Origin of the sequence: Bradyrhizobium sp. B124, from assembly GCF_038967635.1 — a bacterium.
GTDB lineage: Bacteria > Pseudomonadota > Alphaproteobacteria > Rhizobiales > Xanthobacteraceae > Bradyrhizobium.
Map to the genome: position 1 here is coordinate 571,558 of NZ_CP152413.1, position 52,080 is coordinate 623,637.

At 64.8% G+C, this 52,080-nt stretch carries 70 protein-coding genes (2 of these 70 cut by a window edge); 33 read left to right on the plus strand and 37 right to left on the minus strand.

From position 1 onward, the window contains the following. Positions 1–180, minus strand: the 5' end (the start) of a protein-coding gene (locus AAFG13_RS02555; protein ID WP_342711029.1) for a L,D-transpeptidase. Its footprint begins 1,584 nt before the window's first position; 180 of the gene's 1,764 nt are visible here — the first part of the coding sequence; its start codon is at positions 178–180; its stop codon lies off the left edge, out of view. Between the two features lie 223 nt (positions 181–403). Here AAFG13_RS02555 and AAFG13_RS02560 point away from each other — a divergent pair, with 223 nt between their 5' ends. Further along, positions 404–964 (plus strand): CreA family protein, encoded by a 561-nt coding sequence (locus AAFG13_RS02560; RefSeq protein WP_212317667.1) that lies wholly within the window; start codon positions 404–406, stop codon positions 962–964. Between the two features lie 43 nt (positions 965–1,007). Here AAFG13_RS02560 and AAFG13_RS02565 read toward each other — a convergent pair whose 3' ends face one another. Further along, positions 1,008–1,235: a hypothetical protein gene (locus AAFG13_RS02565; protein WP_212317665.1), complete on the minus strand. Its 228-nt coding sequence runs from the start codon at positions 1,233–1,235 to the stop codon at positions 1,008–1,010. Positions 1,236–1,660: 425 nt separating this feature from the next. Here AAFG13_RS02565 and AAFG13_RS02570 point away from each other — a divergent pair, with 425 nt between their 5' ends. Both AAFG13_RS02570 and AAFG13_RS02575 read left to right on the plus strand, forming a co-directional pair. After that, the gene (locus tag AAFG13_RS02570) at positions 1,661–1,819 is read left to right on the plus strand and encodes a hypothetical protein (RefSeq protein WP_021079698.1); all 159 of its coding nucleotides are present in this window, start codon (positions 1,661–1,663) and stop codon (positions 1,817–1,819) included. A 39-nt stretch (positions 1,820–1,858) separates the two neighbouring features. Continuing rightward, positions 1,859–2,254, plus strand: coding sequence for a hypothetical protein (locus AAFG13_RS02575; RefSeq protein ID WP_342711030.1), 396 nt, complete (start codon positions 1,859–1,861; stop codon positions 2,252–2,254). Between the two features lie 55 nt (positions 2,255–2,309). Here the strand turns inward: AAFG13_RS02575 and AAFG13_RS02580 are convergent, their stop codons facing one another. The 3 genes from AAFG13_RS02580 to AAFG13_RS02590 form a co-directional block, all read right to left on the minus strand. Next, positions 2,310–2,552: a DUF6719 family protein gene (locus AAFG13_RS02580; RefSeq protein ID WP_342711031.1), complete on the minus strand. Its 243-nt coding sequence runs from the start codon at positions 2,550–2,552 to the stop codon at positions 2,310–2,312. A gap of 11 nt (positions 2,553–2,563) precedes the next feature. Next, complete coding sequence (locus AAFG13_RS02585; protein WP_165445530.1) at positions 2,564–2,713, minus strand: hypothetical protein; 150 nt, start codon at positions 2,711–2,713, stop codon at positions 2,564–2,566. Between the two features lie 147 nt (positions 2,714–2,860). Further along, a complete protein-coding gene (locus tag AAFG13_RS02590; protein WP_342711032.1) occupies positions 2,861–4,375 on the minus strand; it encodes a PLP-dependent aminotransferase family protein in 1,515 nt (504 codons plus the stop codon). A 73-nt stretch (positions 4,376–4,448) separates the two neighbouring features. Between AAFG13_RS02590 and AAFG13_RS02595 the strand changes: the two genes are divergently transcribed. Both AAFG13_RS02595 and AAFG13_RS02600 read left to right on the plus strand, forming a co-directional pair. After that, the gene (locus tag AAFG13_RS02595) at positions 4,449–5,174 is read left to right on the plus strand and encodes a pyridoxamine 5'-phosphate oxidase family protein (RefSeq protein ID WP_212317657.1); all 726 of its coding nucleotides are present in this window, start codon (positions 4,449–4,451) and stop codon (positions 5,172–5,174) included. A 55-nt stretch (positions 5,175–5,229) separates the two neighbouring features. Next, positions 5,230–6,507, plus strand: coding sequence for an ArgE/DapE family deacylase (locus tag AAFG13_RS02600; protein ID WP_342711033.1), 1,278 nt, complete (start codon positions 5,230–5,232; stop codon positions 6,505–6,507). 105 nt (positions 6,508–6,612) lie between these two features. Here AAFG13_RS02600 and AAFG13_RS02605 read toward each other — a convergent pair whose 3' ends face one another. Beyond that, a complete protein-coding gene (locus AAFG13_RS02605) occupies positions 6,613–7,401 on the minus strand; it encodes a cobalamin-binding protein (protein WP_342711034.1) in 789 nt (262 codons plus the stop codon). 185 nt (positions 7,402–7,586) lie between these two features. On the opposite strand from AAFG13_RS02605, the gene AAFG13_RS02610 reads away from it, so the two are divergent. Both AAFG13_RS02610 and AAFG13_RS02615 read left to right on the plus strand, forming a co-directional pair. Continuing rightward, positions 7,587–7,985, plus strand: a complete 399-nt coding sequence (locus AAFG13_RS02610) for a PaaI family thioesterase (RefSeq protein ID WP_342711035.1) — start codon at positions 7,587–7,589, stop codon at positions 7,983–7,985. Positions 7,986–8,125: 140 nt separating this feature from the next. Beyond that, positions 8,126–8,749: a GNAT family N-acetyltransferase gene (locus AAFG13_RS02615; protein WP_212317649.1), complete on the plus strand. Its 624-nt coding sequence runs from the start codon at positions 8,126–8,128 to the stop codon at positions 8,747–8,749. 137 nt (positions 8,750–8,886) lie between these two features. On the opposite strand, the gene AAFG13_RS02620 is transcribed toward AAFG13_RS02615, so the two are convergent. The 3 genes from AAFG13_RS02620 to AAFG13_RS02630 all read right to left on the minus strand — a co-directional run bounded on the left by AAFG13_RS02620 (position 8,887) and on the right by AAFG13_RS02630 (position 10,284). Next, the gene (locus AAFG13_RS02620) at positions 8,887–9,195 is read right to left on the minus strand and encodes a hypothetical protein (protein WP_050401418.1); all 309 of its coding nucleotides are present in this window, start codon (positions 9,193–9,195) and stop codon (positions 8,887–8,889) included. 89 nt (positions 9,196–9,284) lie between these two features. After that, positions 9,285–9,584 (minus strand): putative quinol monooxygenase, encoded by a 300-nt coding sequence (locus tag AAFG13_RS02625; RefSeq protein WP_342711037.1) that lies wholly within the window; start codon positions 9,582–9,584, stop codon positions 9,285–9,287. Between the two features lie 16 nt (positions 9,585–9,600). After that, positions 9,601–10,284, minus strand: coding sequence for a DUF2161 family putative PD-(D/E)XK-type phosphodiesterase (locus tag AAFG13_RS02630; protein WP_342711038.1), 684 nt, complete (start codon positions 10,282–10,284; stop codon positions 9,601–9,603). Positions 10,285–10,363: 79 nt separating this feature from the next. Here AAFG13_RS02630 and AAFG13_RS02635 point away from each other — a divergent pair, with 79 nt between their 5' ends. Next, positions 10,364–10,765: a GrlR family regulatory protein gene (locus AAFG13_RS02635; protein WP_249131189.1), complete on the plus strand. Its 402-nt coding sequence runs from the start codon at positions 10,364–10,366 to the stop codon at positions 10,763–10,765. Here AAFG13_RS02635 and fabG read toward each other — a convergent pair. Continuing rightward, positions 10,762–11,442, minus strand: a complete 681-nt coding sequence (fabG, locus tag AAFG13_RS02640) for a 3-oxoacyl-ACP reductase FabG (protein WP_212317641.1) — start codon at positions 11,440–11,442, stop codon at positions 10,762–10,764. The genes AAFG13_RS02635 and fabG overlap by 4 nt on opposite strands. A gap of 124 nt (positions 11,443–11,566) precedes the next feature. Here fabG and AAFG13_RS02645 point away from each other — a divergent pair, with 124 nt between their 5' ends. Beyond that, a complete protein-coding gene (locus AAFG13_RS02645; protein WP_342711039.1) occupies positions 11,567–12,256 on the plus strand; it encodes an SGNH/GDSL hydrolase family protein in 690 nt (229 codons plus the stop codon). A 120-nt stretch (positions 12,257–12,376) separates the two neighbouring features. Beyond that, entirely contained in the window at positions 12,377–12,583 is a 207-nt protein-coding gene (locus AAFG13_RS02650) for a hypothetical protein (RefSeq protein ID WP_038375209.1), read from the plus strand. 72 nt (positions 12,584–12,655) lie between these two features. Here the strand turns inward: AAFG13_RS02650 and AAFG13_RS02655 are convergent, their stop codons facing one another. Beyond that, complete coding sequence (locus tag AAFG13_RS02655; protein ID WP_212317637.1) at positions 12,656–13,399, minus strand: tyrosine-protein phosphatase; 744 nt, start codon at positions 13,397–13,399, stop codon at positions 12,656–12,658. A 128-nt stretch (positions 13,400–13,527) separates the two neighbouring features. On the opposite strand from AAFG13_RS02655, the gene AAFG13_RS02660 reads away from it, so the two are divergent. Next, on the plus strand, positions 13,528–13,839 hold the full coding sequence (locus AAFG13_RS02660) for an MliC family protein (RefSeq protein WP_212317635.1): 312 nt from the start codon (positions 13,528–13,530) through the stop codon (positions 13,837–13,839). Positions 13,840–13,929: 90 nt separating this feature from the next. Here the strand turns inward: AAFG13_RS02660 and AAFG13_RS02665 are convergent, their stop codons facing one another. Beyond that, positions 13,930–14,130 (minus strand): DUF2735 domain-containing protein, encoded by a 201-nt coding sequence (locus AAFG13_RS02665; RefSeq protein ID WP_342711040.1) that lies wholly within the window; start codon positions 14,128–14,130, stop codon positions 13,930–13,932. Between the two features lie 541 nt (positions 14,131–14,671). Here AAFG13_RS02665 and AAFG13_RS02670 point away from each other — a divergent pair. The 5 genes from AAFG13_RS02670 (at position 14,672) to AAFG13_RS02690 (ending at position 18,469) form a co-directional block, all read left to right on the plus strand. Beyond that, positions 14,672–15,706, plus strand: coding sequence for a glutamine synthetase beta-grasp domain-containing protein (locus AAFG13_RS02670; protein WP_024581543.1), 1,035 nt, complete (start codon positions 14,672–14,674; stop codon positions 15,704–15,706). A 211-nt stretch (positions 15,707–15,917) separates the two neighbouring features. Then, the gene (locus tag AAFG13_RS02675; RefSeq protein ID WP_342711041.1) at positions 15,918–16,622 is read left to right on the plus strand and encodes a GrlR family regulatory protein; all 705 of its coding nucleotides are present in this window, start codon (positions 15,918–15,920) and stop codon (positions 16,620–16,622) included. 5 nt (positions 16,623–16,627) lie between these two features. Beyond that, complete coding sequence (locus tag AAFG13_RS02680) at positions 16,628–17,314, plus strand: substrate-binding domain-containing protein (protein WP_342711042.1); 687 nt, start codon at positions 16,628–16,630, stop codon at positions 17,312–17,314. 32 nt (positions 17,315–17,346) lie between these two features. Continuing rightward, positions 17,347–18,165: a tetratricopeptide repeat protein gene (locus AAFG13_RS02685; RefSeq protein WP_212317627.1), complete on the plus strand. Its 819-nt coding sequence runs from the start codon at positions 17,347–17,349 to the stop codon at positions 18,163–18,165. A 154-nt stretch (positions 18,166–18,319) separates the two neighbouring features. Then, positions 18,320–18,469 (plus strand): hypothetical protein, encoded by a 150-nt coding sequence (locus tag AAFG13_RS02690; protein ID WP_016843021.1) that lies wholly within the window; start codon positions 18,320–18,322, stop codon positions 18,467–18,469. Between the two features lie 9 nt (positions 18,470–18,478). On the opposite strand, the gene AAFG13_RS02695 is transcribed toward AAFG13_RS02690, so the two are convergent. The 5 genes from AAFG13_RS02695 to AAFG13_RS02715 form a co-directional block, all read right to left on the minus strand. Beyond that, on the minus strand, positions 18,479–19,096 hold the full coding sequence (locus AAFG13_RS02695) for an Isoquinoline 1-oxidoreductase subunit (protein ID WP_212317624.1): 618 nt from the start codon (positions 19,094–19,096) through the stop codon (positions 18,479–18,481). A gap of 11 nt (positions 19,097–19,107) precedes the next feature. Next, positions 19,108–19,632 carry a (2Fe-2S)-binding protein gene (locus AAFG13_RS02700; protein ID WP_212317622.1) on the minus strand — a complete coding sequence of 175 codons (525 nt, stop codon included), beginning with the start codon at positions 19,630–19,632 and terminating at the stop codon, positions 19,108–19,110. Further along, positions 19,629–22,403 (minus strand): molybdopterin cofactor-binding domain-containing protein, encoded by a 2,775-nt coding sequence (locus tag AAFG13_RS02705; protein WP_342713535.1) that lies wholly within the window; start codon positions 22,401–22,403, stop codon positions 19,629–19,631. Before AAFG13_RS02705 ends, AAFG13_RS02700 begins: the two co-directional genes overlap by 4 nt. 142 nt (positions 22,404–22,545) lie before the next feature. Continuing rightward, a complete protein-coding gene (locus AAFG13_RS02710; protein WP_212317620.1) occupies positions 22,546–23,640 on the minus strand; it encodes a hypothetical protein in 1,095 nt (364 codons plus the stop codon). Positions 23,641–23,917: 277 nt separating this feature from the next. Beyond that, positions 23,918–24,361, minus strand: coding sequence for a DMT family transporter (locus tag AAFG13_RS02715; protein ID WP_342711043.1), 444 nt, complete (start codon positions 24,359–24,361; stop codon positions 23,918–23,920). A gap of 160 nt (positions 24,362–24,521) precedes the next feature. On the opposite strand from AAFG13_RS02715, the gene AAFG13_RS02720 reads away from it, so the two are divergent. Further along, positions 24,522–26,144, plus strand: coding sequence for an ABC-F family ATP-binding cassette domain-containing protein (locus AAFG13_RS02720; protein ID WP_212317616.1), 1,623 nt, complete (start codon positions 24,522–24,524; stop codon positions 26,142–26,144). Positions 26,145–26,239: 95 nt separating this feature from the next. Here AAFG13_RS02720 and AAFG13_RS02725 read toward each other — a convergent pair whose 3' ends face one another. The 3 genes from AAFG13_RS02725 to AAFG13_RS02735 form a co-directional block, all read right to left on the minus strand. Further along, complete coding sequence (locus AAFG13_RS02725) at positions 26,240–26,722, minus strand: transposase (protein WP_342711044.1); 483 nt, start codon at positions 26,720–26,722, stop codon at positions 26,240–26,242. Between the two features lie 52 nt (positions 26,723–26,774). Further along, a complete protein-coding gene (locus AAFG13_RS02730; protein ID WP_342711045.1) occupies positions 26,775–27,407 on the minus strand; it encodes a DapH/DapD/GlmU-related protein in 633 nt (210 codons plus the stop codon). A 79-nt stretch (positions 27,408–27,486) separates the two neighbouring features. Further along, positions 27,487–28,461, minus strand: coding sequence for a glycerophosphodiester phosphodiesterase family protein (locus AAFG13_RS02735; protein WP_342711046.1), 975 nt, complete (start codon positions 28,459–28,461; stop codon positions 27,487–27,489). Positions 28,462–29,026: 565 nt separating this feature from the next. Between AAFG13_RS02735 and AAFG13_RS02740 the strand changes: the two genes are divergently transcribed. Beyond that, positions 29,027–29,323, plus strand: a complete 297-nt coding sequence (locus AAFG13_RS02740; RefSeq protein ID WP_092113589.1) for an HU family DNA-binding protein — start codon at positions 29,027–29,029, stop codon at positions 29,321–29,323. A gap of 126 nt (positions 29,324–29,449) precedes the next feature. After that, a complete protein-coding gene (locus AAFG13_RS02745; RefSeq protein WP_342711047.1) occupies positions 29,450–30,325 on the plus strand; it encodes an MBL fold metallo-hydrolase in 876 nt (291 codons plus the stop codon). Between the two features lie 24 nt (positions 30,326–30,349). On the opposite strand, the gene AAFG13_RS02750 is transcribed toward AAFG13_RS02745, so the two are convergent. The 3 genes from AAFG13_RS02750 to AAFG13_RS02760 are packed head-to-tail and all read right to left on the minus strand — an operon-like array spanning position 30,350 to position 32,005. Continuing rightward, positions 30,350–30,541: a hypothetical protein gene (locus AAFG13_RS02750; RefSeq protein ID WP_224943190.1), complete on the minus strand. Its 192-nt coding sequence runs from the start codon at positions 30,539–30,541 to the stop codon at positions 30,350–30,352. Positions 30,542–30,551: 10 nt separating this feature from the next. Next, entirely contained in the window at positions 30,552–30,887 is a 336-nt protein-coding gene (locus tag AAFG13_RS02755; protein ID WP_212317610.1) for a PilZ domain-containing protein, read from the minus strand. Positions 30,888–30,895: 8 nt separating this feature from the next. Beyond that, a complete protein-coding gene (locus AAFG13_RS02760; RefSeq protein WP_342711048.1) occupies positions 30,896–32,005 on the minus strand; it encodes a DUF2336 domain-containing protein in 1,110 nt (369 codons plus the stop codon). Positions 32,006–32,316: 311 nt separating this feature from the next. Here AAFG13_RS02760 and AAFG13_RS02765 point away from each other — a divergent pair, with 311 nt between their 5' ends. Together AAFG13_RS02765 and AAFG13_RS02770 are read left to right on the plus strand one after the other, a co-directional pair. Further along, positions 32,317–33,288: a helix-turn-helix domain-containing protein gene (locus AAFG13_RS02765; RefSeq protein ID WP_342711049.1), complete on the plus strand. Its 972-nt coding sequence runs from the start codon at positions 32,317–32,319 to the stop codon at positions 33,286–33,288. Positions 33,289–33,358: 70 nt separating this feature from the next. After that, positions 33,359–33,604 (plus strand): PilZ domain-containing protein, encoded by a 246-nt coding sequence (locus tag AAFG13_RS02770; protein WP_223967956.1) that lies wholly within the window; start codon positions 33,359–33,361, stop codon positions 33,602–33,604. 133 nt (positions 33,605–33,737) lie between these two features. Here AAFG13_RS02770 and AAFG13_RS02775 read toward each other — a convergent pair whose 3' ends face one another. After that, a complete protein-coding gene (locus tag AAFG13_RS02775) occupies positions 33,738–33,986 on the minus strand; it encodes a hypothetical protein (RefSeq protein WP_223967955.1) in 249 nt (82 codons plus the stop codon). A 151-nt stretch (positions 33,987–34,137) separates the two neighbouring features. On the opposite strand from AAFG13_RS02775, the gene AAFG13_RS02780 reads away from it, so the two are divergent. From AAFG13_RS02780 to AAFG13_RS02790, 3 genes are all read left to right on the plus strand, one after another. Continuing rightward, positions 34,138–34,815 (plus strand): nitroreductase, encoded by a 678-nt coding sequence (locus AAFG13_RS02780; protein ID WP_342711050.1) that lies wholly within the window; start codon positions 34,138–34,140, stop codon positions 34,813–34,815. A 3-nt stretch (positions 34,816–34,818) separates the two neighbouring features. Next, positions 34,819–35,751: a CocE/NonD family hydrolase gene (locus AAFG13_RS02785; RefSeq protein ID WP_342711051.1), complete on the plus strand. Its 933-nt coding sequence runs from the start codon at positions 34,819–34,821 to the stop codon at positions 35,749–35,751. 139 nt (positions 35,752–35,890) lie between these two features. After that, on the plus strand, positions 35,891–37,054 hold the full coding sequence (locus AAFG13_RS02790) for an acyl-CoA dehydrogenase family protein (protein WP_342711052.1): 1,164 nt from the start codon (positions 35,891–35,893) through the stop codon (positions 37,052–37,054). 134 nt (positions 37,055–37,188) lie between these two features. On the opposite strand, the gene AAFG13_RS02795 is transcribed toward AAFG13_RS02790, so the two are convergent. Beyond that, positions 37,189–39,270: a HAMP domain-containing methyl-accepting chemotaxis protein gene (locus tag AAFG13_RS02795; RefSeq protein ID WP_212317605.1), complete on the minus strand. Its 2,082-nt coding sequence runs from the start codon at positions 39,268–39,270 to the stop codon at positions 37,189–37,191. Positions 39,271–39,436: 166 nt separating this feature from the next. Beyond that, positions 39,437–39,691 carry a hypothetical protein gene (locus AAFG13_RS02800; RefSeq protein ID WP_092113611.1) on the minus strand — a complete coding sequence of 85 codons (255 nt, stop codon included), beginning with the start codon at positions 39,689–39,691 and terminating at the stop codon, positions 39,437–39,439. 178 nt (positions 39,692–39,869) lie between these two features. Here AAFG13_RS02800 and AAFG13_RS02805 point away from each other — a divergent pair, with 178 nt between their 5' ends. Both AAFG13_RS02805 and AAFG13_RS02810 read left to right on the plus strand, forming a co-directional pair. Beyond that, complete coding sequence (locus AAFG13_RS02805; protein WP_342711053.1) at positions 39,870–40,460, plus strand: NAD(P)H-dependent oxidoreductase; 591 nt, start codon at positions 39,870–39,872, stop codon at positions 40,458–40,460. A gap of 33 nt (positions 40,461–40,493) precedes the next feature. Next, a complete protein-coding gene (locus tag AAFG13_RS02810) occupies positions 40,494–41,276 on the plus strand; it encodes an SDR family oxidoreductase (RefSeq protein WP_342711054.1) in 783 nt (260 codons plus the stop codon). A gap of 10 nt (positions 41,277–41,286) precedes the next feature. Here AAFG13_RS02810 and AAFG13_RS02815 read toward each other — a convergent pair whose 3' ends face one another. After that, positions 41,287–41,670 (minus strand): hypothetical protein, encoded by a 384-nt coding sequence (locus AAFG13_RS02815; protein ID WP_212317603.1) that lies wholly within the window; start codon positions 41,668–41,670, stop codon positions 41,287–41,289. Positions 41,671–41,852: 182 nt separating this feature from the next. Between AAFG13_RS02815 and AAFG13_RS02820 the strand changes: the two genes are divergently transcribed. After that, a complete protein-coding gene (locus AAFG13_RS02820) occupies positions 41,853–42,476 on the plus strand; it encodes a L,D-transpeptidase (RefSeq protein WP_092125582.1) in 624 nt (207 codons plus the stop codon). A 102-nt stretch (positions 42,477–42,578) separates the two neighbouring features. On the opposite strand, the gene AAFG13_RS02825 is transcribed toward AAFG13_RS02820, so the two are convergent. Beyond that, positions 42,579–43,640, minus strand: a complete 1,062-nt coding sequence (locus AAFG13_RS02825) for a hypothetical protein (protein WP_342711055.1) — start codon at positions 43,638–43,640, stop codon at positions 42,579–42,581. Between the two features lie 378 nt (positions 43,641–44,018). Here AAFG13_RS02825 and AAFG13_RS02830 point away from each other — a divergent pair, with 378 nt between their 5' ends. Together AAFG13_RS02830 and AAFG13_RS02835 are read left to right on the plus strand one after the other, a co-directional pair. Continuing rightward, positions 44,019–44,600: a septal ring lytic transglycosylase RlpA family protein gene (locus tag AAFG13_RS02830; RefSeq protein WP_212317601.1), complete on the plus strand. Its 582-nt coding sequence runs from the start codon at positions 44,019–44,021 to the stop codon at positions 44,598–44,600. Positions 44,601–45,038: 438 nt separating this feature from the next. Then, on the plus strand, positions 45,039–45,218 hold the full coding sequence (locus AAFG13_RS02835) for a hypothetical protein (RefSeq protein WP_342711056.1): 180 nt from the start codon (positions 45,039–45,041) through the stop codon (positions 45,216–45,218). An 89-nt stretch (positions 45,219–45,307) separates the two neighbouring features. Here the strand turns inward: AAFG13_RS02835 and AAFG13_RS02840 are convergent, their stop codons facing one another. Next, complete coding sequence (locus AAFG13_RS02840; RefSeq protein ID WP_342713536.1) at positions 45,308–46,036, minus strand: class I SAM-dependent methyltransferase; 729 nt, start codon at positions 46,034–46,036, stop codon at positions 45,308–45,310. A gap of 190 nt (positions 46,037–46,226) precedes the next feature. Between AAFG13_RS02840 and AAFG13_RS02845 the strand changes: the two genes are divergently transcribed. Both AAFG13_RS02845 and AAFG13_RS02850 read left to right on the plus strand, forming a co-directional pair. Continuing rightward, positions 46,227–46,412 (plus strand): hypothetical protein, encoded by a 186-nt coding sequence (locus AAFG13_RS02845; protein ID WP_092125583.1) that lies wholly within the window; start codon positions 46,227–46,229, stop codon positions 46,410–46,412. A 170-nt stretch (positions 46,413–46,582) separates the two neighbouring features. Continuing rightward, positions 46,583–47,104 (plus strand): DUF1993 domain-containing protein, encoded by a 522-nt coding sequence (locus AAFG13_RS02850; protein WP_212317600.1) that lies wholly within the window; start codon positions 46,583–46,585, stop codon positions 47,102–47,104. Between the two features lie 115 nt (positions 47,105–47,219). Here AAFG13_RS02850 and AAFG13_RS02855 read toward each other — a convergent pair whose 3' ends face one another. From AAFG13_RS02855 to AAFG13_RS02885, 7 genes are all read right to left on the minus strand, one after another. Then, positions 47,220–47,456 (minus strand): hypothetical protein, encoded by a 237-nt coding sequence (locus tag AAFG13_RS02855; RefSeq protein WP_092113629.1) that lies wholly within the window; start codon positions 47,454–47,456, stop codon positions 47,220–47,222. A gap of 322 nt (positions 47,457–47,778) precedes the next feature. Further along, entirely contained in the window at positions 47,779–47,952 is a 174-nt protein-coding gene (locus AAFG13_RS02860; protein WP_342711057.1) for a hypothetical protein, read from the minus strand. Between the two features lie 9 nt (positions 47,953–47,961). Further along, positions 47,962–48,192 carry a hypothetical protein gene (locus tag AAFG13_RS02865; protein ID WP_342711058.1) on the minus strand — a complete coding sequence of 77 codons (231 nt, stop codon included), beginning with the start codon at positions 48,190–48,192 and terminating at the stop codon, positions 47,962–47,964. A gap of 141 nt (positions 48,193–48,333) precedes the next feature. Next, positions 48,334–48,678, minus strand: coding sequence for a tRNA-binding protein (locus AAFG13_RS02870; RefSeq protein WP_212317598.1), 345 nt, complete (start codon positions 48,676–48,678; stop codon positions 48,334–48,336). Beyond that, the gene (locus AAFG13_RS02875) at positions 48,678–49,304 is read right to left on the minus strand and encodes a LysE family translocator (protein ID WP_342711059.1); all 627 of its coding nucleotides are present in this window, start codon (positions 49,302–49,304) and stop codon (positions 48,678–48,680) included. Before AAFG13_RS02875 ends, AAFG13_RS02870 begins: the two co-directional genes overlap by 1 nt. Positions 49,305–49,321: 17 nt before the next feature. Next, positions 49,322–50,179: a pyridoxal kinase PdxY gene (gene pdxY / locus AAFG13_RS02880; RefSeq protein WP_342711060.1), complete on the minus strand. Its 858-nt coding sequence runs from the start codon at positions 50,177–50,179 to the stop codon at positions 49,322–49,324. Between the two features lie 10 nt (positions 50,180–50,189). Next, the gene (locus AAFG13_RS02885; RefSeq protein ID WP_016840760.1) at positions 50,190–50,363 is read right to left on the minus strand and encodes a hypothetical protein; all 174 of its coding nucleotides are present in this window, start codon (positions 50,361–50,363) and stop codon (positions 50,190–50,192) included. 511 nt (positions 50,364–50,874) lie between these two features. Here AAFG13_RS02885 and AAFG13_RS02890 point away from each other — a divergent pair. Next, positions 50,875–51,117: a hypothetical protein gene (locus AAFG13_RS02890; RefSeq protein ID WP_212317594.1), complete on the plus strand. Its 243-nt coding sequence runs from the start codon at positions 50,875–50,877 to the stop codon at positions 51,115–51,117. Between the two features lie 85 nt (positions 51,118–51,202). Beyond that, positions 51,203–51,871: an FMN-binding negative transcriptional regulator gene (locus tag AAFG13_RS02895; protein ID WP_212317593.1), complete on the plus strand. Its 669-nt coding sequence runs from the start codon at positions 51,203–51,205 to the stop codon at positions 51,869–51,871. A gap of 163 nt (positions 51,872–52,034) precedes the next feature. Here AAFG13_RS02895 and AAFG13_RS02900 read toward each other — a convergent pair whose 3' ends face one another. Continuing rightward, positions 52,035–52,080: the 3' portion of an alpha/beta fold hydrolase gene (locus AAFG13_RS02900; RefSeq protein ID WP_342711061.1), read on the minus strand. It continues 755 nt past the right edge of the window; 46 of the gene's 801 nt are visible here — the last part of the coding sequence; its start codon lies beyond the right edge, outside the window; the stop codon is at positions 52,035–52,037.

The window sequence follows — 52,080 nt, forward strand, 5'->3', positions numbered from 1 at the left end:
CTGCTGCGGCGGCATCGGCTCGACATCGCCGTAATAGCCGGAGTCACGGTTCCAGTAGAACAGCGCTGCATCGGCCTGCGAAGAGGCGGCCACGGTGCCGGCCGCTGTCAGAATTGCAAACTGCCAGAACCGCCCGTTCGCAGAATCAAAAATCGAAATCCGACGTCCGCTTGCGCGCATATTCCGAATCCCAGTCCAAACTATCTGTTGGTTGTCGCAGACGCCGAACGCGTTCACCAGCGCAAGCGATCTAACCCTTCCGTGAGGGGCGATTTTTCGACGAAAGAGTAGCAAAAAAGCCTCACAGGAGGTTAAAGCGCCCGGTTTGATCACCGAACTGTCAGCGCCTTCCCGTGCGGCGTTTGCGCACTACATAGGCGGGACCCACCCCGCGGAGACCTCAATGACATCGAGAAATGTGAGCTTGTGTGACGTGCGATTGTTGTCTCGATGGGGCTGCGCGGCACTGCTGATGTTGCTTGCTTTGGGGCAGACAGTTCCCGCGGCCGCGGCTGACGAGCCGGACCTGATCTTTCGCCGCTCGACGGTGTTCAAATGGGTGAGCCCTAACGACAAGCTTGCGACCTATGGCGTCGACGACCCCGAGGTCGAGGGCGTCGCCTGTCACTTCACGGTGCCGGAGAAGGGCGGCTTCAAGGGCTGGCTCGGCCTTGCCGAAGAAGTCTCCGATATCTCGCTGGCTTGCCGGCAGATCGGGCCGATCCGCTTCAAGGGCAAGCTCGGCCAGGGCGACGACATGTTCAGCAAGCGGCGGTCGCTGTTCTTCAAGAAGATGCAGATCGTGCGGGGCTGCGACGCCAAGCGCAACGTGCTGGTCTATATGGTCTATTCCGACAAGCTGATCGAGGGCTCGCCAAAGAACTCGACGTCGTCAGTGCCGATCATGCCATGGGGCGCGGCCGACAGCACCGCCGTGCAGAAGTGCGGCGAATTCATTCAGTAGCGGGAGCAGGGGCTTGGCCCGGGCGGCTGACGCGGTGGACGAGCTAGCGCTTGGTTTGCCCGAACTGCTTCGCGCTGATGCTGAGGCCGGGGCGCGCCTTCGGGTCGTGGCAGCCGACGAGGCGGACCAGCTTCTGTTGCGCGCACTCATTGTCGCCCATCACATAGGCGCCCTGCTGTGGCATCGCGGCCGTCATCTGTTGCTGCTGGCCGGATTTGCTGGCCGCGGATTGATTGCCAACACCGATGTTGCCATTGCCCACGACTGACATCCTTCGTTGGATCGGGAATCACCTCAACGTGCCACCGCCGAGATGGTTGCACGGCGCCCAGATGAGTCGGCCGAACCGCCGGCCGGTTCACGCCGCCCTTGCTGTGCAACGTCCTGTCTCAGCAGAGGAAAGTTAAGAAAGCGCGGTAGCCCGCTCAATTTGCAAGCATAATCCGCAGGCAGGGTGCAATTGCCCGGGCGGCTCCCGACGCGCGAAATTTTGAACACGCTCATGGGTGGCATGCCGTCACTGATAACATTGGCGTTTTCCGGCCAATGTTTCGTGGGCTGCCCGCCGACGAAACAATTCTCCGGCCGACGAAACCATTTTCAGCTTGTTCCGCAGAACTCTCGAAACCGCAGATCGTTATCAAACCGTCAACACAACGGCGCCGGACGCCGAACAGGAATGACGGAGACTGTCAGATGCGGACCATGAGCCTGATCCTCGCCTTCGCTTTCGTGATGGCCGGTTCGTCGATGGCTGGTACCCCGGACAATGGTTTGCCCGGCATCGGCACCTTCTCCTACAACGGCTCGCCGGTGGTCACCTCGGCCCCGATGGTGGTGGCGCAGGCCAACTGAGCGCGACGCGACAAACAGAACTGCCGGTAAAGGCTCCCCATGTTGCTCCGTATCTGTTCCGCCGCGATCCTGGTATCGCTCGCCCTCGTAGGTTCCGCGCAGGCCCAATCCCAACTTCCGCTCGACTCGATACAGATCCGGTCGCTGTACCGGGTGCCCGAACCGCGCGACGAGTTCGTACGCCAGTGCGCGCCGCATATGCTCGGGCGCTGGGCGCATCCGGAGGCCGTGTGCGGTTGCCTCCACGACCATGCTGCCGCCACGGTGGACGATCCCGATCTGCGCCAGGCGCTGCTACGTGGCATCAGCGAGACCGGCGTGCCGACCATCGAGACCGATTGGGTGCCGCCGTCCAAGCAAAACGAGATTGGCCCGACCTTCACCAAGATCGCCAAGCCGACGCTGCAATGCATGTTCGAGCCGATCTCGAACTGAGCGGCGTGTTGCCGAATGCAATGATGGACGAGGCGCCTCGCGACAGCGGGGCGCTTTACTTTTTGGCGAGGCGCGGCACGCAGCTTTGGGTCCGCACCACACCGTTCTGGCTCAGCCTGGCGCCGATCACCTGCTTGATCTGCCCGGCCGGGCAGGAGCCGTCATCGACCAGGACGCGCTGACCGACCCGGAGGTCGACGATGTCAGCCTCGCGCATGACGGTCTGTGCGGAAGCGGAATGAATGATCGCGAGAAATGCCGCGGCGCTGACCAGCGCGACCAATCCAATGCGCGGCATCGCAGCCTCCTTCACTTGTTCTGAATCTTGACCCCGTCGGGGCCGACATTGATCTGCAGGCCTTCGGGCTGCTTCTTTGCCTGATACAGATTGTAGCCGAGCATTCCTGCGATCACGACCAGCGCGCCGATCACGAGATACAGGACGTTGCGATTGGGCATCCGGTATCTCCGTAAGCGGACACAAAGCGCTTTCGAGCGAAGTGGATACCGCTTCGCGTGAAGAAAACGCGTCAAAACGAGAATCCAGAGCCCCGTTCCGATTCCATCGGAACGGAAAAGGCTCTGACTGAACGCGGGCGACCTTAGTCAGGTGGTTGCGATTCTCCTAGAGCGCTGCGGCCCGGCGGATGGCTTCACCGATATCTTGCGCGTTGCGCGTAGCGCAGTCAGCGTTGTCTTCGCCAATTGTTCCGCCGACGCGACCAGTTGCGGAACCGGATGACCGGAGAATCCCAGCACGAAGCCGGGTAGTGGGCGTGCACGATGATAGGTCTCGGCGAGCAGCCAGCCACCGACGCCGGCAGCCGTCTTGGCCTGCGCGGCAACCAACGGATCGGTCGCGGGATCGAGCCGCGCCACCAGATGCAGGCCCTGCGACGGCACGGGAACCGTGAGCTCGCCCTCGGATGCGCGGGTGAGTGTCGACGCCAGCACGTCGCGCGCCTCGCGATAGAGTTTTCGCGATTTGCGCAGGTTCGCAGCGAAGGCGCCGGAGTTCAGCATGTCGGCGACCGCGCCTTCCATCAGGGTGCCGGGAAAGCGATCGAGCGCGGCGCGCGCCGCCGTCACCGGACCGATCAAGGCTTCGGGCAGGGCGCAGTAACCGATCCGCAATCCCGGAAACAGCGTCTTTGCAAACGTCCCCATGTAGATCACGCGGCGCAGATGATCGATGCCGGCGAGCGACAGCAGCGGCGCGCCGTCATAGCGGAACTCGCTGTCGTAATCGTCTTCGAACACGAAGGCGCCGGCATCGCGGGCCCAGTCGAGCAGCTCGAGCCGGCGCGGCATCGCCATCTGCACGCCGAGTGGAAACTGGTGCGATGGCGTGACATAGGCGGCGCGCGCCGCGGGAGCGGATAAGCGTCCCTTGTCGACGCGCATGCCCGAGCCATCGACCGGCACCGAGACCGGGCGATAGCCGCAATGCTCGATCGCGCGCCGAGCCGCCGGATAGCCGGGGTCCTCGCACCACACCTGATCGCCGGGCTTGAGGATTGCCCCGAGCACGATGCGCAGCGCATGCAGCGTGCCCGAGGCCAGCATGATCTGGTCGGGATCGCAGCGCAGCCCGCGCGCCGACAGCAGATGGTCCGAGATCGCGGCGCGCAACTCGCTGCTGCCGCGGGGATCGCCGTAATGCAGATGCTCGGAGCCGAAGGCGCGCAGCCGGCGGCCGGCAAAGGCGCGGAAGCGCTGCAGCGCGCGGTCATCGATATGGGTGCAGCCGAGCGACAGCGCATTGTGCTGCGGCGGCTCGATCTCGATCTTCGCGCGTCGCGGCGCTGTGGCCTGGGCCGGAATGCGCGCCGCGACGAAGGTGCCGGAGCCGGTGATTGCGACCGCGAAGCCGTCGGCGATCAGCCGCTCATAGGCCGTGGTGACCGCGTTGCGGCGGAAGCCGGTCTGCTTGGCGAGGGCGCGCGACGGCGGCAGCGGCTCGCCTGGCTTGACGAGGCCGCCGACGATCGTGTGGCACAGCGCCTGATAGAGCCGCTGCTGCGAGGCCGCTGCTGCCGTCACGTGCGGGCCGGTGAGGTCGAGCGGCAGCTCGGGCTTGCGCGCCGCGGGCTTGCGGGAATTGGTCGGAATTTTTCGCATAGAATTGGCACTATCGCAGACCAAATGGGCCGCTACAACTCTGGACAGATTCCAGATTTCGAAAGGCACTGCAGTGACCGAAGGCGCGTCCACTCCGTCCTACCCCATGTCGTCCCGCAACCGGGTCAAGCGCCGCCATGACCGCGGCTTCTACGACCACGCTACCGTGCACAAGATCCTGGACGCCTCGATGCTGTGCCACGTCTCCTACGTGATCGACGGACAGCCCTATTGCACGCCGACCTTCTTCTGGCGCGAGGGCACCAAGCTCTATTGGCACGGCTCCAGCGCGAGCCGGATGCTGGAGAACCAGTCGGAAGGGCAGCGGGTGTGCCTGACGGTCGCCCATCTCGACAGCCTGGTGCTGGCGCGCTGCGGCTTCAACCATTCGGCCGACTATCGCGCGGTGATGGCGTTCGGCACCGCCCATCTCGTCACCGATCCGGAAGAGAAGGAGCGCGCGATCGTTGCGATGGTCGACCGCTTCTTTCCCGAGCGCACCGCAAGCCTGCGCGCCAGCAACAAGCAGGAGATCAAGGCGACCTCGTTCATCGCGATGGAGATCGAGGAGGCCTCGGCAAAGGTGCGCGCCAAGGGCGTCGCCGACGACGACGAGGATTACGAGTTGCCGATCTACGCCGAGCGCATTCCGGTGCGCACCGTGCTCGGCGCGCCCGAGCCGTGTCCGCGGCTGCTCGACGGCGTGACGCGGCCTGCGACGCTCGATGGCTATTCGGAAGGCCGTCTGCTCGAAGATGCATTGCGGGATGCTTATTTTGCGCAATACAAGGAGGGGTGAAATCGGGTTACGGTGCGGCTCCCGCCCTTTCTGATGTCCCCCATGGAGCTGCCGAATGACTGCCGAGACGCAACAACGAATCCTTGCTGCCGTAGACGAGGGATTCGATGCGCAGCTTGCGACGACGCAGGCCCTTGTCGCGATCCCCTCGACCCGCGGCGCCGAGGGGCCGTGCCAGGACATGATCGGCGATCTCCTGCGCCAGCGCGGTTATGAGGTCGACGACTGGCACATCAATCTCGACGAGCTGAAGGATTTGCGCGGCTTCGGCCCGATCGAGCATGATTTCTCCAAGGCGCGCACGGTGGTCGGCACCTACCGCCCGGCCACCAATGCCGGCAAATCGCTGATCCTGCAGGGCCACTGCGACGTGGTGCCGACCGGTCCGCTCGAGATGTGGGAGACGCCGCCGTTCTCGCCCGTCATCAAGGACGGCAGGATGTATGGCCGCGGCGCCTGCGACATGAAGTCCGGCACCATCGCTGCGCTCTACGCGCTGGATGCGATCAAGCAGGCCGGCCTGAAGCCGACGGCGCGGATTCACTTCCAGTCTGTGATCGAGGAGGAGAGCACCGGTGTCGGCGCGCTCTCGACTTTGCAGCGCGGCTACCGCGCCGATGCCTGCTTCATCCCGGAGCCGACCAACGGCAAGATGATCCGCTCGCAGGTCGGCGTGATCTGGTTCCGCCTGAAGGTACGCGGCTTCCCGGTGCATGTGTTCGAGGCCGGCGCCGGCTCGAACGCGATCATGGCGGCGTATCACCTGGTGCATGCGCTGGAGAAGCTCGAGATCGCCTGGAACGAGCGCGCCAAGGCCGATCGTCATTTCAAGAACGTCAATCATCCGATCAACTTCAATCCGGGCATCATCAAGGGCGGTGACTGGGCCTCCAGCGTGCCAGCCTGGTGCGATGTCGACTGCCGCATCGCGGTGCTGCCGGGCTGGTCGATCGCCGAGTGCCAGAAGGAGATTCTGGCCTGCGTGTCGGCCGCGGCGCGCGATCACCGCTTCCTCTCCAACAATCCGCCGCAGGTGGAATGGTCGGGATTCCTGTCGGAAGGCTACGAACTGGTGAACTCCGAAGCGCCGGAAGCGGCCTTCGCCATGGCGCATCAGGCGGTCTATGGCGGGGCGGTGGAAGACCGCGCCTTCACCGCGCTGACCGACACGCGCTTCTACGGCCTGAACTACGACATCCCGAGCCTCTGCTTCGGCGCCAGTGGCGCGGCGATGCACGGCTTCAACGAATACGTCGAATTGGACTCGCTGCGGAAGTCAACCAAGGCCATCGCGCTGTTCATCGCGGAATGGTGCGGAGTGGAGAAGGCGTAGGTAGCCTCTCCGTCATTGCGAGGAGCGAAGCGACGAAGCAATCCATTTCGCGGCAAGCGGTGACATGGATTGCTTCGCTTCGCTCGCAATGACGGCGCAGTTGTCCTATGCGCGCCCCGCCCATAACGCCTTGACGATCGCATCGAGCCCGTCGGTCAGTGCGGCGGGGCCGGGCTGCAGGATAATCGGCGACTTGATCTCGACGATGCGGTTGTCGCGCACCGCTGGGATGTCGCTCCAGCCACAGCGCTTGCGGATGCGGTCGGGCACGACCCTCTTGCCGCACCAGGAGGCCAGGATGACGTCGGGCATCGCCGCGCGCACGGCGTCGGGCGTGACGATGCGATCCTTGGCCGCCTGGTGCACCCGCAGATGCGGCAGCGCGTCCTCGCCGCCGGCTATCTCGATCAGTTCGGACACCCAGCCGATGCCGCTGATCAGCGGATCGTCCCATTCCTCGAAATAGACCTTCGGCCGCGGCGCCGGGCGCGGCGCTGCTGCGATTGCGGCCAGCCGTTGTTCGAGGCCTTGCGCGAGCTGCCCGGCGCGATCGGCGGCGCCGACCATCGCGCCCAAGGTGCGGATCATCGCGAGGATGCCGGCGACATCGCGCTGGTTGAAGACGTGGACGGCGACACCGGCGCGCACGAGATCGGCGACGATGTCGGCCTGCAGATCGGAGAAGGCGAGCACCAGATCGGGGTCGAGCGCCAAAATCTTGGGAATGTCGGCGGAGATGAACGCCGACACGCGCGGCTTCTCGCGGCGGACCTGCGGCGGTCGCACCGCGTAGCCGGAGACGCCGACGATGCGGTCCTGCTCGCCCAGCAGATACAGCGTCTCGACCGTCTCTTCGGTCAGGCAGACGATCCGGCGGGGAGGGAAGTCGCGCATCGCGGACGGTATGCAGACTCGCCAAGGATTGTCACGGCGGCCATGACGTCATCCGCACCATTACCTCGGAGGTCATTGCCGGGCCTGATCAGGCATTCCATCATGCCGGCACGAACATCGAAGAAGGCCGAAGGCGCGGGGGCTGCTCGCGCATCAACGCCGCAAGAACAAGCCAGGGAGTGCCCATGACGCCGCTCGAAAAGATACAGTCGATGAAGATGCCGTTTGCGGAACTGAAGGGCGTCACCTTCACCGAGGCCGGCCCGGATCGCGTGGTTGCGAAAATGCTGGTGCGGCCGGACCTCTGTACCCTCCGCAACACCATCCACGGCGGCGCGGTGATGGCCTTCGCCGACTCGGTCGGCGCCGCCGCCACCGTGATCAACCTGCCTGAGGACGCCAAGGGCACCACGACGCTGGAGAGCAAGACCAACTTCGTCGGCGGGGCGAAGGAGGGGACCACCGTGATCGCGACGGCGACCCCGGTTCACCGCGGCCGGCGGACCCAGGTCTGGCAGACCAGGCTGGAGACTGAAGACGGCAAGCTGGTCGCGGTGGTTACGCAAACGCAGCTGGTATTGTGATGAGGCAATGATGTGATTTACCGATCACATCATTGTTTACTTAAATGAATCTAGACACTTGAATTATATGGTGCGTTGCACAATATAGGGACTGCTAGGGACTCAACGCCTCCTCGAGGGCTACCAAGAGGAGTTATGAAATGAACTATGATTCCATCCGTCCGACGTCCGCCAAGGGCACCGTGCGGACGTTGAGCCAGCAGGAGGAGCTTCCTCTGCTGCGCGATCACCTGTTGCGACTGGACCGTACCAGCCGCCATGATCGTTTTCATGGCTTCATCGACGACAGTTTCATCCGCCGCTATGCCGAGCGTTGCGCCAACGACGGCACGGTCATCATCGCCTATTTCGAGGATGGCGTGGTCCGCGGCGCGGCCGAACTGCATCCGCCGGAGCAGTCACCGGATGTGCAGCCGGAAATCGCCTTCAGTGTGGAGCGGTCGGTGCGGCGCAAGGGCGTCGGCAGCACCCTGTTCCGCAAGCTGATCGCCGAGGCGCATGCCAATGGCTACAGCAGCCTGCGCATCACCACGGGCGCGCAGAACGACGCGATGCGTGCGCTCGCCACCAAGTTCGGTGCGCAGCTGACCTTCCGTCACGGTGAATCCACCGGCAGCATCGATCTGACCGAGCGGAACCAGCCTGAACCGGCGCCGGCCGCTGCACCGGTTACGCCGGTCGAGGCCGCGCGCGCGATCGTCGACATGAACCGCGCCTATTGGCGAATGGTGATGCAGATGTCCGGCTGGGGCCGGGCCGCCTGAGCCGATAGCGTTTCCAAGCGAAGTGGACACGGGTTCGCGTGGAGGGAACGCGTCCAATAAGAATCTCAGATCAAACGTAAAAAGGGCAATCCGTTCAGCGGATTGCCCTTTTTCTTTGAGTAACCGGATGTTGTATTTCAGGTGCCGGTGCGCTTGGCGGGCGCGAGACGGCGGACCACGCGGCGCTCGACCACGACGGAGCGCTGCGCGCCCTGTTCGCCGGCGATCACGCGGGTTGCCGTGCCGGTGCGGGCGCTGACGCGCGCGGTCTTCTTCACCTCGGCCAGCACCTCTTCATAGGGCAGCCCCATCAGCGACGACGCGATCTCGGCCTGGGCCTCCACGTCATCGGTGATGCCGATGGCGGCGAAGATTGCCTCCTCCAGCGTCGGCGGATCATGCCGCACGCGCCGGGTGCCATACTTGGTGTTCCAGTCTCCGCTCATCGCCGCCTCATCTTTGAATCGCGGGAGATACGTAAGGTCCCCAATGTTGCATTGCAATATGAATATGAGATGGCAATCCAGCCATGCAGCTAGAGTCTCTCAATCTTGTGAGCGTCATAAAGTTCGATGGTGGTCGCCGCGGCCGCAAGGGATTGCAGGGACCGGACGAAATCGCGTGAGGCGGGGACCGAAAAATGCGCCGCCAGCGCGGCGCGGTCGGCCCATTGCTCGAAAAATACCAGCCTGAGCGGATTCTCGCAGTCGACCTGGACCGAATGCGAGATGCAGCCGGGCTCGGTGCGCGAGCGATGGACATGTTCGAGGCTCAACCGCCGCACCTCGTCGAACGAGTCGAGGCGGGCGGTGACGCTGCCGGTGACGACAATCATGATCTCCCCCAGTCCGTTACGGGGCGGCTTCCGCCCCTGACGCATTGATCGGTTGCTGCGGCCAGCGCTTCAGCGCGGCACGGCCGGCATCGGTCAACACATAGATGCCGCGCTCCGCGCGATCGAACCAGCCGTAGACATTATGCTGCAGGATCTTGCCGGCGTCGGGAATCTCGGCGCGGAGGTCGCGCACCCGCCGGGGCCCATCGGACAGCGCACAGGCGCAGGCCAGCGCCTGCTGCCGGTAGGCGGTCATGATCGGCGCGCGCGTCGATCCGCCCGTGGCTGGATCGCCCTTGCGCTTCCGGTGCTCGGAGATCAGGCGCGAGCGCTTCTTCGGATTGCGGCGCGGTGCCACAGTCGGCGGCGGCACCAGCACCTCGACGTCGCCGCGGTCGGTGACGCCGAGCATGCCGAAGCCGAGCCGCCGGCACAGATTGCGATACCGCGCGTCGCTCTCGCGGCCCTTGCCGCGGGCCGAAACCTTGGCCGCGATCCACACCTCGTCGGCGGCGCCGGCGCGATCGACCGCCTGCAGGATCAGTTCGAGATTGAAGGCGAGCTTCAACTCACCGACCACGACGACAGGTGGATCGCCGCCGCTCAGCGCCACGAGGTCGCAGCCGCCGATCTCGCCCTTCACCGTGAAGCCGAGCTTTTCGAGGAAGTGTTTGACGGGCAGATAAAGCGCGGTTTCCAACAGGCAGGCTCCTGCGGCATCCGGCCGCGACTCAGGCGCCAGCATAGCGCGGAATTGCACCCACTGAGGCGGATGGAATTTGCCCAAAGCGCAGCCAGGCGGCTATTATTGGGCCGGGACAGGGCGCGACCATTACATGATCCGGAACGGCCTCTATCACATCACCGTCGAATTTCTCGATGGAGTCTCTGGCGGCAACCAGGGCGTCATGGTGCTGCGCGACGGCCAGATGCGCGGCGGTGACTCGTTCTTCTTCGCCCATGGCAGCTACACCGCGGCCGACGGCAAGTGGAAGGGCGAGGTCACCAACGAGGAGCATTCGCCGACCTATGGCGAGCGCCCGGTGTGGGAACGCAAGGTGGTCACCATCGGTTTTACCGGCACCTACACCGACGAGACCGCCGAGGGCAACGGCATGGCGCTGGCCGGCAAGCAGAGCATCCGCTTCAGGTCGAAGCTGCGGCTGTTGGTTGCTGACTAAACCCGCCCATTCACCGGCAGCAACGCGCCGGTGACGGCGCTTGCGGCGTCGCTGGCGAGGAACAGGATCACGTCGGCGAGTTCCTTTGGCGTCACCCATTTCGAAATGTCGGCCTTCGGCATCGCGGCGCGATTGGCGGCGGTGTCGATGATCGAGGGCAGCACGGCATTGACCGTGACCTTGCCCTTGAGTTCGGCGGCGAGCGACTCGGTGAGGCGGTGCACGCCGGCCTTTGACGCAGCGTAGGGGCCCATCCCGGACGCCGCCTGCAGTGCGCCGAGCGCACCGATATTGATGATGCGTCCGGCGCCGGATTTGGTGAGATGCGGGATCGCCGCATGCGACGTATTGAAGGCGGTCATCACGTTCATCGCGTACATGCGCTGCCAGGTCGCGGGATCGCCGTCGCTCACCGCCTCGAAGGTAAAGCCGCCTGCGATATTGATCAGCCCGTCGAGCCGGCCGAAATGCGCCGCCGCCTTGTCGATCGCAGCCGTCGCCTGCGCGGTGTCGGTGAGGTCGACGCCGCCGAGTTCGATACGATCGGCCGTCGCGGCAAGCTGCGAGGCCGCATGATCGATGCCGGCAACGCGCGCGCCGCGCGCCAGGGCTTCTTCGGCGACCACCTTGCCAAGCGCGCCGAGCGCGCCGGTGATGACGATGGCTTTTCCGTTCATGGCGGTCTCCGTATCAGCAACAGGTTGCTACCCACTATGATCAGGCGGATTTCATTTGCAATGCCGCCAATTTCGTCTCCTACTGCGCGCATTAATCAATTTATTCGCCTCAAGGATGTTTGCGATGCCGACACCAAGGCCGTGCGAAACCCATCTCGAACTCGTCAAGTTCGGACATCGGCTGCCGCACTTCGCGGAAGCGCTCAGACATCAGCGCAAGATCAAGGTGGTGGCGCTCGGATCGTCGTCGACGGCGGGCGCAGACAACATCCTGCCATACCCGCCGCGGCTCGAAATGCTGCTGCGGCAACGCTTCTTCGGCCGGATGATCGATGTGATCAACCGCGGGATCGGCGGCCAGGAGGCGCCGGAGGAATATTCGCGCATCGAGTCCGACGTCACGACCGAGGCGCCGGTGCTGGTGATCTGGCAGGTCGGCACCAACGCCGTCTACAAGAGCTACAATCCGGCCGAGGTGCGCGCCACGCTGGAGGCCGGGCTCGACGTGCTCGCCGCGCAGCCGCTCGACGTGGTCGTGATGGATTCCCAGTACACGCAGGCGATCGTGGGAACGGACGCTGCGCTCAATCTCGCCAATGTGATCATGCCGATGATCGCGGAAGTCACGTCAAGCAAGGGCGTCAACCTGTTCAGTCGGTTCGCGCTGATGAAGCGTTGGGCCGATGCCGGGATTCCGCTTGGCGAGCTCGACGATGGCGGCCAACTTCACACCAGCGAATGGGCGACCAATTGCGTGACCCAGTCGCTGTTCGGCGCGGTCGACGAGGCTTTGAAGCCGGAGGCGATCACGTAGCGCTGACTACGTAAGACTACGGAGGTGGGCCGGTTGGATAAAATTTGCGGCACTTCCGTAAGTCGTTTTCAGAATCCTTTCCTTAGAAGCGGAACTCCAGCCAAGGTAGGGGTTATTCGAATGGGAAATCTTCCGGATCACGGTTTACCGCTCGTTCAGCTTAAGGAGCAGCGGCGCGATCTCGTGGTGGCGCTGCAAAACCGCAACGGACCGGTGGGCAGCTGGGAATTGATGCAGATCGCGGCGATCCAGCAGGCGATCTCGGCGTTCGAGGATGTGATTGCCGACCTCGATGCGGAGCTTGAGCTCGAGGCCGCGGCGGCCTGAGCTTTTTTCAGTTTGGCTGCGTTTTCTTCACGCGAACCGGTGTCCACTCGATAACGCTCTCGCGTAAATTGATCAGGCCTGCAAATAGCGGCCTTCAAGCGCCTTGCGCTCGGCCTGGCCGAGCCCGAGGCCTTCGCGGAAATAGCCGTCGAGGCCGCCATAGTCGGCATCGATCGCCTCGAACGCCGCCTCCAGAAACGCCGCGCGTACGGTGCCGAGCACCTGCTTGACGTCATCGGGCAGCTCGGTGCTGTGGGCCGGGTCGCGCTTGTAGAACTGGTTGGTCAGGAGATAGTCGTCCGCGATCACCTGATCGGACACGCCGAGCGCGTGCAGGATCAGCGCGCAGGCAAAGCCGGTGCGATCCTTGCCGGCGGTGCAGTGGATCACCAGCGGGGCGCGGTCCTCGAGCAGATGGGCGAACAGCGTGCGATAGCGCGGCGTGTTGTCCTGCACATAGCCGCGGTAGGAACCCCGCATCACATCGATCGCGTCGGCTTCCAGGAGCTGACGTTGGCTGGCGATCGCGCGCAGCGAAGCAACCACCGTCGGCTCGACCGGAAGCGAATGCACGGTGACATCAGTCATGCTGCACAGCGCCTCGGCGCGCTCGGCGACGCCGCGGAAATCGAATGCGCTCTTGACGCCGAGGCCGCGCACCACGGTGACGTCGTGCTCGGTGAGATGCGCCAGATGGTTGGAGCGGAAGATCTGCCGCCAGCGCACCGTCCGGCCGTCACGCGTCTGGTAGCCGCCAAGGTCGCGAAAATTGCTGGCGCCGGCGAGGTTGAGGTGACGGGCAGGGACTTCTGACATCGGGCGGGCCTGTTGCAGCTGATGAGCTCTTGGCGCAGGAATCTTGGCGCACGAATCCCTGGCACAGAAATCCTGGCGCAGGAGTATGGGCGCAGACAGGTCTATAACCGGCCTCTCGGGGGGAGAATATGACTTATCGCGGAGGCGCCATTCTCGTCGGCGCAATTCTTTTCGAGATTTTTGGTTCCTCGGCAGCGCCGGCGCAGTCCGCCTTCCGGAATTATCATTGTGCCGACGGCACGCAGTTCATTGCCGCGTTCTTCGACGGGGACACCCGCGCGCATCTGCAACTCGACGGCAAGGCGGTGACACTGACGAAGCGTCTGTCGCTGACGGGCACGCGCTACAGAGGCGGCGGGGTCACGCTTGAGATCACGCGGGCCGGATTGACCAGGCTCCGGCATGCGAAGCGGCCGGTGACGGCTTGCGAGCAGGCATGAAAAAAGGGCCGAAACGCTTCGTTCCGACCCTTTCCTATTGCCCTGCTGCTGTCTGACGTTTTTGCGCCACGCCTTTGCGTTGCGTCGGCATCAGTGCTCGCGGCTCGGTTTGGCATCGTCGATGGCCGCCTGATGGTACCAGCTCTCGCTGCAGGCCGAGGTCGCGACCTCAGCGGCCAGCTCGCGTACCGTCCGCATCTCGCCGTAGCGGCGTCCGCCGAGAGCCGCGCGGCCCCCAGCCGGGAATTGATAGATCGTTGCCGATCCCTGATTTTGGCCCGTCGTAATCATGTCAAAGTCTCCTATGGCCGGAGCGAGCCTCCATGGTGCGCCCGACTCATTCGTGTGTCGTTACCGTCATTTTGATATCGGCCTGGGTCCGACAGGGTGCAAGTTGACCAAGAAACAGTCATTCTCTGTCTAATTCGTGTGCAAATCCCGGTTTGCATCCTGCGAGGCAGGATGCAGCTGACCAACGCTTGGGCCGAGCCGATGGTTGCTCGGCGCCCGATGGTTGGACACGAACTGTCACATGGCTCTGCCGCCGCATTAATCGGTGGCGGACGCCGTAGCTGAATTTGCTGCAGAAACGAGCGGCGGACGGCGCTGGGAGAAGATTTTGGCTGGCCGCGACGCATGCCAGCTGCGCTGCTTTGTCGCAGCTAAAAATGCGATGTCCGCTGTGGACATCCGCGGGCCCGGCGGGTGCCGCAGTGCAGCGACTGGCATTTTAATTGCTTAGTAAGAGCCGGCCGATGGTGGCCGGGTACGCGTGCGGCGGCCGACTGGCTTTCGGTTCCTCACGGTTTTGCATCATCAACAGAGAGGTTCAATGACCAAGTACAAGCTCGAGTATATCTGGCTCGACGGATATACGCCGACGCCGAGCCTGCGCGGTAAGACGCAGATCAAGGAATTCGCGTCGTTCCCGACCCTCGAACAGCTCCCGCTGTGGGGCTTTGACGGTTCGTCCACCCAGCAGGCTGAAGGCCACAGCTCTGACTGCGTGCTGAAGCCGGTCGCCTGCTATCCCGACGCCGCGCGCGAGAACGGCGTGCTGGTGATGTGCGAAGTCATGATGCCCGACGGCAAGACGCCGCATGTCTCGAACAAGCGCGCCACCGTTCTGGATGACGAAGGCGCCTGGTTCGGCTTTGAGCAGGAGTACTTCTTCTACAAGGACGGCCGTCCGCTCGGCTTCCCGGAAGAGGGTTATCCGGCGCCCCAGGGCCCGTACTACACCGGCGTCGGCTACAAGAACGTCGGCAGCGTTGCCCGCAAGATCGTCGAAGAGCATCTCAATCTCTGCCTCGCCGCCGGCATCAACCACGAAGGCATCAACGCCGAAGTGGCGAAGGGCCAGTGGGAATTCCAGATCTTCGGCAAGGGCTCCAAGACCGCCGCTGACCAGATGTGGATGGCCCGCTATCTGATGCTGCGCCTCACCGAGAGCTACGGCATCGATATCGAATTCCATTGCAAGCCGCTCGGCGACACCGACTGGAACGGCTCGGGCATGCACGCCAACTTCTCGACCAAGTACATGCGCGAAGTCGGCGGCAAGGAGTACTTCGAGAGCCTGATGAAGGCCTTCGACAAGAACCTGATGGATCACATCGCCGTCTACGGGCCGGACAACGACAAGCGTCTGACCGGCAAGCATGAGACCGCGCCGTGGAACAAGTTCAGCTATGGCGTGGCTGACCGTGGTGCCTCGATCCGCGTGCCGCACTCCTTCGTCAACAATGGCTACAAGGGCTATCTGGAAGACCGCCGTCCGAACTCGCAAGGCGACCCCTACCAGATCGCTTCGCAGATCCTGAAGACGATCTCCGAGGTTCCGACCGGCGCCAAGGCTGCGGCTTAAATGGCTGCGGCTTAATGGCTGCGGCCTAAGCAGCTGTCGGACCCGGATGGAGCCATCCGGTACCGCAATCGGGTCCGCCAGGGCGACTGCCTTGGCGGACCTTTGCTTTTTAACGACAGTCTTTGCGGCGGGCTTGCCGCCGAAAGCGGTTTCACTGCGTTATGAACCGCGCTAGACAACGGTTGTATCTTGGCTGCCGGGGACACGGCGCTTGTTTGAAGGGTTTTACAAGGTCCGGTTCGAGTTGGGCGGCGCTGCTGGCCGCAGCGTGATGTATGTCGGCGACGGCAAGATGCTCGGCGGCAACTCGGCCTTCGCCCATATCGGCACCTACCAGAAAGCCGGCGACGAGGTCGCGGTCGAGATCCAGACCGTCCGCCATAACCCCGATCCGAACTACCGCGCGATGGCCGGCACCGATGACGCGACGCTCATCGCCAGGGGCGGGCCCGATGGCGAGCTCTACCGCTTCAAGGGCGAGCTGAAGGAATTACCCGGCGTGCCGTTCCAGTCGGTGATGGCGCCGATCACCGAGGACGAGGTCCCGATCGCAGGCGGGGTCGGCGAGGGCGGCATCATCAACGGGCTCTATTCGATCCACATCCAGCTGCTCGACGGTGTCGACGGCAGCCTCACCGGCGTGATGCTGCTGAACAACGGCCGCATCCTTGGCGGCGATGCGTTCTTCTATTATCTCGGCACCTACACCTCCGAGAAAGGCCGCTGGAAGGGGCAGATCCTCAATCAGGAGCACACCTCGGCGATGGGCGAGAACCCGGTCTTCGGCGGCCATGAGGTCGGCATCGGCTTTGCCGGCACCTGCGACGCGGAAGGCGCCGTGCTCGAAGCGACGGCGCTCGCCGGCAAGCGCAGCCTTCGCCTCAAAGCCGCGCTCAAGCTGATGCGGCGGGCGTAAGCGGGATGGACAATTCGGTTCGCGTGCTCTCGACGCTGGCGCTGAAGGGCGCGGTCGCGCGCCTTGCCGCGGCTTACCAGGCCACAAGTGGTGTGCGGATCGATGCCGACTTCGCGCCGACGCTGGCGCTGCTCGAACGCCTGCGCGGCGGCGAGGCCGCCGACCTCGTGATCCTGACCCGCGAAGGCCTCGACCAGATGACCGGCGAGGGCTGCGTTGCGCGGGAAAGTGTTGTCGATCTCGCACGCTCCTATGTCGGCGTCGCCGTGAGGGCGGGCGCTGCGCATCCCGACATCGCGAGCGAAGCCGCATTGCGTGCGGCGCTGCTCGGCGCGCGGGCGGTGGCCTATTCGCGGCTCGGCGCCAGCGGTATCCTGTTCGCGCAGCTGATCGCGCGTCTCGGCATTGCCGAGGCGATCAACGCCCGTGCGGTGGTCATTCCGGCAGGCTTCACCGCGGAACGGCTCGTCAGCGGCGAAGCCGATCTTGCGATCCAGCAGATCAGCGAGTTGATGCAGATCGATGGCATCGAAATCGTCGGGCCAATCCCCTTAGGCTTGCAGACGCCGGCGGTGTTTTCCGCGGGCCGCATGGTCGACTCACGACGCGCAGCGGCCGCCGATCATCTGCTGCGGTACCTGGCGTCGGCCGAGGTCGCGCCGGTGCTGCGCGAGACCGGGCTCGAGCCTTGAATTTGTCCACACCGAGACGCAACCTGCCGGTCATGTTCAGAACACTCCATGCAATTGTCCTTGCCGTGGCGCTGGCCGCACCTGTGCTAGCCTACGCGCAATCGGCCGACCTCGTGCTGTGCGACCGGCTTGCCGCCGATCCCACCGATCCCGACAAGCCGGCTGACGTGAAGGGCGTGCCCGAAATTGCGTCGGCGGATATCGCGACTGCGATCAAGTATTGCGCGGTGGCGGCAAAATCGTCGCGCCGCGCGATGTACGAGCTCGGCCGTGCCTATGCGGCCAACCGGCAGACCGCGGAAGCAATGTCGGCCTGGCGCAAGGCGGCCGACAAGGGCTCGACGTCGGCGATGGTCGAGCTCGGTGTGCTCTACGGCAATGGCACCGGCGTCGCCAAAGACGAGGCGCAGGCGCGCAAATTGTTCGAGCGCGCGGCGCAGGCCGGCAACGCGCGCGGCGTCAGCAATCTCGCCGCGCTCGGCGGCAGCGTTGCGTCCGACCCGGCACGCGCGCGCGAATTGCTCGCCAAGTCTGCCGAGACCAATGCGGAGGCGCAGTACCAGCTCGGCATGATGCTGGCTGAGGGCAAGGGCGGCGCGCAGGACGATGCCGGCGCGCGGGCGTTGTTCGAGAAGGCTGCCGCGCAGAACCATCCGGGCGCGCTGGAGCGGATGGGCGCCTTCGCGCAGGCCGGCCGCGGCGGTCCGAAGGATAGCGATGCGGCAAAAGCCTATTACGAGCGCGCAGCGGCGCTCGGCGACGAGGACGCCAAGAAGGCGCTGGAGCGCGCCCGCTGTCCGTACGTGATCAAGGACAAGCGCGGCAATGCCGTGACAAATCTCTGCTTCTAAAGCGTTTTCGAGCGAAGTGGACACCGGTTCGCGTGAAGAAAACGCGTCAAACAAGAATCTAGAGCTTCGGTTCTGATTCACTCAGAACCGAAGCTCTAGGAACGCTCGCGGTCGCATGTCGTTGCCGTGCGACAGGCATTGGTGAGGCGATGTCATGATCCGCAAGCTGCGTTCCGGCGAGTACCGGCTGTATTCTCGCAAGGTCAATCCGAAGACCGGCAAGCGCCGCAATCTCGGCACCTTCAAGTCACGCGCGGCAGCAGAGAAGCACGAGCGCGACGTGCAGTACTTCAAGCGCCACTAAGCGTGTGTGCTAGGGCGCAGGGCAGGCTGCGCCGGTCTTCACCCAGGCCTCGACCAGAGCGCCGGCCTCTGCCTGCGTGCCCGGCGCCGGCGAGCGGCCGAAACCGGGATGCCAGGCCCAGCCGACCAGCGTGTCCTTGCCGATATGCTCGATCAGATCCTCGACCTTGCGGCCGCCATTGCGCGCGGGGTCGCGGATTTGCTCGCAGATCTCGCCGATGGTTTTCCCGGCCCAGGCCATCTCGCGCGGCGCGAGATGCCATTCCGGGTGACCCGGCACCCGGCCGGGATCGAAATTGGCGTGCTGGTGGCAGATCGAACAGCGCATCGCGTTGGTGCCATGGCCGTCGGCGCCGCGCGTGACCGGGGGCTGGTGCATGCGGCCGATGTCGCCCTGCCGCGGGCTGTCGCCGGCGGGATGGCAATTGGTGCAGCGCGGATGGGTGAGCACCTTGCCGAGCTCGGTGAAGATCGCCGCGGAGCGCTGCTCGGCATTCTCGATTCCGGCAAAGCTTTCTGGCGAGGCGAGGGCGTGGCTTGCGCTTTCCGATGCCGCATAGCCGGCACACAGGCTGGTCGCGAGAGCCGTCAGCACTGCCATGATCCGAAACCGCGTTTCCGATGTCATCGCGCGTGCGCTCATTTGTTGGCGGTCAGATAGCGCTTGGCATCGGCGAGGATCACGTCGCGCACCGCCTGATGATACTTGATGTAGCCGGTGCAGCGGCACAGATGGCCATCGAGCGCGTCTGCAATGACGGTCTCGAGCTGGTCCCGCGCCACCGGCTCTCTTGCCAGAAGTTCGAGCAGCACCTGGCCCTCGTTGAGGAAGCCGGCCGTGCAATAGCCGCACTGGAACGCGAAATGCTCGATAAAGGCGCGCTGCAACGCGGAGAGCTCGCCGTCCTTGGCATGGCCCTCGACTGTGCGGATCGCCTTGCCGTCGAAATTCGCCGCCGGCACCACGCAGGTCGGGGTGGTGTAGCTCGTGCCGTCGGGGTTATCGATGATGACGGCGCAGCTCAGGCATTGCGCGGCGCCGCAGCCGAATTTGGTGCCGGTCATGCCGAGCATTTCGCGAAGGAAGTCGTTCATCGAGAGGTCGTCGCGGACCTCGATCGGGCCGTGCTTCCGGCCGTTGATGGTGAGGTTGAGCGTCGTCACGCAAGCGCTCCCTTGAGCAGGCTCGTTGTCACCGGCAATGAACGGAAGCGATAGCCGGTGGCATCGTTGATGGCGTTGAGCAGCGCCGGCACGATCGGGATCATCACCACTTCGGCCATGCCCTTCGGCGGTTCGTCCGGCGTCAGCGGCGGCAGCATCTCGATCTCGAGATCGTGCAGCGGCAGGTCGGAGCCGCGCGCGATCAGGTACTGGCCGAGATTCCACTGCCCGTTGCCGGGGCCGCCTTCGAACGGCGGCAGGGTTTCGAGCAGCGCGTAGCCGACGCCCATGGCAAAACCGCCATGCGACTGGCCCAGCACCACTTCAGGCACCAGCGCCTGGCCGCATTCGAACACGCTGTAGGCCTTCGCGATGCGCAGGATGCCGGTCGTGCGCTCGATCTCGACACGGACCAGCGTGCCGCACATCGAGGTGTAGGCGGTGCCGATCCGGTTGTTGTCGGTCGGCGGAAACTTGACGCTGACGCGGTCGATCCGCTCGAACCTGCTGCGGCCGCGGCGGATCGCGAGTGCGTCGATCTCGGCGCGGTACTGCTCGCCGAACAGCGGGAAGCGCGCGCGCGACCAGGCCCAGCGCGAGAAGCTGTGCGCCACCGCGCCGGTGACGAAGCCGCGCGCATGCGCAGTCGCGGCAAGCTTGGGCAGCGGCAGCGGCGCGAGATCATCGAGCACGAGCTGGCCCTCGTTCCAGCGCGCTCTATCCCATTGCCCGGCGCGCGGATCGGCCTTGCCGATCTGCCAGAGCTCGAGTGCCGCCGGCCACAGGCCGAAGCGGAAGATGACGCGGGCGGCTTCGGCCGACGAATGCGTGCCGACATGGGCGCCGATCGACGCGCTCGTCGCCGAGCTGATCGCGGGAACCCAGCGCGGATTCTTCTCGGCGAGATCCTGGGTCTTCTGATCCATCGTGTAGGGATCACCCGAAGTGATGAGCCCGAGCGCGTCATAGCTGTCGACCCTGGAGACGGCGACCTCATCGGCGACGACGCCGAGATGGCCGGCAACGCGGTTGGCAAGCGCGGTGCCGATGCCGTTGCCCATCTCGACGTGATCGCAGAAGATCGCGATCCGTCCCTCGGGATCGATCTCGACCCGGCCGAGTGAGCAATCCGCGCCCGCGCCGTAATCCTTGGTGACGCATGCGACGCCGGTGCCGACCAGCTGTCCCTCCGATGCCTTCTGCTTGAACGCGGCGCGCTGCTGCCAGATCGGATGCTTTTCGAGCTTGTCGAGGATGTCTGACGTGCGCACCGACACGATGTAGGGATTGCCGGTCATGGTCCGGCCGTTCTGCTTCAGCGCATTGTTGCGGCGGAACGCGATCGGATCGACCTTGAGCTCGCTCGCCGCCTCGTCGATCAGCACTTCCAGCGCGGTCATGGTCTGTAGCGTGCCGTAGCCGCGCATCGACCCCGCGGTCACGCCGCGCGAATGCAGCGCCACCGTGGTGACGTCGACCTTCGGGACGTCGTAGATGCCGATCGCCGCGGTGGCGGCCACGGTCGCGACGTTGGCGGAGAAATTGGCGAGCCCGCCGCCGTCGAGCACATGGTCGGCGGCGAATGCCGTGATCTTGCCGCTCTTGCGATCGATGCCGATCCGCGAGCGCATCTTGATCGGGTGGCGTTTGATGCCGCCCTGGAATTGCTGGTAGCGGTCGTGCGCCAGCCGCACCGGCCGTCCCGGAAAGAACATTGCCGCCAGCGCCACGTAAAGCACGAACGGGGTGTGGTCGCGGCCGCCGAAGCCGCCGCCGATATGGGCGAACTGCGCGTTGATGTGCGAGGGGCGGAAGGGCCGGCGGGCCTTGCCGAGCATGAAGGCGATCGACTCGGTCGCCTCATAGGGCGATTGCACGCCGAGCACCAGTTCGAGATTGCCGCTGTTGTCGCTGTACCAGGCGAGCCCGCTCTCGGGTTCGAGGAACATCGGATCGACCGACTGGGTCTCGAACTCGCGGTCGAGCACGAGCTGCGACGGATCGTCCTTGGCGAGCTGGGCGCGGATCTTTTCGCCATGGATCGCGGCCTTGGCGTAGTCGGCCTTGGTCTCCTTGGCGAGCGGCAGCCAGACCGGCAGTGCCGCGTTCTGGATCCGGCTCGGTGAGACCCAGCCGGCCTGGATCGGCGAATAGACGTCGGGCGCATCGGGCGTGGCGCCGGCCACGCGGGTGAAGCGATACGCGCCGAAGTTCGGCAGGACGACCGGACCGGTCTCGTCGCCGAACTTGACGAAGCCGACGTCGCGCAGCGCGAGGCGCGCCCGGTCGAAGGCGTCGAACTGCTCGAAGATCAGCAGCGCGACCGGCTGTCCGAGATAGATCGGCGTCGTGCCGACCGGGCAGAACAGATCGCCGGTGTAGAACTCCGGCACCCGCATGCCGATCCGGTCGAGATCGACCGCAGTCACGACGACCGAGGGCTTCGCCGGACCATCGAGGCGGGCGAGGTCCATGCCGGCATAGACATGCGTGGCGTCGTTGGCGCGGACCAGGATGGCGTGCGAGGTGGTCGCAGGCCAGCCCGGCATGTCGGCGGCGCGAAAGTCGGAGGCGTAGAGCTTTGCGCCGGTGACCTTGGCCACCCCGTCGACCCGGCCGGCGCCGTTGGCCGCCGGATTGAAATGGCCGCTCCCGGGAAGCGTCTCGCGCGTTGCGAAGGCCGGTTCCTTTGCAAGCGCCAGATGCGACAGGCTGACCGAGATGCCGCCCGCCGACAACCACTTCACGAAGTCGCGTCGCGAGGGCCGCATGGTCTGATCTCTCATCAACGCTTCGGCGGCGTATCGCGCCGCGGTTTATGAATTGCCGTAATACACGCTGCAGTGTTGCGGCAAAGCGAGCGCGATCGCAATGCCGCAATAGGTCGTAGCCTTCTCACTTGTAGATCTGGCCTCACTTGAGGTCGGCGATGGTGGCCGGTCCCGGACCCGGGGTGATCAGGGTCGGCCACTGCTTGGAACCGAACGGCACCAGCGGCGGCAGGAAGGTCGTCATGCCGCGCTTCTTGGTCTCGGCGATGATCGCCTCGCGCGCATCGCCCCCCATCAGCTCGTAGTCCATCAAATGGTAGCTGCCGAAGAACAGCGCGCCGACCGAGCGGTCGGCAATGATCCGGGTCAGCGACTCCAGCATGTCCGACGGCGTGGTCGTGAAGGAGATCGTCTCGATCAGCATCAGGCGGCTGTTGATGGCGTCAGGCCCGAAGAACTGCGCCAGCACGCTGAAGATCACGTTGTTCTGCCGCGCCACATAGATCGTGTTGCTCGCGCCATAGGTCTTGTCCCAGTCAGCGCCGAGCTGGGTCTTCCAGTCGGCCATGACGGTCATCCAGTGCGCGACCTGGGTCTGCGCGGCCCAGGCGACGTTCCTGGCGAGCAGCGGCGCCTGCTTCTTGCCGAATGCCTCGAGCGTCGCGAAGGGGATCGCGCCGGCGGTGAGGCATTCATCCATGAAGGCGATGTTGTTCTTGAGGATGGCGCGGTTGTTGTCGCGCCAGTCCGCCTGCATTGCCGCGGCATCGAGCCCGTCGAGCGCCGACTGCATCCGGCTGCGATAGGCCTGCATCGACCCGCGCCACGCCTTGTCGTCGGGATTGTCGACATAGGGGCCGACCACCTCGGCCAGCGCCATCGTGCTGTGGCCGACCGACTTGAGCAGCTGATAGACCACCGGCACCTGCGGCGCCTCGGTCGGCGGCTTGCCCGGCCGGTACAGGATCAGGCGGCCGCCGGCGCCGGAGAACAGGCCGAGGATCACCGGATGCTTGTCGAGGATGTTCTTCTGGAAGATCCGCGCCGCATCGCCATAGAGCTCGAACATGCCGGTGTTGAGCGCAAGCACGTCCTTGGTCGCGATATCGGCCGGCGTGGAGGCGGTCTTGCCCGAGATCGGCGCCATGTAGTCGGGCTGCGACTGGGCCAGCGCCGCGCCACCGCTGCCGAGCAGCAACGCCAGCGCGGCGACGACCAAACGGAAACGATGGGTCATGTTGTGCTCCTCGCAACCTCCGACTCACGCCGAAGCCCGGGATGCGGCCTCTCGACGCTGGCGGGATGCGCAATTCTTTTGACGCAAATGAACAGGGATGGTCGGTCCCGCATGACGCAACACGACGAGGGCGGGTGCTTACAGCTAAGCGACGAATCGGCGGGTGTCCACACCCGGAGACTGCCCGGGTGCTTGCGTCATAACGTCATTCGACGACGGATTCAGCGGAGCTTTCTCATTCAGGGAATCAATCGCATCGACCGGCTTGCCGATGGCCTCAATCCTTGATCGGAAGCACGCCGCCGATGATCAGCGCGATGCCGGCCAGTCGTGAAATCGATACCGGATGCTGCGCCAGCCCGAACACGCCAAAATGGTCCATCGCGATGCCTGCGGTCATCTGACCCGCGACCACCAGCGCCAGCAAGGTCGCGGCGCCGAGCGACGGCAGCAGCAGGATCATCAGCAGGATGAAGACGCCGCCGAGGATGCCGCCGCTCCAGGCCCACCATGGCACAGCCGATACCAGTTTCCAGGACGGCACCGGCTCCCGCGTCGCGACCAGCACGACCGCCATCGTCACGAGGCCGCTGAGATAGCTGACGAGTCCGGCCCAGGCCGGCGAGTTCAGGGCGGACCGGAGGTTGCCGTTCAGGACCTGTTGAACAGCCACGGCGATGCCGGCGCCGAGCGCGAGCAGATAGAGAAACCAGACTTGCATGTGACGCCCCAAAACCGGCCGCTGAAGAGCCTCATGTCATATTCCATTGGCAACACTCGTGGCATGCATGGAGCACGGCGCGAAACCCCGAGGAATGGGCTTCCACCCACGTCCCAGATCGAATAAGAGGCCGCAAACCCTCAGTTCCCAGTATGAGAGCATGATCCGCCTCGATAACGTCTCCAAGCAAGTCGGCCACCAGATCCTCTTCATCGAAGCCTCCGCGGCGCTCCAGAAGGGCGAGAAGATCGGCCTTGTCGGCCCGAACGGTGCCGGCAAGACCACGCTGTTCCGGATGATCTCGGGCCGGGAAATCCCCGATGAAGGCCAGGTCTCGCTCGATCGCGGCATCTCGATCGGCTATTTCAGCCAGGATGTCGGCGAAATGTCCGGCCGCAGCGCAGTCGCCGAGGTGATGGACGGGGCGGGGCCCGTCAGCGTGGTGGCAGCCGAGCTTCGGGAACTCGAGGCCGCGATGGCCGACCCCGACAAGGCCGATGAGATGGACGACATCATCGCGCGCTATGGCGAGGTGCAGCATCAGTTCGAGGAGCTCGACGGCTACGCGCTCGACGGCCGCGCGCGCGAGGCGCTGTCCGGTCTCGGCTTCAGCCAGGAGATGATGGACGGCGACGTCGGCAAACTCTCCGGCGGCTGGAAAATGCGCGTCGCGCTTGCGCGTATTCTGCTGATGCGTCCCGACGTCATGCTGCTCGACGAGCCGAGCAACCATCTCGATCTCGAAAGCCTGATCTGGCTGGAGCAGTTCCTGAAGGGCTATGAAGGCGCGCTGCTGATGACCTCGCATGACCGCGAGTTCATCAACCGCATCATCAACAAGGTGGTCGAGATCGACGGCGGCCAGCTCACCACCTATTCCGGCAATTACGAGTTCTACGAACAGCAGCGCGCGCTCTCCGACAAGCAGCAGCAGGCGCAGTTCGAGCGGCAGCAGGCGATGCTCGCCAAGGAGATCAAGTTCATCGAGCGTTTCAAGGCGCGCGCCTCGCACGCAGCCCAGGTGCAGAGCCGGGTCAAGAAGCTCGACAAGATCGAGCGGGTCGAGCCGCCGCGGCGGCGGCAGACGGTGGCGTTCGAATTCCAGCCGGCGCCGCGTTCGGGCGAGGACGTCGTCAGCCTGAAGAATGTCCACAAAGCCTATGGCAGCAAGCGCATCTATGACGGCTTTGACTTCATGATCCGCCGCCGGGAGCGCTGGTGCGTGATGGGCATCAACGGCGCCGGCAAGTCGACGCTGCTGAAGCTGGTCGCCGGTTCAACCGAGCCCGACGACGGCGCGGTCGCGGTCGGCGGCAGCGTCAAGATGGGCTATTTCGCCCAGCACGCGATGGACCTGCTCGACGGCGAGCGCACCGTGTTCCAGTCGCTGGAGGACGCATTTCCGCAAGCCGGGCAGGGCTCGTTGCGTGCGCTCGCCGGCTGCTTCGGCTTCTCGGGTGACGATGTCGAGAAGAAGTGCCGGGTGCTGTCGGGCGGCGAGAAGGCGCGGCTCGTCATGGCCAAGATGCTGTTCGATCCGCCGAACTTCCTGGTGCTGGACGAGCCGACCAACCATCTCGATCTCGCCACCAAGGAGATGCTGATCAATGCACTCTCCGAGTTCGAGGGCACGATGCTGTTCGTGTCCCACGACCGGCACTTCCTCGCCGCGCTCTCCAACCGTGTGCTGGAGCTGACGCCGGATGGCATCCATCAATATGGCGGCGGCTACACCGAATACGTCGCGCGCACCGGACAGGAAGCGCCGGGATTGCGGAGTTAGTACTGCTTCGTAGCCCGGATGTAGCGAAGCGAAATCCGGGTCAGTCCTTCCGCTCGCCAAAGTCGTCGTTGTCTGTCGCTCCGCTGCCGCCCCAATCAGCCGGCAATATCCCATCCCGGATGTATCGGTGAAGGGACGTGTGTTGCCAGTCGGCAGGCGAGGAGGCCAGCCGGTGCTTGGCAGGATTGTGGTGGATGTAGTCCGATGCGCCGCTCAAGATCGTGTTCGTTGCGGATGGTGTGTTCCCAAAACCGTCTCTGCCAAAGCGGGTACTCGCCGCGGTGGTTTGCGGAGAGCGGCACGCCGGCGGCAACAACGGAGCGCGTGAAGTGGCTCTTGATCTGGCGCCACCGATCAGAGAAGTCGGCATCGCCGCGTGGCAATGTCATCACCGTGTGCAGGTGCTCTGGCAGGATCACGATGGCGTCCACCGTGAACGGCTTCTTGGCGCGCGTTGCGCGAAAGGCATCGCGCAACAGCCCGACATGCTCGACCAGTAGCGACGATGCGCGGTCTTCCAGCGTAACCGCAAAGAAGAACGTGCCGCCGGGTATGAAGTTACGTCGATATTGCACCATACGGATAGATTACCCCGGATTTCGCTTCGCTTCATCCGGGCTACGGGGTTTGCTAAACCCGCCACCGTGCGCAGAACGCCTCGACGTCGCCGGACTGGAATTCCGGTAGCCGCTCCCAGATGGTTTCGGGTGGCCAGTTCCACCAGGCGATCTGCGACAGCTCGGCCGCGATCTTGCGGTTGAACCGCTCCTTGATCGGCCGGGCCGGCACGCCGCCAACGATGGTGTAGGGCGCGACATCGCGCGAGACCACCGCACCGGCCGCGAGCACTGCGCCGTCTCCGACGGTGACGCCGGGCAGCACGATCACGCCATGGCCGATCCAGACGTCGTTGCCGATCACGACGCGGTCGGCGCGCCGATCGCTGAAGAAGCCATGATCGCGCTCGGCGGACGCCGAGTAGTATTCGGGGCAGTAGGTGAAGCGATGCTGCGAGGGACGCTCGACCGGATGATTGGGCGCGCCGATCCGGACTTGCGCCGCGATCGCGCAGAACCGGCCGATCTGGGCATCGGCGACCATGCAGCCGCTGCCGAGGTAGGAGTAATCGCCGAGCTCGGTGTATTCGACCGCGGTGTCGCCGAGGACTTCGCAGCAACGGCCGACCTTGACCTCCCGCAGCTTGACCGTCGGCTCGATGACGGTCTCGGCAAGCTTGGGGCGGGGCGGGTTCGATTCGGTCATAAGGTTTGTCCTCGATGCGGCGAGCGGCGGCTTCAGTCGCACGATTTCTATGACGGCGAGATGACAGGAGACGCCGGATCTAGCGGCCGGCCAGACGGGCGATAGTCTCGATCTCGTTGGTCCAGATGCCGCCGGAATAGTTCTCGGGCAGGCGCCGGAATAGCTCGGCATCGTCGACCCCGGTCGAGAATTCGCCGCCCTGATAGGGGCCGAGCACGAACACCACGCTGTTTGCCGCCGCCATGCGGTTGAGGAAACGGTCCGGCCATCCCCACAGCCACGGCGCGTAGTTGATCGGCACCAGCACGATGGCGTCGCGGCAGGCGTCCGGCACGATGCCGGTCCAGCCATAGCCGAGATAGCGCACGAGGCAGCGCTTGATCGCTGCGCGCGAGATCGTCCGCGTCCCCGGCGCAAGACGCCGGATCGCCTCGATCGGATCGTCGCCGCCATAGACCATGATCAGCTTGCGTCGCTCGGTGGGAAGCCCATTCAAGGCCGCCGCGAGCTTCTCGCCCTCGGAGGGATCGCGGCTCTTGACGTTGATCAGGAGCCGGCGATCCGGAAAGGTCGTGAGCACCTCGTCCAGCGATGGCATCAACCCGATGCCCTTGCCGCGGAATGGAAAGGTCTTGCCGCCATCGGCGGTGTAGCCATAGCCGATATCGAGCATCTTCAGCCGTGCCATCGGCTGTTCGCGGGTGACGCCCTGGCCGTCGGTCCGGCAATCGACCGTCCAGTCGTGAAACACCGCGAATTCGCCGTCGGTCGTTGGATGGACGTCGAGCTCGACGATATCGGCGCCGCGATCGAAGCTCGCCTGCATCGAGCGGATCGTGTTCTCGAGATAGTCATGGGTTGGCGGCAGCATGCGCGCCGCGGTGCAGGTGTCGTTCCTGAGGTCGCGTTCGTCGAAGCGTTGCGCCATGCCGCGATGGGCGAGGAGCACCGGCTTGCCGCCGGCGTGGGCTGCGAGAAGACTGGAGTTGTTGAGGTAGATGCCGGCGGTGATGGCAACGACAGCCGCTGCCGCGTATTTCAATTTCCTGCCCAAGCGACTCGTTTCCGTGCTGGATGGTTGCTCGGGGTAGGAGGCGTTTCTGGTCGATTTGCGGCGGCCTAATCCTTCAAGCCGTCGACTGCGGCAATCGACCTCACCATCGCATCCCTGAGCGCCGCGCTGTGAAGTCGTGGGTCGCACCGGGGTGGACCACGACGTCGATCTTGCTGCCGGCAGCGATCGAGCGGCGGGCGACGTCCTGGCACCGTTCTGGCGATACTTCCTCGTCGTCTATCACGGCGAGCGGGCAAGGCGATGGTGGTTCGCAGTTTGCTGCCGCGGCCTGGTTCTTTGAACTCGTCGACAACGGCAATCGCCTTGCTGAGCAAGTCCGCGCGCGGAATCAAGGCGCTAGTCGGGTCGAGAAATATACACTGCAGATTGTTGCACTATCGAAGGTATCGCGATTCGCATGCTTGCGTTTCGGGCCTCGATAGGTTCTAAGCCCGGTGACTTCATGACCGTTGGCATGAACAAGAAGCGCGCTGCGTGGCTTTACCACATTCTGGACAGAGTTACATCGTAGCTCGCGCGCCCCCCAAATTCAGAGGATTTCAGCATGGCCAAGATGACGAAGAATCAATTGATCGACGCGATTGCCGAGGGCACGCAGATATCGAAGAACGACGTGAGGACCGTCATCGAGCATATGGCGACTGTTGGCTACAAGGAGCTGAACGAATCCGGTGAGTTCGTCATTCCTGGCTTTGTGAAAATGTCGGTTGTGCACAAGCCTGCCACGGAAGCTCGCAGCGGTGTAAATCCTTTCACGAAAGAGCCGATGGAATTTGCAGCGAAGCCGGCCAGCAAGTCGGTCAAGGCGTCACCTCTCAAGGTCGCCAAGGACGCTGTTTAAAGACCACGGTTTGCGGCAAGCCACGCGCGCAAGCAATGCAACGGCGCATGGCCTGCCGCGCTGTGTCCGGCTTGTCCGGCCCAGCATCGCCCGCTACGCTTCTAAAAAAAGCGGGAGCGAAGCGGCATGAAGCAGATCAGGATCGGCGACATCACGATCGACGCGGTGATCGAGCGCGAGGGGCCGTGGCGGCGGCCGCAGGATTTCTTCCCGACCTATGACGACGATGTGTTCAAGCATCATCTGAAGACGATGGAGCCGGAAGTCTTCGATGCCGCGCGCGGCATGATGATGATCACTTATCAGACCTTTGTGGTGCGGACGCCGCGCTACACCATCCTGGTCGACACCTGCACCGGCGAGGACAAGGGGCACCCGCCGCCGTTCGACTTCCCGGGCAAGGAGCGCTGGCGCAACGAGCTGTTCGCGCTCGGCATCTCCTATGAGCAGATCGACTACGTGTTCTGCACCCATCTGCATATCGATCACACCGGCTGGAACACCACGCTGCGCGACGGGCGCTGGGTGCCGACCTTCCCGAACGCGAAATACGTCTTCCACAAGGGCGAGTATGCGGCCTGGGAGGCCGAGAACGCCAAGGGCGCCAATCCGCCCGGCACGGTGTTTCGCGACAATTGCCTGCCGATCGTCGAGGCCGGGCAGGCGCTCCTGGTCGACGACGACTATGCGCTCGACGACACCGTCACGCTGACGCCGACGCCGGGCCATTCGCCCTGCCATTGCTGCGTCAACATCTTCTCGAAGGGGCAGCGCGCGGTGGTCGCCGGCGACCTGATGCACCACGCGATCCAGTGCCGCGAGCCGGAGTGGTCGGCCAAGCCCGATTGGGATCCGAAGCAATCGGCGGTCTCGCGGCGAAAGTTCTTTGCCTCCGTTGCCGGGACCGACACGCTGATCTTGCCGATCCATTTTCCGGCCCCCACGGTCGGCCTGATCAAGGCGGACGGCGACCGCTTCGACTATCGCTTCAAGCGCGAGTAGGCGGCGCGGGCGTTCGGGGCAATGTCAGCCGGACCGCGCCGCGCTGGTCCGGCGCGGAACCTGGGTCAGAAACCGTTCGAGATCGCTGCACAGGCGATGGGCGAGCTCCTCGTCGATCTCGAACGTCGCGACGCTGCCGGCACAGTCGATTGCGATGGTGCCGCGCAATGGTGCGGCGGAGACCGCCGATACCGCGATGCTTGTTGCTCTCTGCATGGCCATGTCGTCAACTTCTCCTCGTGCCGGTTGCCGCCAATCCTGATCTCGGAATGACGGCGCGTCCCTTTCGCTTTCGTTCTTCGATGAATCTCACGCCGATCTCGGTGCCGTCGACACGAACCAGCTCGCAGCGGCGGAACGCCAGTCCGCGCGAGGACAAGACCAGGAAGAACTCCTGGGCCTTCAGCACATCAAGCGTTCCGTCGACCTCGAGCCGGGCACCGCTTTGCGAGACGTCGAGCAGGATGCAGCTCCGCCGCCACGTTCCGTCGACCCCCATGAGATTGACGGGATGGCGCGTCTCAAGCTTGACGCGCTCCGCCCTGCGGTCACCATACGCCATTGCGCAACTCACACTGCCTGAAGGGGTTTCGCAGCCAGGTCGCTCAGCGAGCCAAACCGGATCATGCGCTGCGCATTTGAGAGCGGCAGTGCTTCGAACATCTTCCGGGCCTGCTCGAGCTGATCCGGTGGGACCTTCGATCCGGCCTTCCGGTAGCTGACGATGGTGGCCGTCGTATTCCAGTTCAGTCGCGATGCACGGCAGGCGATCACGAGCCCGCTGATGTCGGCGGCTTCCATCAACGGCGCGATCGTCGCGATCGGAACGGTCGCGAGCTGCGCCAGCGCCGCGACGACGTTGTGGACTTCCTGCCGGATCGCGAAACGGTTGACGCTGGAATCGTTCAGCTGTCCGGAATTGTTGAGGGCCATCACCGTGGCCCGCGCCTCCGCATAGTCGATCGTGGCTGGTGGGCGTGCGGAGGCGCGGGCGGCGCCGGCATCGATGGCGGCGCGGATCGCGTGCTGGAACTCGGGGCGTGCGATCCTGAGCAGCCGGGCCTGCTGGCGCGGCGTGGATCGCATGACGAGATCGGCAAGAACGTGGTGAGGCAGGTCCTTGCGCGAGACCAACGCGGCTGCGATGTCCCCGTCGCGCTCGGCGGCATCGACCATCATGGCAAGGCCTGCGCTGGTCATGTCCGCGCCGGGATTGCTTGCGAGCGCGCGAAGCACATTGCTATCGCCGCGCATCAGCAGGATGTCCGTGAGCTCCCGGTTGACCGCCTTGCGTCCTGCGATGGCGCAGAGATGTCCCTCGGCCCGCATCCAGGCAATGTCGATCAGATCGGCGTCCGGAATGCACGCGCAGTTTCGCAGGATCGGCGCGGCGACATCGGCATCGTCATGGTTGGCGAGGCGACGGGCGAGCTCCCGCGGCACCAGGTGCAAGTCGGCGAGCGAGCGGCTGAGCGTGGTCAGGGTGCGCAGCTCGACGCTCTCGGTCAGACGGATCAGGATGTCGTCGAACAGCCCGACCTGGTGCTCACTGAGACGGTGGGCGTCGTCGAGAAACAGCCCGGCCACCTCCTGCAGCATGCGCGTGCGGAGGTCTGGGGAACCGGCTCTCAAGACATGGTCGAGCTTGGCAATAAGATCGGGCGAGGCAATGGCTGTCATTGCGGTCCCTAAAATGTTCCGCGACGGGGAACATCATCGTTCCCGATGTCAATCTGCTCCCCGAATCTTTAATAGGGGTATAGAATTCGATGTGCGGGCTGATCCCAACGGTGGATATCCCGGCAAACACTATCGAAATTCGGCAGCAGCGCTATTTTGCCAGATTGTCGGGTTCGACGAGCGGACCGCATTTTTTCTGACTGAGTTCATTGGACGATTCGAATTTTGTGCATGCAATTTATCAATGCGGCCGGCGCGCTGTGCGCGGCGCCGCGCGCCAATTTTAGAGATCATTTCACAGGAGCAGTCATTTGACGGCGCCATTGCTGGTGCCGAGAGTCTTTCGTTTTGACGATGTCGATGCATTCCGGAGTTCGATCCGGGATCTGGATGTTGATTTCACGCCACTCGCGCGGAAGATTTCGGCCGAGCAGGTCATCCTGAGTTTGCCGGGATGCGAGCTCAACTACACGCAGTCGTTCCCGCGTATCGTCGACGCGCAGCTTGCGCGGCAGACCACCGCGGTCGGCTTCACGATGGATGACGGCGTTCCGATCCGGTTCAACGGCGTCGAGCGCGATCGTGCGGTGATCGTAGTCGGTGGCGGCGGCGCGTTCTACACCTCCGTGGAGGAGACGCCCCGCCAATATGTCTCGGTGATGTTCACGCCCGAGATTGTCGACCGCGGCTGGCCGAGTGCCGGGCTCCATTTCAGCATTCACGAGATCTCTCAACGCGCGCAGGATCGCCTGCGCGAAGTGGTGAGGCAGGTCCTGCTCGTCACGTCAGACCAGGTCACGATTGCGGAGTTCGCGACGGGCGTGTCGATCAAGGAGACGCTGCTCGCCGCAATCGACAACGCGTTCGCCGAGATCGTGCCGGCCAAGTGGGCGACGCGGGCCAACACGACGCGCCAGTTCAAGGTCTTCAACGACGCGCGCGCCATTCTGGCCGGCGACGTGGCTCACCCGATCTACAGCGGCGAACTCGCCAGGCAGATCGGTGTGTCGGTGCGCACGCTGCACGACGCGATCCAGCGCTACCGGGGCATCAGCCTGCATCGCTATCTGCGGCTGCGCCGGCTCTGGCTGGTGCGCCAGCAGCTGCTCGCAGGTGCACCCAGCGTCAAGGCCTGTGCGCTGGCCTACGGGTTCTGGCACCTCAGCGATTTTTCGCGGAGCTACCGGTCGCAGTTCGGGGAAGCGCCATCGGAGACGCTGGCAGCTTCGCGCCGTGCCGGCGTCGCGCCCGCCGATCCGGCTGGTGGCGGACACGAATCGTAACGATCCGCCTGAACGAAATCTTAACGGCCGCCGAGGAATCTGTTGGTACGATTCCACCAGAGGCGGGCTGATGCATCCCCGACGATTTGCGCGTGTTCGACCGACAGGATGTGTATCCAGCGTGGTCAAGCTCCAGCTCGAACCGAAGGCGCCCCTGATCGAATGCCGGCTGGTGGACTATTCCGCCGGCGGGGCCTGCCTGGAATTTTCCAAGCCGATCCAGTTGCCCGAGCGTTTCGAGATGTTTCACGGCAACACCCGGAAGCGTTGCCGGCGGGTCTGGAGCAGGGGCGTCCGGGTCGGCGTTTCGTTCTAGCGCCACAGGGCGTGGGCCGATCAAGGGGCCGTCCATCCGTCAACAGCCGTTCGGGTCGCGCCCTGCGCGACCCGATTGAGTCCCGATGAAGTCTGTCCCGATTGAGGGGGCTAAATAGGCGCCGGCGAGGGGCTCAGGCGCCGCTCTGGCACTTCTTCATGAACGAGTTCTTGGCCGCGCCGGCGAGCTTCTTGCCGTCGGAGCCCACCGCCTTGGTCTCGCAGCTGTCGGTGGTGCATTTCTTCATGAACGAGGTCTTGGCCGCGCCGGCCAGCGGCTTGCCGTCCTTGCCGACGGCTTTCGTCTCGCAGGAGGCGTCCTGTGCAAATGCCGAACCGGCGGCAAAGGTCGCGATCACGGCCGCCAAGAAAATCCGCTTCATCTGGGTTCTCCCTAAACCAAACCAGTGGACGGATTGGATATTGGATTCTTGGCTCGATCAAGTTCCCACAGCCGAATTTGTCTATAAAATACCCCGATAGCTGCGAGAAAATTCCGTGTGCAGCGCGGAACAAAATGGGGGAAACGCGGAAATGGAATTCGAGACGCTGGTACAGACACGCAAAAGCGTGCGCGGGTTCAAGAAGCAGCCGGTGTCCCGGGCGACCGTCGAGGAGATCATCGAGGTGGCCAAGCGCGCGCCGTCCTCGATGAACACCCAGCCCTGGCACGTCCATGTCCTGACCGGGGCGCCGCTGGAGGAAGTGCGGCGCCGCAACATGGAGGAGATGATCGCCGGCGCCAAGGCCAAGCGCGACATCGTCAGCCATGGCGAATACCAGGGCGTGCACCGCGGCCGCCAGGTCGACATTGCCAAGAAGCTGTTCGGCGCCATGGGGATTGCCCGCGACGACAAGCCGATGCGGCAGGATTGGGTGTTGCGCGGCTTCCGCCAGTTCGACGCCCCGGTCTCGCTGGTCCTGGCCTATGACCGGATCCTCGATCCCGGCGCGGTCTGCCATTTCGATCTCGGCGCGCTCTGCTACGGCATCGTGCTGGCGGCCTGGGATCGCGGCCTCGGCAGTGTGATCAACGGCCAGGGCATCATGCGCTCCGACATCGTGCGCGAGGTCGCCAACATCCCGGAAGACCAGGTGATCATGACCTGCGTCGCGATGGGTTATCCCGACGACAGTTTTGCCGCCAACGCAGTGCGGTCGGACCGCGAGTCGAACGGCGATTTTGTCCGCTATGTCGGCTTTGCCGAGTAGCGCATGATCCGGCCAGTGCCGAGCCGCAGCGGCATCGGCGCGGTCGTTCTGGCCCTGGTGGTCTTCATCTCGGCCTCCGGCGCCGCGCGAGCCGAAGGCATTCGCCTCGATGCGCTCAATATCCCGGTGCCGAATGCGGAAGGGGCAGGGCCGGCCGCTGCGCTGCTCGACGCGATCGTGCTGCGGCCGGATGACGGGCAGCCGCATCCGCTGGTCCTGCTCAATCACGGCTCGCCGCGCTCGGCGAGCGACCGTCCGTCGATGAGCCCCTACGGGATGTGGGCGCAGGCCGCGGAGTTCGCGCGCCGCGGCTGGGTGGCGGTGGCGTTCCTGCGCCGGGGCTACGGAAGTTCGCAGGGTGGATGGGCCGAGACCTATGGGCCGTGCTCCGGTCCGGACTACGCGAAAGCCGGCCGCGCCGGCGCCAGCGACATCGCAGCCGCCGCCAAATTCATGGCCGGCCAGGCTTACGTCAGCAGCGGAAAGTGGATCAGCGTCGGCCGCTCGGCGGGCGGCTTCGCCACCGTCGCATTGACGTCGAGTGCGCCGTCGGGTCTTGCGGCCGCGATCGTGTTCGCACCGGGCCGCGGATCGAGCGGCCCCGATACGGTCTGCGGAGAAGGCGAGCTCGTCGACGCCTTCGCGCAGTTCGGAAAATCCTCACGCGTTCCGCTCCTCTGGGTCTCCGCCGACAACGATCACTTCTTCGGCCCGAAACTCGTGACGCGGTTGTCGGACGCGTTCGCGAAATCAGGCGGCAAGCTCTCGCTGGCTCGAACGGCCGCATTCGGCAGCGACGGTCACATGCTGTTCAGCGAGAACGGAACGGCGATCTGGGCGCCGATCGTCGATCGCTTCCTCAAGGAGAATGGCCTCACGCGGCGCGATCCATTGCTCGACATGCCGCCACGTCCGGCGCAATTGCGCACGCGCTGACCGCGCCGCGGGATATTGAATTCCGCACGATGAAACCATCGCGTGAGCGTGAGCGCGTGCGCGCGTTTCCGCTATTTGCGCCGACAAAAAATGCGCTACTGGTTTTGTGAAGCGAAACAGCACAGGCGAGGAATCCCAGATGAGCGATGATGAACAGACAGCCATGATCCGCGAGACCGTCGCGCGCTTCGTCGATCGCGAACTCATTCCGCTCGAGCCGCAATATCTGAAATCGAAATTGCCCGGCAGCGATCATCCCGAGCTCACCGCAGAGCAGCGCAAGCGGCTGCGCGACGTCTCCAAGGAGCTCGGCCTCTGGGGCCTCGATGCGCCCGAGGATCTCGGCGGCCACGATTTGCCGACGCGCACGATGGCTGCAGTGCACGAAGAGCTCGGCCGCAGCTGCGTGCCGTTCGTGCTGCCGCCGGATTCGCCGAACCTGCGCATGCTGCAGGCGGTCGGCACCGACGCGCAGAAGAAGAAATATCTGCAGCCCTATATCGAGGGCCGGATGACGTCGGCGATCGCGATCTCCGAGCCCGGCGCCGGCGGCGATCCCGCAGGGATGAAGACGCGCGCGGTGCTCGAAGGCGAGCAGTGGGTGCTGAACGGCCGCAAGATCTGGATCAGCAATGCGCGCGCCGCCGACTTCATCATCGTGATGGCGCGCGTCGGCAACGACCAGCGCCAGGGCGGCATCACCTCCTTCATCGTCGAGAAGGGCACGGCGGGCTTCATCATCGAGCGCGAGATCCCGATGGTCGGCGGCGGCTCGACCTATGAGATCGTGTTCGAGGATTGCCGCATCCCGAAGGACTCGGTGCTGGGCGAAGTCGGCAAGGGCTACGCGCCGATGCAGTTGCGCCTGCGCACGCGGCGGCTCGAGATGGGATCGACCTGCGTCGGCATCACCAAGCGCGCGCTCGACATGATGTGCGAGCACGCCAGGCAGCGCGAGACGTTCGGCGTGAAGCTCGCCGAGCGCCAGGCGATCCAGTGGTGGATCGCCGACATCTCCACGCGCATGCATGCGTGCCGGCTGATGGTGCGCGAGGCCGCCGACAAGACCGATCGCGGCGAGGACATCCGCCACGAGGCCTCGATGATCAAGGTGTTCGCGACCGAGATGGCCTATGACGCCTGCGACCACGCCATGCAGACGCTCGGCGCACTCGGCGTGACGCTGGAATTGCCGCTCAACGCGCTCTGGCAGAAGGCCCGCCTGATGCGGGTGTACGAAGGCCCGAGCGAGGTCCATCGCCAGGCGATCGCCCGCCGTGTGCTCGGCCTGCGTGGCGGCTAGCACGTGGAGTGAGCCACGTTACCCTTCGATGACGTCATAACGAACGTAGGATGGGTAGAGCGAAGCGAAACCCATCAACACTCGCAGCGAAGCGATGGGTTTCGCTGCGCTCTACCCATCCTACGGATTCAGGACTACGCCGCCCGTACGTCGGAGAGGAAGCGGTTGACCTGGCCGGCGAGGTCCTTGGACTGCGTCGAGAGCTGCTCGGCGGCGCCCAGTACCTGGGTTGCCGCGGCGCCGGTGTCGTCGGCGGCGCGCTGCACGCCGGAGATGTTGGAATTGACCTCCTGGGTGCCGCGCGCGGCTTCCTGAACGCTGCGCGAGATCTCCTTGGTCGCCGATCCCTGCTCCTCGATCGCGGCGGCAATCGCAGTGCCGATCTGGTCGATCTCGGTGATGACGTCGACGACGCTGCGGATCGCCGTCACGGTCTCGTCGCTTGCGGTCTGGATCGCGGTGATCTGCTCGGAAATCTCCGTGGTCGCCTTCGCGGTCTGGCCGGCCAGCGACTTCACTTCCGAGGCGACGACGGCAAAGCCTCGACCGGCCTCGCCGGCGCGGGCCGCCTCGATGGTGGCGTTGAGCGCGAGCAGGTTGGTCTGCGCCGCGATGCTCTGGATAAGCGTCACGACGTCGCCGATCTTCTGGGCGCCCTCGGCCAGCGAGCGCGCAGTGTCGCCGGTGCGCCTTGCATGGTCGACCGCACGGGCGGCGATCTCGGTCGAGGTCGCGACCTGGCGGGCGATCTCCGAGATCGAGGAGGTCAGTTCCTCGGTCGCGCTCGCCACCGTCTGCACATTGGTCGAGGTCTGATCCGACGCCGCGGCGACGACCGCGGCCTGACGGTTGGTGGCGGCCGCGGTGGCCGACATCGATTGCGCCGTGTCCTCCATCACCGAGGACGCTGCGGACAGGCCGCCGACCAGTTCGGTGACCTTGGCTTCGAAAGCACGGGTCAGATCGTCGAGCACGCGGGCGCGGCGCATCTTGACGTCATTCTCGGCTTCCTTCTCGCTCGCGAGTCGATCGGCTTCGATCCTGTTGTCCTTGAACACCTGCACGGCTGCGGCCATCGCGCCGATCTCGTCGTTGCGCGCGGCGCCCGGGATCGCCTCGGCGACGTCGCCCGCGGCGAGGCGCGACATCCGGCCGGTGAGGGCGGCGATCGGGTTGAGGATGCGGCGGCGGACCACGACGATGAGGCCGGCGCTGACGGCAATGACCGCGAGCAGCCCGATCAGTGCGATCACGAAGCTGAAGCGCGCCGACGAATAGGCGCTGGCAAGCACTTGCTCGGCATTCTCGTAGAACGCGTCGCGCACGGTGATGATGGCGGCGAGGCCGATCTGCGATTCCGGATAGTAGGTGTCGAGATCCAGCTCATACTTGCCGGTTACTGCGCCTTCCTTGGCAAGCTTCAGCGCTTTGCCGAAGCGCTCGACATAGTCGGCCTGCATCTTGCCGAGCGCCGTCATGACGTTCGCGGGCGTCGCCGGATTGTTGCGCAATTCCTGCAAGGTCGAGAGGATCTGCTCGGTGCGGCCGGTCGAGCGGTAAAGTTCCAGCTTCTCCTGATCGGTCGCGACGCGCTTGGCGCCGACCAGCGCCTTGTGCAGGCTGGCATTGAGGCCGCCGGTGTCGCGCAGCATCCAGGCAACGTTGGCGTAGCTGGCCTGGCGATAGGCATTGCCGTCGAGGCCGGCGAGGCGGCGCACCTGCTCGTCGAGCAGCGTGGTGACACCGGCGTTGAACACGGAATTGTCGGCGACGATCTTGCCGGCGGCGGCGCGGCGGGCATCGGCCGGACCGGCGATTGCAGCCGCGATGGCGTCGCGCAGCCCGGCAAACTTCACCTTCAGCGCGTCGATCTCGCGCGCGACGGCCTCACCATCGTCGAGCGATCCCGGCAGGGTGGCGCGCACCTGGTTAACCTTGGCCAGCGCGCCGTCGGTCAACTGGCGCTGGCGGTCGAGTTCGGCGATCTGCTTTGGATCGATCGTGCCGCCTGCGAGCAGCAGGTTGGTGGCATAGCCCCGCTCGGGGTTCATGTAGCGCGGGATATCGCCGACGGCGCGGACGATCTCGAGCCGGCTCTGCGCGGTCGAAACCTTGTCCATGGTCTGGTACTTGGTCGCCGCGACATAGGCCGCCAGGCCACCGCCGACCGCGGACAAGGAGACGATCGCGGCCGTCAGGAGAGTACCGATTTTCATGGGATGCGCGCCATTTCTTGACGAAAGAGGGAAGGCCTCAACCGTACCGGGTGCGCATTAAGCTAGGGTTTATGATGCGGGAGCCGTGGCGGTCCCGCACATTCGTATGGTCCGAAAGCCGGAGGTGCCGGGTCGCTCGGCTACGCGTGGCGGCGCGGCGTGACGGTCAGTGCTCGTCGTCCTCAGCGCCCTTGGTCGCGGCGCGGTGCTGGGTCGCGCCGCCCGTGCCCGCTTCGCCGCAGGGAAGCTGGTTCCAGGTGCCGTCGGCGGCCTGTTGGTAGGCCTGGCAGCCGGTCGAATTGGTTGTGGTGGCGGCTTTCTCGTCGGCTTTCTGCCGCTCGGCACTCTTCGCCAGCGCCGGCGTGGCAACGGCGGCGATGGCCGCGAGCGAGCCTGCGAAGACCAGCTTTGCGATCCGCATGTCGGGTTCTCCTTCTCGAAGCGAACGCATATCCAGAAAACAAATCTGGCAATTTTTGGCCGCAGCGAGGGACCTGCGACGAATTGCTTAATGCCGGGAAAACGCGCCGGAATGCCGTTAACGTCTGCGCGCCAGCCGCAGGACGGCGGTCGCAGCGCTGTGGTAGGATCGCGCCATCATGACCCACCGCATTCTCGTTCTCTATGGCTCCTATCGTTCGGATCGCATGGGCATCCGCCTGGCGCATTTCGTCGTCGACAGCCTGCGTGCGCGCGGCGACGATGTCGAGTTGATCGACGCCAAGGAGGTCGGCCTGCCGATGCTCGACCGGATGTACAAGGAACATCCCAAGGGCCAGGCGCCGGCCGTGCTCGAAACGCTCGCTGCAAAGATCCGCGACGCCGACGGCTTCCTGTTCGTCACCGGCGAATACAATTGGGGCATCCAGCCCGGGCTGAAGAACCTGACCGATCATTTCCTCGAGGAATGGTTCTGGCGTCCGGCGGCGATCGCAAGCTATTCGGCCGGGCGGTTCGCCGGTGCGCGCGCCGCAACCGCCTGGCACGGCACGCTGTCGGAGATGGGCATGGTGGTGGTGTCGAGCACGATCAGCGCAGGGCCGATCGCGCAGACCCTGTCCGCCGAAGGCAAGCCGATCGGCGAGGGCGGCAAGTCGCTCGAACGCGCCTTTCCGCGCTTTGCCGACGACTTCACCTGGTGGATCGAAGCCGCCAAGGCACAGCGGGCGCGCAAGGCGCCGCCATACTGAGTGCAGGTCTGCACGTCCTCGGAGATCGGCATCATGAGCCTTTTCACATCGCCCTTCGATCCCGCGCGCGAGGCAGCCCTGGTGACCGGCGCCGGCAATGGCATTGGCCGCGCCATCGCGCAGGCCCTGGTCGGCGAGGGCGTGCGCACGGTGTTCGCCGACTCGCATGAGGACAGGGTCATGGCCGCCATCAAGGCCGCCGCACATCCCGAACTTGCCGTGCCCTGGGTCGGTGATCTCGCACAACGTGCGGCGTGCGACGCCCTGCTGGCACATGCGCAAGCCGCGGTCGGGCAGGTGACGCATTTCGTCCACAGCGCATCGCCGCCGCGCCGCGAGGCCGATCACGCGATGGCGGTCGATGAAGAGACGTGGCGGCAGATGCACGCGGTCAATCTCGATGCCGGCTTTCATCTGTCGCGCGAACTGGCGCGCAAGCTGATCGCGGCGAAGCGGCCTGGCTCGTTTCTGCTGCTCACCTCGCTGCATGCGGGCACGCCGCGCAACCTGCCGCATTATTCGACGGCGAAGGCCGGCATGGCGATGCTGGTGAAGGAACTGGCCAAGAGCTGGGGCTGCTACGGCATCCGCGTCAATGCGCTGGTGCCCGGCGCGGTCGCGGCCGGCGGCTTCGTCGCCGATCCCGCGCTGGCCAAGCACATTCCGCTCGGCCGGCTTGGTCAGGCGGACGATCTCGCGCCGATGGCGCTCGCCGTGCTGTCGCACAAGCTCTCCGGCTACGTCACCGGCGCATCGATCGTCGTCGACGGCGGCCTGTCGCTGACCAACTGGTTCGCGCCGCCGGAGCTCGATTGAGAATCGAAATTTACTCCTTCGTCCGGATGTAGCCCGCAAGCCGCGTCTTCTGGTCTTGGCACCAGGTCGTCATGCTGCCGGCGCGGCGCTGGTCGAGGTCGGTGGTCTGGGTTGCGATCGCGACTTCGGTCATCAGGTCGTCGGCCTGTTTCTCGCCCATCTTACCGCCGGTATGCATGAAGGCGATCGCCTTGCGCACCTGCTCGGTGGTGCCGTCGGGCAGGTGCATGTCCTGCGCGCGCTGCACGAGGTCCTGATAGACGAGATCGGTGCCGGGGCACTCGACCTTGGCGGCAAAGGCCTGCAGCACCATGGTGACATAGGCCGCACGCGGATCGGCGTGGGCCGGTGTTGCCGCGACAATCAGGCCGCCGATCAGCAGAGCGTAACGCATCGAATTCCTCCCGATGTTTTAGATAATTTGCCGCAAGGCTAGCGTCCGCGGGAACCGACTGCAACCGGAAGGACACACTTGCCGAAGGAACCGATCAAACAGCCGTGTTCCAATCTGCGCTGCCACGATTTCAGCACGATTTCGGCAGCAAGTGCCACAACTTGACGCAGGGGAGAATAATCGTGTCGAAGTTGGGGCTTGCTGCGGTGCTGATGGGTTCGCTCGCACTTGGCGGCTGCATGCAGGCGACGCTGTCGCCGGTGACGGATGCCGCGATGACGCCGCGCGATCGGCAATTGCTGGCGCATCCGCCCTATGCGGATGCCAAGATTCCGGATCAGTTCCAGCGCCACATTGTCGATTACAGGCGGAAGGAGCAGCCGGGTTCAATCCTGGTCGATACCGACGCGCGCTATCTCTATTACGTGCTGCCCGGCGGCAAGGCGATCCGCTACGGCGTCGCCGTCGGCGAAGAGGCAATGGCGTTCTCCGGCGTCGCCACCGTTGGCCGTCTCGCCGAATGGCCGGATTGGGTTCCGACCAAGGACATCCAGGAGCGGCTCGGGCCGTATCCGGCGCGTGTCGCCGGCGGACCGGCCAATCCGCTCGGTGCCCGGGGCATCTACCTCTACCAGGGCAACAAGGACACGCTCTACCGCATCCACGGCACCAACCAGCCCGAATATATCGGGCAGGCGATCTCGTCGGGCTGTATCCGCATGAACAACGCCGACGTGATCGATCTCTACCAGCACGTCAAGCCGGGGGCGACCGTGGTCGTGCTGCCGCCGGGACAGAGCGCGTAAAGGCCGTAGGGCGGATTAGCCGAAGGCGTAATCCGCCATCATTCGAGGCAGCGGCGGCGGATTACGCTTGCGCTAATCCGCCCTACTTTTTTGTGAGTCCCGTCAGCGCAACGGCATCGGCGGCCGGACCACGGGGCCGTTATCATCAGCATCGACAACAGAGGACGGCTGCGATTGCACTGGCCGCGGCGCGACAGCCTGCGGTGCGGCTGCAACGGGTGCCGGCAGCGGGGCCGCTGATGCAGCCGGTGGCGGTGGGATGTAGGCCTGGGTCGGCGGGTACGACCGGCGCACCGGCGGTGAAGCAACGGCCGTGCGTGGCGCCGCAGGCGGCGGCGTGATCGCGGCACGCGGGCGCGGCGCGACCGGCCGCGGTTCGACGGCCCTGGTCTCGGTCGTCCGCGCGACCCGCTGCGTCAACTGATCCTGGCTCGCCTTCAGCTGATCGATGCTGGTCTTGAGCTGCTCGATCTGCTGTCCCATCGACGCGAGATCGCGCGCCATCGACTGCGACAGCTGCGTTTGGTCAGCTGGTGCCGCCGGGGCAACCGGCGCCGCCGCTGCAGCGGGTGCTGCGGCCACCGCAGGCTGCGCTGCAGCGACGTCCTGTGGCGCAGCCGCTGGAGCAGCCTCAGCCGGCTGATCGGCGGCAGCCACCTGCGCGGGCGGGCTCGCCTGGTCGGCAGCGGGAGTGGCCTTGCCCGGCAGCAGCGACGTCAGGGCCTCGACCTGGGGCACGTAGTCGGCCACCACCTGCTTGACGCGATGCCCGTAGTGTTGCCACGCCGCGGTGCCCATGGCGCCGGCGATCGCGAACACGAACCAGAAGGCGCGGATCGCCCATTTATTGGTCGGACGCGGCGCGCGCTCCAGTCTGATGTCGTCCAGCCTGCCGTCATGGCTTGCGGCGCTGTATTCCGGCGCGGCCGGCGGCGCCGCCACCGGTATCGGCGTCACCGGCGGCACCGAGGTGACCGTGGCGGCGGGCGCGACCTGTGGCGTGGACGAGGGGGCGAGGCTCGGGCCGAACCAAGGCTCGCGTTGCCCTGGCGCTCCCTTGGCGGCGGGTGCCGGCGCGGCGGCATTGTCCGGGCGGGTTGCAGTGAAGCTAGGTTCGATCGCGAAAATATCGTGCGGATCTGCGTCTTTCAGTGTCGATTGCATGGCGGTCCCCGTTTCAGTCCAAGGTCAACCGCAAATGGGCGGCCGGCAATTTGAGCTCTGTATCGACCCCTGGCCCTGACCCCACGACTCCAGTCCGGTTTGACCAAAGCAAGGCGAGAGGGTGGAGAGGTTGGGGAGTTTCGGGAACCGACGCTGGGAGCCGAGGACGCTAGGAATCCTTGGACGCGCGCGGAGAGCTCCGGGACGCATTTCCGGGTGAACCTCCCTGGTTGTGTGGCGCATCCACCACACCCGAGGGGAAATCGGTTCACCTGCGGCCAGTCCGACCGCGCTCCGCCACCGTTCCGCCCCGATTGGATTCGGCCATGCGGGTGTTGGATTTTCGGCTTGGGCTGGGGCGCGAGTTGGGGATGCAACATGTCACGCGACGATGCAGTCATTTCGTACGTCGACGTCAAACGCAGCGCGCGCGGTGTTGCGCCCGCAATTGCATTGGCTCGTGCGCGAAAGCCGCTGCGGCTCTGCGCCATCGTGATCGGCGCCGCGTCGCTTGCGGCCTGTGCACAGTCCTCCGTCGTCAGCCAGCGCTCGCAGGCGCTCGCGAGCCGGCCAGCATCGCTCGAGCCGACCCGGGCTGCGTCATCGGCGACGCGCACACATGTCGCAACCGCGCGCAAGCACACGCCGTACGCGTCACGCAAAGGCGGCGATACCAGGATCGCGTCGCAGGGCGTCGCGAGCTTCTACAGCGACGAGCAGGAGACCGCGAGCGGCGAGAAGTTCAACGCGCACGAACTGACCGCCGCGCATCCGACATTGCCGTTCGGCACCAAGCTGCGCGTCACCGACGTCAAGACCGGCCGCTCGGTCACGGTGCGTGTCAACGACCGCGGGCCTTACGTTCCCGGGCGCATCGTCGACGTCTCGTATTCTGCTGCACAGTCGCTCGGCATGATCGGCAAGGGCGTCGCGAATGTCCGGCTCGACGTGGTGCAGTGAGCGGCGTCGCAAGTCAGGTTCGGGATTTCTTGCCGGACGGATCGGGAAAAAGTCCCGGTGTTGCGCGCGCTTTAATCCTGTTGTCCGAACGCTGGCAACAAATAGGATTGATGCCGCTACTTCCCGCGCTCTCCTTTTCCAGGCGCGTGGATTTTCAACCCAATGAACCTTCCCCGCCTTGGCGTCCCACCGAGGCGGGGTTTTTCTTTGAGGCATGCGCGCGGAGTGCGTTCACGGGGTGGGCCTGAGCCATCAGCGGCAAGACCACATGCTGGATATGCCGACCTTGATGGGTAAGTTGCGCCGCCGCGACCGCACGTTGCGCTCTGCCGCATCTGGCGCCTGTGCTTCCACCAAATTGTCATGCTCCCGGCGAATTGCGGCCCAACGCCGCTGCCAACACACCGCCGAACGGATGACGTCGGCGAGGGACAAGCATTGGCCTACAAGATGATCGCAGAACGCGAGAACGAAACGGTCAGGATCGAGCGGGAGAGCACCTTCATCATCATCGCCAAGGCCAGGGTCTGGGCGAGCGAGGGATGGCAGGTGGTGATCACCGACAAGGATGGAAAATCATACCCGCCCGAGGAATTCGACAAGCTGCTCGCGGCGTAGTGCTCTATTGCCGTTTGCGCATGATCTCCGCGCAAACGCTACGCGTTTGTCGCGAGGGAAAACCGCTTCGCACTTTTCCGGATCATGCGCTAGCGCTGCGCTGACACCAGCATCATCATCGGCCGTTCGAGTTCGTCGGCCAGTTCGGGCACAGCCTTGATCTGCTCCCGCGTCGGGGAGAATTCCTCGACGTGGCGAAGCGTGAAGCCGGCGCCGATCAGCGCATTGAGCGTGGTGCCGATGGTGCGGTGATATTTCAGCACGCCTTTCACGTACCAGTCGGTCCGGCGTTCGCCTTCGATGAAGTAGCGGTTGACCGGCCAGGACTTGCGGCCGTCCTGGTCCTGTCCCCAGCCGGGATGGGCGGCGGCCATGTAGATCGGATGCTCGATGGTGAAGACCAGATGCCCGTCCGGGACGAGGGTGCGATACAGCATCCGCGCCAGGCGATCGAAGTCTCTGATGTAGTGGAAGGTGAGGGCGCTGTAGGCGAGGTCGAATGTGGCCTTCGGCAGCTCCAGCGTTTCGAGGTCGGCGATCTCGTAAGCGATGGCTGGATCCTGCGTCATCGCCGTGGCGCGCGTGATCATGTTCTGCGAGAGGTCGACGCCGAGCACGCCGGAGGCGCCTTGCTCGCGCATCCAGCGCGATGTCCAGCCGAAGCCGCAGCCGAGATCGACCACGCGCTTGCCTGCGATGTCAGGCAGCATGGCGCGGATCGCGGGCCATTCGGGCGCGCCGAGCAGCCCGCGGACCTGCCGCGGCAACTGGCTGTAGCCGGCGAAGAAGCCGGGATCGTCATAGATGTTCTGCGCCATGGTCACGGCAACTCGGGAAGGAGCGGGGTCCGCCTCTCTGTATCCGCCGCCGCGGCGCGTGGAAACCGTTGATTCCGTCGCGCCGGCCGGTCTGCTGGAACCAGACGCGGCGTTCGGCCGTTTTGAAGTCAGTCCGCGGGACGCGCGGTCACGGCTGTCCCTGCGGCGTCGGACAGCAGAGGAGAGCGCCATGATAGCCGAGATGCAGATCCACACAATCGCGCGGCAGATGCTCGAGAAGCACGGCCTGCAGGCGATTGCCGAGGCGGCGCAGAACGCGATCGCCTGCGAGAGCAAGGGCGAGACCGAAGAGGCCCGCGAGTGGCGCCATATCGAGGACGCCATGAAGATGATGCGCGGACCGCATCAGAGCTGACCGCGGGGAGCCCGCGATGCCTGACCGAATGATCCGGCGCTGGGCGCTGGACCATTCGACTTGCGAATCCCCAAGGTTGCGAATCCCCAAGGCCGCTTGCCTTCGCCGGAAATTCCGGGAACTCTGTTCCGGCAAGCATCAGACAAATTTTCTATCTGGGGAAATTCGCCATGACCTTTTCACTCTACGACGCGACCGTTGCCAACTATCTGCAGATCCTCGGCGCCGCCTCGGGCTTTCTCGACAAGAGCCTCGCGCATTTCAAGGAGAACGGCATCGATCCGGCCGAGATCGTCGAGACCCGGTTGTTTCCGGACATGTTGCCGTTCCGCTTTCAGGTGGTCTCGCTCGCGCATCATTCCCGCGGCGCGATGGAAGCCGCGAAGAGCGGCGTGTTCGTCCCGCCGTCCGGCAAGCCCGATCTGGATTACGCCGCACTGCAGGCGCTGGTGAAGGACGCGCACACCGAATTGTCGGCGCTGACGCCGGATGCGGTCAATGCGTTGCTCGGGCGCGAAGTGATGTTCAAGCTCGGCGAGCGGTCGATGCCGTTCACGGCCGAGGGATTCCTGATGTCGTTCTCGCTGCCGAACTTCTTCTTCCACTCGACCACCGCCTACGACATCCTCCGCCACAAGGGCGCGCCGCTCGGCAAACGTGACTTCATTGGCCGGTTGAACATGAAGAAGTGATCGAGCCGCGCGCCGACTGGTCTTGCTGAGGCGGCAACACCGGCCGCCCCGCACGCAGCAAGATCAAGACCGCGCGCGGACGGGCGCGGTCAACAGAGTCTAAAGCCTGCCGGCGCTAGCCGGCCCTGCGCCAGTGCGGCACGGGGTCGAGCGGCGTCCGGTAGAGCTCGCGCCGGTCGATGTCGGTGACGCGCACGGCGCAGCCGCGCGCCTTCAGCTCCGGCTTGACCTGAGACAGCTCGTTGGCGAGCTGATCGGCGCGATCGGAGGCAAGGCTGATGTCTTCGAGGATGATCGTTCCTTGATTCCGGAACTCGTCCCCCACCACGAGATCGAAGGTGTAGTACGGCATCCGAAGTTCTCCGTTTCGGTTTGCATCACAGGGTAACACTGAGTCGTGCATTCCCTAAGATGCATCGCGCACAATCGTCGGGTGATCGGCGCAAAAACGATGTGCAACGCATCCAGCGCGATGAACGACTACACGCGCGGCACGGCGAAGGAGTCCTGTCATCCAGCTCACCGCCATGCCGTTAAGATTTGATTAAAACTGTCGTCGCAAGCTTGCGACCAGGTGGAATTGCGGCGGAACCGGGCTCCGGGAACCGGCAGCCGCAGGAGAAGGCCGGTGGCGTAACGCCCATCGGCCTTTTCTCGTCGCTCAAGCGCTCGGACTAATCGCGCAGCGTGGCCTGCCGCCTGGCGCGGCATTTCGGACCCGGCCCGCGCATGTAATACAGCTCGGGGCGATAGGGGTGGATGACGCCCTCGATCAGCGCGACGCAGCGCTGAGCGAGGCGGGTGAGGTGGCGCCGCAAGGGCTGCAGGGCGAGTTCCATCGCATTCATGGCATGCCCTCAGTGCAATTCGCCGAGGACGGCGGTGAACGGCAGCTCGAAGATCTCGGTACCGATATCGTCGGTGACGTGGACCGCCCAGTTGCGCCAGTCCTCCACACTCGGTGTCATGACAAAGCTGCGCGCGAGCTGCTCCGCATGCACCCGCACCTCCAAAAAATCCATCGCGGCGCCGATGCGATCCAGGATGACGTGCTTGTCGTCGGAGCAGTGAAAGTAAACTGCGGACATCTTCCGATTCCCATGCCGAAGCGATTCTCTGGCGCTGAAATAGCAGCGCGCGCGGGCACTTAGAATCCGGGTGATCCCCCATCGGTAAACTACGGGGAATCCAGACGATTTGAATCACGCTGCCGTGATCGGGTCGGGTCGTCAGAAGATCGGCTCACCGATCGCAACCTCGCTGCGCGGGCCGAGCACGATCACCTGGCCGCCGGCATCCTTGGCGCCCAGGATCAGCAGTTCCGAGGTGAAACCTGCGATGTTCTTCGGCCCGAGATTGCAGATGCAGACGACCTGCGAGCCGACCAGCGCCGCTGGCTCGTAATTCGTGATCTGCGCGCTCGACCACATCGTCCGACCGGCGCCGACATCGACGCCGACCTTGTATGAGGGGTTGCGGGCGCGCGGAAACGGCTGCACCTCGACCACCTTGCCGATCCTGATGTCGAGGCGGGCGAAATCGTCATATGTGGCCTGCGGCTTGAGCGGAGACATCAGCGCTCCTGAAAGGCGAGGCGGATGCCGAGCGCGATATAGATCGTGCCGACCACGCGGCCCTGCCACTGGCCGATGCGGCGATGCCGCCGGATCCACGGGCTGATCTGGCTGGCGGCGAGCGCGAGCAGCGAGGTGTAGGCCGCGCTCATCGCGACGAAGATCAGGCCGAGGGTCGCGAACTGCGCGACGGCGGAGCCGTGGCCGGGATGGACGAACTGCGGCAGGAAGGCGAGGAAGAACAGCGCGGTCTTCGGGTTGAGCATTTCCGCCCAGATCGCCTGCCGGAACGCGCGCCGCGGATCGACCGGCTGCGACGCCGGCAAATGCAGGTCGTCATTCTTCTCGAACAAAGCGCGGACGCCGAGCACGATCAGGTAGATCACGCCGGCATATTTGACGATCGAGAACGCGAGCGCCGAGGTCATCAGCACGGCCGACAGGCCGAACGTCGCCATGGCGGTGTGGACGAGGTCGCCGAGCGCGATGCCGAACCCGGTCGCGACGCCGACGCGCGGCCCGCCGGTGACGGAACGCGCGAGCACAAGCAGCACGGCTGGCCCCGGGATCAGGAACAGGCCGAGCACGACGGCGGCGTAGGTGAGGAGGGTGGTGATGTCGATCATGAAACGTGTCCCGAATGTCAGGATGCAGGGATGGCGACCGCCGCGAAGCGCGGCTTCGGATCAAGCATCAGTTCGGCGCTTTCGACAATGCGCATTTCCTCGGTTGCTCGCTCCGCCGTGCGCACCAGCACGCCGTGGATGCCTGACGCGGCGTGGCTGAGCGCCCCCGGCGTCGCCAGGCCACGCACGCGGGCGGCGACGAACAGCGCGGCGAACAAGTCGCCGGTGCCGGACGGGCTGATCGGCACGCGCGGGGTGCGCACGCGCCACGCTCCCGTGTGCTCGATCGCCAGCGTCTCGATCTCACCGTCGGGCGTGCCGGCAAGCTCGGCGCTGGTGATGACGATGGTTGCAGGCCCCCGCGCCATCAGCGCGCGGGCTTGCGCAATGACGTCATCGGTCGTCGTCACGCGCGCGCCGCAGAGGAATTCGAACTCGAAATGGTTGGGCGTGATGATGTCGGCCAGCGGACAGAGCTGGTCGCGCACCAGCGGCGGGATGTCCGCTCGCACGAACATGCCGCGATCACGATCGCCGAGCACGGGATCGCAGCAATAGAGCAGGGCCGGGTTCTCCGCCTTCGCGCGGGCGACGAAGTCGGCGACATCCATGGCGATGTCGGCCGAGCCGAGATAGCCCGACAGGATCATCCGGGCGCTTTCGATCGCGCCGCGCTCCTCGATGCCGCGCAAGAGGTCGGCGACCAGCTGCGCGTCGAGCACCCGTCCACGGATCGTCGGATAGCCCGGCCGGTTGCTGAGCAGCGTGGTCGGCACGGCGACGACGTCGATGCCGTGCAGCTGGATCGGAAAGGTGGCCGCGCTGTTGCCGACATGGCCCCAGGCGACCTGTGACTGGATCGAGATGACGGTCATGTCGCCCGCATCACCCGAACAGCGCAGCGTAGATCACGTAGAGCCAGCCCAGGATACCGTGGATGATCGCCCACAGGATCGAATGGTTCTTGGTGTACGAGATCGCAATCGCCAGCGCCGAGCCGAACCCCACGCCGTATTTCGCGCCCTCGACGCGGACGCCATAATATCGGTTGCCGTTCATGGTGATCCTTCCAGCGAGAGGGCGTGAGATTGGTGGCAGCGTAACCTGCGAGTTGGCGCGAGTTCAACGGTGCATCGTGACTTTGCGCGGGGATGACGGGGCGGGCGCCTTGCACACCAATGTCGTCCTGGCGAAAGCCAGGACCCATAACCACCGCATTTGATAATGGACGGGATCGCGGCCCCAGCATCGCGCAACTAGTCTCATTCGGGGTAATGGGTGCTGGCTTTCGCCAGGACGACGTCGAATGAGTTGCCCGCCGGGTTGTTTTGTCGCAGCTCTCGCACCGGATTTGACTTGCGCGCAGGCAGGCTCGGTTGCGGCCGCGAACCTCAGGTCCCGGCGGTCACGCTCCGATCAATCGAATGTGTCGAACCGAGCCGCAGGACAGGCAAATTCGCTGCGTCGTCGCGGAATAATCAGGTGGCGCCGCCCGTCATGGTTCTAGCGAAAACGCTTCAGCAGGCCGGCGAGATGATCCCATCCTGTTGAATCCAGCAGGAGACGCTCGATGACCACGATCAAACACGTCGCCGCGGGCTTGCTCGCCCTCGGCATGCTGACGACATCGGCCATGGCGCGCGAAGTCCCGGCCGGCCCATCCGCGTTCGTGAAGGGACATGCCGCGGCCGCCAGCCGCTGGGGCGGCGGACCGCCGCGCATGGCCGTGCCGCGCTTCGGCGAGTTCGAAACGCTGCCCCGGGATCAACCCGGCGGCGTCTGCGACCACGGCGACAACGCCATGATCTGCTGAGCCGGACTGTGCATGGCGGTGATCTCCGGCAAAAGTTGCGCTAGCTTCGCTGGGTCGTCTCCCTCCAGCCGCGAGCGCCGCCGCCATGCACATCCTCCGTCCCCAATTCCGCATCGAGGACGACCACGCGCTGGCCTTTGCGGCGGCGCGCGGCTTCGGCGCCATCGTCGCCACCGATGCGCGCGGCCCGCGGGCATCCCATGTGCCGTTCGTGATCGCGCGGCGCGACGATCGCGTGATCCTGCAGATCCATCTCACCGCGAAGAATCCACTGGTCGAGCTCGCCGACGGTATCAGGCGTTTCCTGCTGATCGTCTCCGGCGACGACGCCTACATCTCGAACGACTGGTACGTCTCGCGCGATAACGTCTCCACCTGGCTCTACGAGGCGGTGCACCTGTCCGGCGTCGCGCATCTGCGCGATCACGGGGAGAACCGCGGCCACGGCGATGCGCTGCTCGCGGTTTCCGAAGCGCGGCTGCAGAAGCAGCCCTGGGACCTCACGCAGATGGAGCCCGGCAAGCGCGATCAGATGCTGGCGGGGATCAGGGTGATCGATATGGTCGTCGACGAGATCGAGGGCCAGTCGAAGCTCAACCAGCACAAGAGCGATGCGGACTATGTCGCGCTCGTCAACCGGCTCGCGCATGCGGAGGAGACCTCGAGCCACAGGCTTGCGGAGAAGATGCGCGCGCTGCGGCCGGAGCTTGCGTATGAGGATGGACGATGCGTAGGGCGGGTTAGCGAAGCGTAACCCGCCGCTCAGGTGTTGCGGACCGATGGCGGATTGCGCTTCGCTAATCCGCCCTACAAAGTCGATCACGAAACTGCAAACGTGTTGTTAAGAGTTTCGCCGCGCTGATTTGTTCGACTCCGATTCGTTCTTTGCGAACAAAATGGAGTCGTATCGAGAACACTTACGGTGCGGACCCCAGAAAATTCGCGACTACATCGTTGAATCGA

Coding starts and splice junctions, on each gene's coding strand:
- AAFG13_RS02810 (WP_342711054.1), top strand. CDS start 40,494: ATGAGCCTTTTCACATCGCCCTTCGATCCCGCGCGCGAGGCAGCCCTG.
- AAFG13_RS02780 (WP_342711050.1), top strand. CDS start 34,138: ATGGAATTCGAGACGCTGGTACAGACACGCAAAAGCGTGCGCGGGTTC.
- AAFG13_RS02795 (WP_212317605.1), bottom strand. CDS start 39,270: ATGAAAATCGGTACTCTCCTGACGGCCGCGATCGTCTCCTTGTCCGCG.
- AAFG13_RS02895 (WP_212317593.1), top strand. CDS start 51,203: ATGCACATCCTCCGTCCCCAATTCCGCATCGAGGACGACCACGCGCTG.
- AAFG13_RS02750 (WP_224943190.1), bottom strand. CDS start 30,541: ATGCAGAGAGCAACAAGCATCGCGGTATCGGCGGTCTCCGCCGCACCA.
- AAFG13_RS02790 (WP_342711052.1), top strand. CDS start 35,891: ATGAGCGATGATGAACAGACAGCCATGATCCGCGAGACCGTCGCGCGC.
- AAFG13_RS02585 (WP_165445530.1), bottom strand. CDS start 2,713: ATGCCCAATCGCAACGTCCTGTATCTCGTGATCGGCGCGCTGGTCGTG.
- AAFG13_RS02760 (WP_342711048.1), bottom strand. CDS start 32,005: ATGACAGCCATTGCCTCGCCCGATCTTATTGCCAAGCTCGACCATGTC.
- AAFG13_RS02875 (WP_342711059.1), bottom strand. CDS start 49,304: ATGATCGACATCACCACCCTCCTCACCTACGCCGCCGTCGTGCTCGGC.
- AAFG13_RS02590 (WP_342711032.1), bottom strand. CDS start 4,375: ATGCGAAAAATTCCGACCAATTCCCGCAAGCCCGCGGCGCGCAAGCCC.
- AAFG13_RS02625 (WP_342711037.1), bottom strand. CDS start 9,584: ATGATTGTCGTCACCGGCAGCGTCACCGCCCGCCTCGACTCGTTCGAC.
- AAFG13_RS02560 (WP_212317667.1), top strand. CDS start 404: ATGACATCGAGAAATGTGAGCTTGTGTGACGTGCGATTGTTGTCTCGA.
- AAFG13_RS02725 (WP_342711044.1), bottom strand. CDS start 26,722: ATGGTGCAATATCGACGTAACTTCATACCCGGCGGCACGTTCTTCTTT.
- AAFG13_RS02650 (WP_038375209.1), top strand. CDS start 12,377: ATGGGAAATCTTCCGGATCACGGTTTACCGCTCGTTCAGCTTAAGGAG.
- AAFG13_RS02695 (WP_212317624.1), bottom strand. CDS start 19,096: ATGACATCGGAAACGCGGTTTCGGATCATGGCAGTGCTGACGGCTCTC.
- AAFG13_RS02755 (WP_212317610.1), bottom strand. CDS start 30,887: ATGGCGTATGGTGACCGCAGGGCGGAGCGCGTCAAGCTTGAGACGCGC.
- AAFG13_RS02615 (WP_212317649.1), top strand. CDS start 8,126: ATGAACTATGATTCCATCCGTCCGACGTCCGCCAAGGGCACCGTGCGG.
- AAFG13_RS02800 (WP_092113611.1), bottom strand. CDS start 39,691: ATGCGGATCGCAAAGCTGGTCTTCGCAGGCTCGCTCGCGGCCATCGCC.
- AAFG13_RS02730 (WP_342711045.1), bottom strand. CDS start 27,407: ATGACCGAATCGAACCCGCCCCGCCCCAAGCTTGCCGAGACCGTCATC.
- AAFG13_RS02580 (WP_342711031.1), bottom strand. CDS start 2,552: ATGCCGCGCATTGGATTGGTCGCGCTGGTCAGCGCCGCGGCATTTCTC.
- AAFG13_RS02685 (WP_212317627.1), top strand. CDS start 17,347: ATGTTCAGAACACTCCATGCAATTGTCCTTGCCGTGGCGCTGGCCGCA.
- AAFG13_RS02745 (WP_342711047.1), top strand. CDS start 29,450: ATGAAGCAGATCAGGATCGGCGACATCACGATCGACGCGGTGATCGAG.
- AAFG13_RS02775 (WP_223967955.1), bottom strand. CDS start 33,986: ATGAAGCGGATTTTCTTGGCGGCCGTGATCGCGACCTTTGCCGCCGGT.
- AAFG13_RS02660 (WP_212317635.1), top strand. CDS start 13,528: ATGACTTATCGCGGAGGCGCCATTCTCGTCGGCGCAATTCTTTTCGAG.
- AAFG13_RS02840 (WP_342713536.1), bottom strand. CDS start 46,036: ATGGCGCAGAACATCTATGACGATCCCGGCTTCTTCGCCGGCTACAGC.
- AAFG13_RS02565 (WP_212317665.1), bottom strand. CDS start 1,235: ATGTCAGTCGTGGGCAATGGCAACATCGGTGTTGGCAATCAATCCGCG.
- AAFG13_RS02655 (WP_212317637.1), bottom strand. CDS start 13,399: ATGTCAGAAGTCCCTGCCCGTCACCTCAACCTCGCCGGCGCCAGCAAT.
- AAFG13_RS02870 (WP_212317598.1), bottom strand. CDS start 48,678: ATGTCTCCGCTCAAGCCGCAGGCCACATATGACGATTTCGCCCGCCTC.
- AAFG13_RS02885 (WP_016840760.1), bottom strand. CDS start 50,363: ATGAACGGCAACCGATATTATGGCGTCCGCGTCGAGGGCGCGAAATAC.
- AAFG13_RS02605 (WP_342711034.1), bottom strand. CDS start 7,401: ATGCGCGACTTCCCTCCCCGCCGGATCGTCTGCCTGACCGAAGAGACG.
- AAFG13_RS02690 (WP_016843021.1), top strand. CDS start 18,320: ATGATCCGCAAGCTGCGTTCCGGCGAGTACCGGCTGTATTCTCGCAAG.
- AAFG13_RS02890 (WP_212317594.1), top strand. CDS start 50,875: ATGACCACGATCAAACACGTCGCCGCGGGCTTGCTCGCCCTCGGCATG.
- AAFG13_RS02805 (WP_342711053.1), top strand. CDS start 39,870: ATGACCCACCGCATTCTCGTTCTCTATGGCTCCTATCGTTCGGATCGC.
- AAFG13_RS02570 (WP_021079698.1), top strand. CDS start 1,661: ATGCGGACCATGAGCCTGATCCTCGCCTTCGCTTTCGTGATGGCCGGT.
- AAFG13_RS02670 (WP_024581543.1), top strand. CDS start 14,672: ATGACCAAGTACAAGCTCGAGTATATCTGGCTCGACGGATATACGCCG.
- AAFG13_RS02845 (WP_092125583.1), top strand. CDS start 46,227: ATGATAGCCGAGATGCAGATCCACACAATCGCGCGGCAGATGCTCGAG.
- AAFG13_RS02665 (WP_342711040.1), bottom strand. CDS start 14,130: ATGATTACGACGGGCCAAAATCAGGGATCGGCAACGATCTATCAATTC.
- AAFG13_RS02575 (WP_342711030.1), top strand. CDS start 1,859: ATGTTGCTCCGTATCTGTTCCGCCGCGATCCTGGTATCGCTCGCCCTC.
- AAFG13_RS02680 (WP_342711042.1), top strand. CDS start 16,628: ATGGACAATTCGGTTCGCGTGCTCTCGACGCTGGCGCTGAAGGGCGCG.
- AAFG13_RS02705 (WP_342713535.1), bottom strand. CDS start 22,403: ATGCGGCCCTCGCGACGCGACTTCGTGAAGTGGTTGTCGGCGGGCGGC.
- pdxY (WP_342711060.1), bottom strand. CDS start 50,179: ATGACCGTCATCTCGATCCAGTCACAGGTCGCCTGGGGCCATGTCGGC.
- AAFG13_RS02865 (WP_342711058.1), bottom strand. CDS start 48,192: ATGTCCGCAGTTTACTTTCACTGCTCCGACGACAAGCACGTCATCCTG.
- AAFG13_RS02770 (WP_223967956.1), top strand. CDS start 33,359: ATGCATCCCCGACGATTTGCGCGTGTTCGACCGACAGGATGTGTATCC.
- fabG (WP_212317641.1), bottom strand. CDS start 11,442: ATGAACGGAAAAGCCATCGTCATCACCGGCGCGCTCGGCGCGCTTGGC.
- AAFG13_RS02740 (WP_092113589.1), top strand. CDS start 29,027: ATGGCCAAGATGACGAAGAATCAATTGATCGACGCGATTGCCGAGGGC.
- AAFG13_RS02720 (WP_212317616.1), top strand. CDS start 24,522: ATGATCCGCCTCGATAACGTCTCCAAGCAAGTCGGCCACCAGATCCTC.
- AAFG13_RS02710 (WP_212317620.1), bottom strand. CDS start 23,640: ATGACCCATCGTTTCCGTTTGGTCGTCGCCGCGCTGGCGTTGCTGCTC.
- AAFG13_RS02825 (WP_342711055.1), bottom strand. CDS start 43,640: ATGCAATCGACACTGAAAGACGCAGATCCGCACGATATTTTCGCGATC.
- AAFG13_RS02600 (WP_342711033.1), top strand. CDS start 5,230: ATGACTGCCGAGACGCAACAACGAATCCTTGCTGCCGTAGACGAGGGA.
- AAFG13_RS02715 (WP_342711043.1), bottom strand. CDS start 24,361: ATGCAAGTCTGGTTTCTCTATCTGCTCGCGCTCGGCGCCGGCATCGCC.
- AAFG13_RS02815 (WP_212317603.1), bottom strand. CDS start 41,670: ATGCGTTACGCTCTGCTGATCGGCGGCCTGATTGTCGCGGCAACACCG.
- AAFG13_RS02860 (WP_342711057.1), bottom strand. CDS start 47,952: ATGAATGCGATGGAACTCGCCCTGCAGCCCTTGCGGCGCCACCTCACC.
- AAFG13_RS02855 (WP_092113629.1), bottom strand. CDS start 47,456: ATGCCGTACTACACCTTCGATCTCGTGGTGGGGGACGAGTTCCGGAAT.
- AAFG13_RS02850 (WP_212317600.1), top strand. CDS start 46,583: ATGACCTTTTCACTCTACGACGCGACCGTTGCCAACTATCTGCAGATC.
- AAFG13_RS02785 (WP_342711051.1), top strand. CDS start 34,819: ATGATCCGGCCAGTGCCGAGCCGCAGCGGCATCGGCGCGGTCGTTCTG.
- AAFG13_RS02830 (WP_212317601.1), top strand. CDS start 44,019: ATGTCACGCGACGATGCAGTCATTTCGTACGTCGACGTCAAACGCAGC.
- AAFG13_RS02645 (WP_342711039.1), top strand. CDS start 11,567: ATGCCGACACCAAGGCCGTGCGAAACCCATCTCGAACTCGTCAAGTTC.
- AAFG13_RS02610 (WP_342711035.1), top strand. CDS start 7,587: ATGACGCCGCTCGAAAAGATACAGTCGATGAAGATGCCGTTTGCGGAA.
- AAFG13_RS02620 (WP_050401418.1), bottom strand. CDS start 9,195: ATGAGCGGAGACTGGAACACCAAGTATGGCACCCGGCGCGTGCGGCAT.